Genomic DNA, 57,671 nt, shown 5'->3' on the forward strand with positions numbered 1-57,671 from the left:
TCTTAGTTGGTAATAAGGAAGAAATTAGCGCAAAAGCTGCTAGCATGAATTTAACATTAGCAGGCGTTGATATTTACGACCCAGCTACATACGAAGAAATGGATGCAATGGTAGCATCTTTCGTTGAACGCCGTAAAGGTAAAGCAACTGAAGAAGACGCTCGCAAAATCCTTAAAGACGAAAACTACTTCGGTACAATGCTTGTATACATGGGCAAAGCACACGGTTTAGTAAGTGGTGCAGCTCACTCTACAGCTGATACAGTTCGTCCAGCACTTCAAATTATTAAAACAAAACCAGGCGTTACAAAAACTTCTGGCGTATTCATCATGGTACGTGAAGAAGAGAAATATGTATTCGCTGATTGCGCAATTAACATTGCACCAAACAGCCAAGATTTAGCTGAAATCGGTATCGAAAGTGCGAAAACTGCTGAGTTATTCGGCATTGATCCACGTGTTGCTATGTTAAGCTTCTCTACAAAAGGTTCTGCGAAATCTCCAGAAACAGAAAAAGTTGTAGAAGCAACTCGCATTGCAAAAGAAATGGCTCCTGAGTTAACTTTAGATGGAGAATTCCAATTCGATGCTGCATTCGTACCATCTGTAGCTGAGAAAAAAGCTCCAGGTTCTACAATTAAAGGTGATGCTAACGTATTCGTATTCCCAAGCTTAGAAGCTGGCAATATCGGCTACAAAATCGCTCAACGTTTAGGTAACTTCGAAGCAGTAGGACCAATCTTACAAGGCTTAAACATGCCTGTAAATGATCTGTCTCGTGGATGTAACGAAGAAGAAGTGTACAAGTTAGCTTTAATTACAGCAGCTCAAGCACTTTAATTCTATAATGAATTGAAATAAAGACCGTCGCTATTATAGCGACGGTCCTTATTTTTCTAAGCCAAGTGCTTTATTATTACGATCAATAATACGTTGTAAATTCGTCTCATATAAAGGAATCTCGTCTATTGTTAATTGAGATGTTGTTAACTTTGGAGCGAATTGCTGCAATGTTTTTAAAAGACGCATCATTAAATCTTGTACTGTAATGGTTTCGCCAAGTAATTCTGAGAGTGAGGCCATCGTACTTGGTACAATTTCAGGGTACGTAAAGCGTGTTTCTTCCCCTTGAATTGCTAGGTTGTAGAAATCACGAACGAGTGCGGCACGCTCAGAGCCACTTCCGGTAGCACAGAGGTAAATTTGGACAGCGACACCCCCGCGAATACGACGTTGTGAAATACCAGCGAATTTTTGATCGCGAATACTTAAGTCATAACTACCAGGACAGTAAGAGCCAACAATTTCTTTTGCCTCGATAGTAACGTCGTAATCCTTTAACATCTCCTTAATCAAATGCCACATTGTATCGTATCCAAGATCGATATCGATACCTTTTTCTGTTTCTTGAAATAAAAGTGATACATTTAAAACACCTTCATCAAGCACGACCGCAAGCCCGCCAGAATTACGAACAATGACATTGAAGTTGTTTTGTTTTAAAAAAGAAATACCTTCTTCTAAATGCGGAAGGCGTGAATCTTGAATGCCAAGGACAATTGTATTGTGATGAACCCAAGAACGCATTGTTGCGGCTGACTTGCCATTTCCAATGCTTGTGCATAATGTGTCATCCATTGCGAATGACTGAAGTGCATGGAATGTTGGTCCTAAACTAGATTGATCTACAATGCGCCACTCTGGCTGAGATAAAATGGAACGGGAATTGCTCATATAACTAACCCCTTATCTTTAAAATGACAATCTCTATTATAGCAAAAAATGAAGAATGGAGTTTTCTCACATATAAAGGGGGAGCTTAGAGGTGAAATAATAAAAAGGATGCATTACATGCATCCTTCTTATTCTGCAATTTTTTCTAAATTACCGTTTCGGTCCATTCGGAAAGATGTTTGAGAACGTTCTTCGTCATCCATGACTGCCAATTTACGAGCACGGTTCATAATGTTCATAAGTGTTTCGTAATCTTCTTGTACAGTATGAGATTGCTTTTCTAATTTTTCTAGTTTCTTTTCTAGTTCCTCATTCCGAAGGATTTGTGCTTTAATTTCTTGTTTCAATCTCGTATTCTCGTTTTCAAGAGCTGTCACTTTTATATTTGAAGATCCGACTGTTTGTAAAAAATAAATAACATCTTGCATTGTCATAGAGCTTCTTGCAGCAGGAGCAGTAGATTCTTGATATGGAATAGCTTCTTTATATTGTACGATTGATTCTTCTTGTACTAATTCTTCATAATCAGTTATCGAATCTGAAGCTGGTGGTGTATAAAGTAAACGTTTTTTCGCTTGTTCACCGCTTGCAGCACGCATTTTATCTTTACGATGTTTTTTTGCTAGTTGAAGAGCTTGTTCATAGCTATAGCGAACAACAGCATTCCAGCGGAAACCACAAGCAGCAGATGTACGATTTAACTGATCCCCTACTTCCTCAAATGCATTTAATTGCGTACTTCCTTCTCTAACATGACGAAGTACCGTTTCAGCAAGTAATAAATCATCCTCATCTGTCCAAGCATCTTGTCTTACTTTCATAGATTCAACTCCCTTTCTTTTTATGAACTTCCTATTTTTATAATGGGCAAAAAAATAAACTTTTATACAAAGCTTTTAAAAATATGGTAGATTTCGATGAAAGGTAAAAATTTTCCCATGAATGGTGAGCGCTTCTGTAGGAGAGCATATAAATATGTAGCAATATGTAGAGAATAGGCTTTGTAGGGAAACTTGCAACGAGCTTCAAAGAGCGGTAAAATACCATTTAGTGTTTATTTTTAAATGTACTTGAGAAAAGTTTAAAATAGAGGAAGTGTTATATAATGGGAAACGAGTTTCGCGTGTGCGATGACTGTCAGGCAACGAACGTTAAAACGTTAGTTCCGAAGCTAAAAAAAGTAGATTCATGTGCAACGATTGAAGTTGGATGTCAGTCTTACTGTGGTCCTGGTCGTAAAAAATCATTCGCATTTGTAAATAACCGTCCAGTTGCGGCTCCAACAGAAGATGAGTTAATCGTGAAAATTGAAGCAAAGTTAAATAAGTAAGAAAAAGAAGAGTGAAAAGATTCCTCTTCTTTTTTTATGCCCATAAGAGGAATGGTTTATTCTGCGAAAGTAATCTTGTGTGGATGAACGTTTTCTAAAGGATGGACATAACTTTTGTATTAAAATTCCAATTTATATAAATTTATATTTCAAAATAATGGTTGACAGTCTTTTAAAGCGATAGGTAGAATAGAAGTGTCTGATTCTGAGAATCATTATCAGGGAAATAGCAATTCACCTAATTTTTTTATTACTATTTGAGAATAAATTTCATTTCAATAAATATATGTTGTTGGTTAGGATGGTTGAGGGATGGAAGCGAGCGCAAGCAGTATAGAACAGCAAGAAGAGAATGTTAAAGAGATTAAGAGCAGACCGCTCATCGCTTCTATTATTTTAGTAGCGGGTACAATTTTGTTAGCTTTAAGCATGGCAGTTTCTATTTCTTTTGGGGCTGCAGATATTAGTTTAAAGACTGTATGGCAAGCTGTATTTCAGTTTGATGGATCTATTACACATCATAACGTAATTCAAGAGCTTCGCATGCCTAGAGCAATAGGGGGCGTAGTTGCAGGTGCCTTTTTAGCGGTATCAGGAGCAATTATGCAAGGTATGACGCGAAATCCACTTGCTTCACCATCGTTAATGGGGATTACAGATGGAGCTGTATTTGGAATTGCAATTATGTATGCATTTTTCCCTAATTCACCTTATTTAATGTTTGTTATCGCATCTTTTATTGGAGCTGCGTTTGGTGCAAGCATTGTATATGGAATTGGATCTTCTTCACCAGGTGGATTAACACCTGTGAAATTAGCTTTAGCAGGTGCAGCTATTAGTGCTTTATTAGGGGCAATTTCATCTGGAATCGCATTGTATTTCAATCTTGCCCAAGAGGTGAGTATGTGGAATGCAGGCGGAGTCGCTGGAGTGAAATGGCAAAGTATTAATATGTTAGTGCCAATTGGCCTTGTTTGTCTTTTTATCGCAATTATGATGTCGAGATATATTACAATTTTGAGCTTCGGTGAAGAAATTGCAATTGGACTTGGTCAAAATACGACATTGATTAAATTTATCGGAACAGTACTTGTTCTTGTTTTAACGGGTTCCGCAGTTTCCATGGCAGGATCAGTTGGATTTGTTGGTCTTGTAATTCCGCATATGACTCGTTTCCTCGTAGGCTCGGACTATAGATGGGTTATTCCATGTTCTGCGGTCTTAGGTGGGCTGTTAATTGAATGTGCAGATATGTTATCTCGCGTTATTAACCCGCCATTTGAAACGCCAATTGGAGCAATTACAGCGCTAATTGGGGTTCCATTCTTCCTCTACTTAGCACGTAATGAAGGGAGAGGAAAGATGTGAGGACGAGTGTCTTAACAAAAAAGAACATTTCTATATTAACGATTTTAGTAGGACTAATCGTTTCTATATTTTTTATTAGTTTAAATACAGGAACTTTTAAAATCCCGCCAATGGACGTATTAAAGTCATTGGTTGGACTAGGGGCTGAAGATCAGTCTGTTATTTTATTTGAATTCCGTATGCCGCGTATGGTAATTGCTATACTAGTCGGATCTGCTTTAGCTATGTCAGGCGCGATTTTGCAAGGTTTATCACGAAATCCGCTTGCTGATCCAGGTATTATAGGTATTAATGCTGGAGCGGGATTAACAGTTGTTATATTCGTCTACTTCTTCTTCGGAAAAGTAGGGACTGGTACATTTTTATCTGTATTCATTCTTCCATTCTTCGCACTAGTTGGAGCGATATTAGCAGCGGTAATTATTTATTTACTAGCATGGAAAGACGGCGTTTCATCGACTCGATTAATACTAGTCGGTATTGCCGTTGCAGCTGGATTTGGAGCTGTTAGTTTAATTTTCTCTATGAAGATGACATCTAACGATTTTCGTTTTGCTACGATTTGGCTGGCGGGAAGTCTATGGGGGACAGATTGGAAATTCGTATTAAGTGTACTTCCATGGATGGTTATTTTCTTACCGCTTGCTATAAGTAAAGCACACATATTAAATGTAATGAACCTAGGCGATTCTACAGCAGTTGGCCTTGGTGTAAACGTAGAAAAAGAAAGACGTAAATTATTATTTATTGCAGTTTGTTTAGCAGGTGCATCTGTTGCTGTTGCCGGCGGAATTGGCTTTATCGGTTTAATGGCCCCGCATTTAGCAAGGCGCCTTGTTGGTGGTAAACATCAAATTATGTTGCCCACAGCTGCGCTAATAGGAACGTTTTTACTTTTATTCGCAGACGTAATTTCAAGAAGTGTACTAACAACTTCAGAAATACCAGTCGGTCTTGTTATTTCTGTAATTGGTGCACCGTATTTCATTTATTTACTTATGAGGACAAAATAAAGGGAGGCTTTTCGTATGGCAACTTTAGCGGTGGATGCGGTATCTGTTGGCTATAATGAAGGTTTAATTATTGATGGGTTAACAGTTGAAATTCCGGAAGGGAAAATTACAACAATTATTGGACCAAATGGTTGTGGGAAGTCCACATTATTAAAAACGGCGTCTCGTATTTTGAAGGCAAAGCAAGGTACTGTTTATCTTGACGGAAAAGCAATTGAGAAACAGCCAACGAAAGAAATTGCAAAGAAAATGGCGATTTTACCACAAACTGCAGAAGTGCCAACGGGTCTTACTGTATTTGAGCTTGTGTCATATGGAAGATTCCCTCATCAAAAAGGGTTTGGCACGTTGAAAGAAGAGGATTATCGCTACATTAACTGGGCACTTGAAGTGACAGGAATGAAAGAATTTGCGAATCGTCCAGCAGAAGCGCTATCAGGCGGTCAACGTCAACGTGTTTGGATTGCAATGGCTCTTGCACAAGGAACAGAATTACTTGTATTGGATGAACCAACGACGTACTTAGATATGGCTCATCAATTAGAAGTATTAAACTTATTGAAAAAGTTAAATGAAGAAGAAGGTAGAACGATTGTTATGGTTATCCATGACTTAAATCACGCTTCTCGTTTCTCAGATCATATGATTGCATTAAAAGCAGGTAAGTTAATGAAACAAGGAACGCCAGATGAAGTTATGACAAGTGAAACACTTCGTAACGTATTTGAGATTGAAGCTCAAATCGTTCCATGTCCAGTAAACTGTAAGCCAATTTGTTTAACATATGATTTAGCGATGATTAGTAATCAATTGCGTAAAAAAGCATAAGTAGAACCCCCTCGTGAAGAGGGGGACTTCTAATGGACGTTGAGCTTCTTATATAAGAATGGGAAGTTGAACGCCCGTTAGAATGGGTTATTAACAACAATTAATAAATATATATTAATTAATTGTTATCTTTGTTTCTTATAGTTCGTTGTAACTTATAAGATAAATACAGCTAGAAGGAGTGGGAACATGAAGAATTTTAAAATGGCACTATTAGCAATGGTACTAGTTGTGACTTCTGTACTATTTGCAGCTTGTTCTAACAAAGAAGAAGAAAAGAAAGCAGATGCAAAGACTGAAGAGCGCACTGTAAAACATGCAAAAGGGGAAATTAAAATTCCTGCAAACCCAAAGAAAATTGCTGACCTTAGTGGTTCAACAGAAGAATTATTAATTTTCGGTATGAAACCGGTTATTACTGCTAATACATCTCAAGAAAAAATTGATGCACATATTGAAAAGAAACTAAAAGACGTTAAACCAGTTGGTTCTGCTTGGGGCGATAAAATTAACATCGAAGCAGTAGCTGCTGCAAAACCAGATTTAATTCTTGTAAATAATCGTCAAGAAAAGATTTATGATCAATTATCTAAAATTGCACCAACAGTTATGTTAAATACTCCATTAGATCAATGGCGTCCAAAATTTGAAGAAGTAGGTCAAATCTTCGGTAAAGAAAAAGAAACAAAAGAATGGTTCAAAAAGTATGATGAAAAAGCAAGCAAATTACATGACAAAATCGTTGCTAAAACTGGTGAAGCAACATTTATGAAAATGGCTGCATATCCAAATGCTTTCCGCGTATACGGTGACTACGGTTACGGTAGCGTAATCTTTAATGATTTAAAACTACCAGCAGTTAAAGGTACACCAACTGATAAACCGTTAGTACAAGTACAAAAAGAAGCTTTAATCGATTACAACCCAGATTACTTATTCGTGTTTACAACTGGTGACGGTTCTCAGCGCTTGAAAGAATTCCAAGAAGAATCAATTTGGAAAAACATGAACGCTGTTAAAAACAACCACGTATTTACAATTAAAAATGAAGACTTAAACAAAGGTTACTTCCCACTTGGGAAAGATATGATCTTAGACGAAGTTGCTGAATTCGTTTTAGGTAAATAATGTATAAAGGAAATCACTTTTACTTCGGTAAAGGTGATTTTTTCTTTTTATAAAGGGAATTAATACAGTCTTTCATTTCTTTCTGTTTCTCATTTCGTTTATAATATAAAGTAAGAATGTAGTAAAGAAAGGGGGATGTCGGAAAGTGGTATATTTAAACGACAAACTCAGCGAAACAAAAGTGTTTAAAGACCCAGTACATAAATATGTGCACGTGCGTGATCGTGTTATTTGGGATTTAATCGGAACGAAAGAATTTCAACGCTTGCGCCGTATTAAGCAGCTTGGAACGACATTTTTTACATTTCACGGTGCAGAGCATAGTCGCTTTACTCATTCGTTAGGTGTATACGAAATTATTCGTCGTATGATTGATGATGTGTTTGATGGCAGACCAAATTGGAATGCTGAAGATAGATTGTTATGTTTATGTGCGGCATTACTTCATGATGTCGGCCACGGCCCATTTTCTCACTCGTTTGAAAAAGTATTTTCATTAGATCATGAGAAATTTACGCAAAAGATTATCGTTGGCGATACGGAGATTAATGATGTATTAAGTCGTGTTGATAAGGAGTTTCCACAAAAGGTAGCAGATGTAATTGCAAAAACGTCTACTAATAAATTAGCGATTAGTATGATTTCGAGTCAAATTGATGCGGATCGTATGGATTATTTATTAAGAGATGCTTATTTTACAGGCGTAAAGTACGGAAACTTCGATATGGAACGTATACTGCGTGTAATGCGTCCGTATGGGAATCAAGTAGTCATTAAAAATAGTGGTATGCATGCTGTTGAGCATTACATTATGAGTCGTTATCAAATGTATTGGCAAGTATATTTCCACCCGGTAACGCGAAGTGCAGAAGTTATTTTAACGAAGATTTTACACCGTGCGAAATCACTGCACGAGAAGTATTATACATTTAAAAATCATCCTGTTCATTTCTATTCTTTATTTGAAGAAGAAGTAACAGTAGAGGATTATTTAAAGTTAGACGAGAACGTTATGTATTACTACTTCCAAGTATGGCAGGAAGAAGAAGATCCAATTTTAAGCGATTTATGCCGCCGTTTTATGAATCGAAATCTATTTAAATATGTAGAGTTTACAGATAAACACGGTTTAGATAATTGGATGGAATTAAGTAGTTTATTTAAAAAGATTGGACTTGATCCGGAGTATTATTTAGTAGTTGATTCAACATCAGACTTACCGTATGACTTTTATCGTGCAGGAGAAGAAGAAGAGCGTCTACCAATCCTACTTCTTATGCCAAACGGAGAGCTTAGAGAGCTTTCACGTGAGTCGGATATTGTTGAGGCGATTACAGGTAAGAAAAGAACGGATCAAAAGCTATTCTATCCACATGATTTAATCTATGAAGATGGAAGAAAAGGAAAATATAAAGAGAGAATTATTGAGTTGTTAGAAGGAAAGAAATAAGAAGCAGCTAATGGCTGCTTCTTATGAAAAAACTTGAAATTATTTGTCGCTTAAGCGTTTTCCGCCAACTGCATAATGGTTTTTAGACATTTCTTCGATGAAAACAACGATGTTTTCTTCAGGAGCACCAGTTGTTTCGCTTACTGCTGCTGTTACTTTCTCAGCAAGAGCTTTCTTTTGTTCTTCTGTGCGTCCTTCTAGCATTTTCACTGTTACGTATGGCATGTACAATCGCTCCTTTTATGTAAGTTACACTCTTATTATAGCGGATTATGGGGAAGAACAATCGAAAAAACAAATAATTTCTTTTTTGACATATGGAAGAGGAGATGAAGTATGGATCAGTTATTTAGATATCCATTGCACGAAATTCCGTTAGTAGCAATGGCAATTATTATTGCACTATCCGTTCATGAATTTGCACATGCATATGTTGCATATAAATTTGGGGACGATACAGCAAAGAGACAAGGGCGTTTAACGTTATCACCGATGGCCCATTTAGACCCTATCGGTTTGATTGCAGTATTAATTCTTGGATTCGGTTGGGCAAGACCAGTTCCTGTTAACCCATATAACTTTAAAAGACCGCGTCTGGCAGGTATATTAGTTTCAATTGCAGGGCCGATTAGTAACTTAATTTTAAGTGCAATTGGTTTAATTATTTGGTATAGCTTATTAAAATTTGGTGTATTATACTCAATTCCATCTGCAGTGGCAGATACGTTAGCTCAATTTTTCCAGATTTTTATTATGCTGAATATCGTTTTACTTGTATTTAACTTATTACCAATCCCGCCACTTGATGGATATCGAGTTGTGGAAGATTTAGCGCCAGCAAATATTCGCGCGAAAATGACACAGTATGAAAAATACGGGGCAATTGCGTTATTAATTCTCGTTATTACACCGCTTAGTAATTATACAATTCAACCTATTTTTCAGGTAGTTATTCCGCATGTATTTGTATTTTTAGATAGCATCATTGCGCCTATTTTTGGCCTTTTATAATTTTTAAGTGAGGAGGATTTTACATATGACAGAGAAAAAGAAAAAAATCGGTTTTAATATCGTGAAAAATGATTCAACAGATGGACATGGTGGATTTGGTGTTGGGGCATTAAGCTTAGAAAACATTTCACCTGTATTTGTTGATGTACTAGAGAAGACTGCATTCGTTGATATCGGTGCGATGCATGCGCGTAGTACAGTAGAAAAAGGTATTAAGTTTTTAACAAATAAAGATGAAGTTCCAAATGGAAAACCATTTTGGCTTGTATGGGTAACAATTGAAAGAACTGCGACAGGTGCGTATTACGCAGGTGTAACAGCTTGTGAAATGACAGTTGACCGTGAGATTCGCCGCGGATATAAATCACTTCCAGAACACGTAAATAAAATGGATAAATCATTGAAGCGTCACATTATGGTTGACCATATGGATGAATCATCTAAAAAGGTACTTGGTACGTTCTTGAAAGAACATAATGAAGCGATTTGGAACGAATCTAGTGAAGAATTGCGCCGTGCATTATTAAGTGAATAAAAAATAGCTGACGGGTGCCCGTCAGCTATTTTTTTTACCAAGGAAGATATTTGTTCCACCAACTTGTTTTTTTCTTTTCTTCAGTCGTTTTTTCAAATTCTTCTTTATCATCGACGTGATCCATACAATATTCAGTCGGTTCGGTACCTTTAGCGAAATACATTTTCACAGAAATAGGACAATTTTTTGTAGCAATTTTACCGTTCTCTGGATTGATATTAACCGCTACGACGTCACTTGGTTGTTTAAATTCTTTTTTAGGCTGTCCATCTAAGCCTTTCTCCATCGTATCAGTCCATATTTTCTTCGCATATCCTTGTTCTGCGACGTTTGAAATAGATTTAGGTTGATCATATCCGACCCATACACCTGTTACGATTTGCGGAGTAAATCCGATCATCCAACTATCCGTTTCAGTAGAACCAGATTTGCCGGCATATGTTCTTGATAATTTTGATAACATCGATTGGCCAGTTACAGCAGCATAACTGCTTAGTTTCTTATTAAACATACCAGTCATCATTTCTTCCATTACAAACGCTTTGCTCTTGTCGAGAACTTGTTTACTCTCTAAATGAGCATCGTATAATATATTTCCTTCATGATCCATAATGCGGCGAATGAAAGTAGGTTTTACTTCTTTTCCACCGTTTGCGAACATGCTATAAGCGTTAACCATTTCAATTGGTTTTACTGGTGATGTACCGAGAGCTAGAGAAGGTACATCTTTTAATGCACTTGTAATTCCAAATTGTTTCGCTGTTTTTGCAAGCGCGTCATCTCCTAAAAACAAATTCGTTTTCACAGCATATATGTTATCAGAGACTGCGAGAGCTTGTGCCATCGTTACGAAATCATCGGCATAATAATCTTTATAGTTCTTCGGTTTATACTTTGAAACGCCGTCACCTAAGGTGAATACAGTATATTCGCTTTTTAAGCGCGTAGCAGGCGTGAATCCTCGTTCTAATGCCGCATAATATAGAAATGGCTTAAATGTAGAACCAGGCTGACGAATGGCCTGTGTAGCCCTGTTAAATTGACTCGTAGTATAATCGGTTCCGCCAACAAGAGCAGCCACTTCACCTGTCGTTGGATTCATAGAGACGAGAGCAGTTTGTATGTTTGTTGTGTCAGGTATATGATCCTTTACAGCTTGTTCTGCTACAGCTTGTAGTTTAGGGTCTAGCGTTGTATAAATTCGTAAGCCACCTCGTTGTAAAGCTTGTTCGTCTAATCCGACATCACGAAGAAGCGAAGCTTGTACAGCATCTTGGAAATATGGTGCGACCTCTGCTACTTTTTTCGTATCTAATGAGGCAAAAGTTAGTGTTTCTTTCTTCGCTAAGGCTGCTTGTTGCTTCGTAATATATCCTTGCTTTACCATTTCATCTAATATGAGAGCTTGTCGTCCTTTAGCACGATCCTCTTTCAAAAAGGGAGAATAGACACTTGGCCCTTTCGGGATACCTGCCAGCATACTAGCTTCTGCTAATGTTAACTCTTTTGCCGTTTTATCGAAATATAGACGGGACGCAGCTTCGATGCCATAAGCGCCATGTCCGTAATAAATTGTATTTAAATATCCTTCTAAAATATGATTTTTATTATAGTTTACTTCAAGGCGGATAGTGTACATTGCCTCTAACAATTTTCGTTTCCACGTTTTATCATGATCTAAATACAGATTACGCGCGTATTGTTGTGTAATTGTACTAGCTCCTTGTACCTTTGCCATCGCTTTTAAATCAGCAACAATTGCACCTGCAATCCGTTTCAAATCGAAGCCGTGATGTTTATAAAATCTTTGATCTTCAATAGAAAGGGTCGCTTCTTTTACATAAAGTGAAATTTCATTAAGAGAGACATTGTAACGTTTTTGAATTTCGTTACTTTGTCCAATAACAGTATCATCGTTTGCGTAAAAGACGCTTGTTTGCGGGACCGCAACAGGAGGAGGTCCCATAATTTTTGCAACTATAATAATAACAAAAAAAGAAAAAACGAAGAAAAGGACGCACGAAAACATTGCGGTGAAGAAAAGACGTTTATATTTTTTAAGTTTTGGATTCATAGTTTGATCCATCTTTTTTCAGCCCCTCATTAATACAAGCGTTATTGTATTAGTATTGAGGGTTTTCGTTTATTTTAAACAATGAAATTTCGAAAATAAAAAAGCCCTTTCCATTAAGAAAGGAGCTCAAAGGCACGTGCTGGCCAATCGGTAATGATGACATCTACACCATAATCAATCATAGTTTGTAAATCTTTGTATTCATTAATTGTATATGGACGGAAAACATATCCTTGCTCTTGTGCTAACTGCACAAATTCTTTCGTTAATAACTGGAAGTTTGGATGTAATCCACTTGCTTCTCTATGTTTTGCTTCGGAAATTGGATCAGCAAGTGGTGTATCATATAAAATTGCTCTTGGGATTTCAGGAGCAATTTCTGCTAATAATGAAACAGAGTCATGGTTAAATGATGAAAATACAATTTGATTAGAAAGATGATATTCACGCACAAGTGCAACAGCTTTTTCCTCAATATTTGGGTAATGAATAACATCTGTCTTTAATTCAATATTTAGTTGTAAGTTCGTTGTGGAAAGCCAAATGAAAACCTCACGCAACGTTGGGATTTTTGCTTCATGGAAAGAAGGGTCTTTATAGCTACCAGCGTCCAATAATTGTAGTTCCTCTACCGTTTTTTCAGAAACAGGTCCAACGCCATTTGTTGTACGATCGACGGTTTCATCGTGAATTACGACAAGTTCACCATCTTTTGATAAGTGGACATCGAGTTCAATTCCGTGAGCACCAATGCGTTCTGCTTCTTGGAAGGCAATCATCGTATTTTCGGGATGTGTTCCTTTTACTCCGCGGTGAGCGAAAATAAGTGGTTTACTCATGTGAAATTCTCCTTATTATCTCTTTTCTTTTATTATGAAACTGCTTTAGGGAAAATACAATTGAATATGACAAACATTTACAAAAGTCTAACAGTTGCAGAAAAGTTAACGTTAACGTAAAATGTAATAATCAAGTGAAGGGAGGAATAAACATGTATAAAATTGATGAAGTAACAAAGCAAGTCGGTTTAACAAAACGTACACTTCGTTATTATGAGGAAATTGGTTTAATTCATCCCCCAGAACGTAGTGAGGGAAATATCCGTCTGTATACGGATGAGGATATTGCCAGAATTAAAAGAATTGTAGAAGCGAAAGAAGTGCTAGGAATCACACTTCAAGAAATGCAGCATTTCTTATCACTAAAAGAAAGAATGGAGCAAAGAAGAAATAGCGAAAACCCTCGTGATCGTGAAGTGATTCAAGAAATTAAAGATATGCTTGAAAAACAAGTGCAAACGTTAGACGAAAAAATGGAGCAAATGCAACGTGTAAAGGCAGAACTAGAAGATAGTTTACATCGTGCAGTAACATTTTTAGAGAGCACAAAAGGAGAGTAATCAAAATGGAGAGCAAACAAAAACTAGGGAGATTGATTACAGTGGTGGCTACCTTCCTTGCCTTTTCGGGTATAGGAGTAGTCGACCCAATTTTGCCGATTATTGCAGAGAAAATTGGTGCATCGCATTGGCAAGTTGAAATGTTATTTACCGCTTATATTTTAACGATGGCAATTATGATGTTACCAGCTGGTATATTTGCATCGAGATTTGGTGATAAACGGATGATGACAATCGGTCTTGCGATTGTGACTGTATTTGCGTTTATATGTGGTATGTCGCAAACGATTGCTCAATTATCTCTTTTCCGCGCTGGATGGGGATTAGGGAATGCGATGTTCTTCGCGACGGCGATGACTTTATTGATTGCATTAAGTAAAGAAGTTCATGAAGCAGTAGGATTATACGAAGCAGCTATCGGCTTAGGTATGGCTGGCGGACCGTTATTAGGCGGGATATTAGGTGGTCATTCTTGGCGTTATCCGTTTTTCGCGACGAGTATTTTAATTTTCTTAGCATTTATTTTAGTATTCTTTTTTGTAAAAGAACCAGAACGAAAAGTGAAGCGTAAGGCTGCTGGCGTAGGGGAATTACTTAACCTGGTGAAGTATAAACCATTTATGCAAGGTGCCATTTCAGGGATGCTATACTACTACGGATTTTTTGTCGTGTTAGCATATTCACCACTTATTATGCATTTATCAGCTATTCAATTAGGCTTTGTATTTTGCGGATGGGGACTCGCGTTAGCTTACGGTTCTGCAATTTTAGCACATAAGCTAGAAGGGAAATATGAACCAAAAACATTATTGAAGGGTAGTTTACTCGTATTTGCGATTTTCTTAATTGCACTATTCTTTGTGAAAATTATGTGGTTACAAATTACTCTTATCGTTTTATCAGGGTTGGCATCTGGCTTAAACAATGCATTATATACAAGTTATGTAATGGATATTTCACCTTATGAAAGATCTGTTACGTCAGGTGTTTATAACTTTGTTCGTTGGTTAGGTGGTGCGATTGCTCCGATTTTATCAGGAATTATCGGTCATACTGTTTCACCACAAAGTCCGTTTTTAGTAGGTGGAATTGTTGTGTTAGTTGGTTGTATTATGATCCTAATTCCAATTCGTAAACCATTAGAAATAGAGACAAAAACCCTTTCTTAAGAAAGGGTTTTCTTTCCTTTTACGGTGCAAACCCTTTCCACACATATGTTAGAACCCTCTGACTAAAATATATTTTCGGTATTTTTGTACTTTTAACTATACATTTTGGATGTTTTGTTTTATTTTTGTTAGGGGACATTAATGATGTCCCTATTATAAATTTGCATTGAAAGGCGTGATTGTACGATGGAACTATGGTTCACTGAGAAACAAACAAAACATTTTGGGATTACGGCGCGTATTAACCGCACATTACATACGGAGCAAACAGAATTCCAAAAACTTGATATGGTCGAAACGGAAGAGTTCGGAAACATGCTTATTTTAGATGGCATGGTTATGACAACAGAAAAGGACGAGTTCGTTTATCACGAAATGGTAGCACACGTACCTTTATTTACACATCCAAACCCTGAAAACGTATTAGTTGTTGGTGGCGGTGATGGTGGTGTTATTCGTGAAGTGTTAAAACACCCAAGTGTAAAGAAAGCAACTCTTGTTGAAATCGATGGAAAAGTAATTGAGTACTCTAAACAATACTTACCATCAATTGCAGGCGCATTAGATAATGAGCGTGTAGAAGTAAAAGTAGGAGACGGTTTCCTACATATCGCAGAAAGCGAAAATGAATACGATGTAATTATGGTAGATTCTACTGAGCCAGTAGGACCAGCAGTAAACCTATTTACAAAAGGCTTCTACGCTGGAATTTCAAAAGCGTTAAAAGAAGATGGTATTTTCGTTGCACAAACGGACAACCCTTGGTTTACACCAGAACTAATTACAACTGTGTTTAAAGACGTAAAAGAGATCTTCCCAATCACTCGTTTATACACAGCAAACATTCCAACTTACCCAAGTGGTCTTTGGACGTTCACAATTGGATCTAAAAAACATGATCCATTAGAAGTAAGTGAAGAGCGTTTCCACGAAATCGAAACGAAATACTACACAAAAGAATTACACAATGCAGCATTCGCATTACCAAAATTTGTTGGCGATTTAATTAAGTAAGAGAATTGTATCAAACAAATAAAGTGTAAGTAGCTCATTTAAGGTGTTTGTCCAGAAGACTTGAACATGCTAGCTACTTACACTTCTGTAGAGAAAATCGTCTTCTTGTTGTTAAAAAGAAGACCCGGTAAATCGAGAAAGAGGAGCAATTCGCTCCAAATTTGAGAAATAGTGAAAGGTTGGGATACCTTAAGTTCCACATAAGGAGGAAAAGAATATGCGTTTTGATGAAGCTTATTCAGGTAAAGTATTTATTAAAAGTCATCCAAGTTTTGAAGAGTCAAAGGTAGTTATTTATGGGATGCCTATGGATTGGACAGTAAGTTACCGTCCGGGATCTCGTTTTGGCCCTGCACGTATTCGTGAAGTATCAATCGGTCTTGAAGAATATAGCCCGTATTTAGATCGTGAACTAGAAGAGGTAAAATATTTTGATGCGGGTGATATCCCATTACCATTCGGAAACGCACAACGCAGCTTAGACATGATTGAAGAGTATGTATCAAAACTTTTAGATGCCGATAAGTTTCCACTAGGTCTCGGCGGTGAGCACCTAGTGTCTTGGCCAATTTTTAAGGCAATGGCAAAAAAATATCCGGATTTAGCAATCATCCACATGGATGCTCATACTGATTTACGTGAATCGTATGAAGGGGAGCCTTTATCCCACTCTACACCAATTCGTAAAGTGTGTGATTTAATTGGTCCGGAAAACGTATATTCTTTCGGAATTCGTTCTGGAATGAAGGAAGAATTTGAATGGGCGAAAGAAGTAGGTATGAACTTATACAAATTTGACGTATTAGAACCGTTAAAAGAAGTATTACCGAAACTTGCTGGCCGCCCAGTCTATGTCACAATCGACATTGATGTATTAGACCCAGCTCACGCTCCAGGAACAGGAACGTTAGAAGCTGGTGGTATCACATCTAAAGAATTATTAGATTCCATCGTAGCAATTGCAAATTCAAATATAAATGTAGTTGGAGCAGACTTGGTAGAAGTAGCTCCAGTCTACGACCATAGTGATCAAACACCAGTCGCAGCAAGCAAATTCGTGCGGGAAATGCTGCTCGGTTGGGTGAAGTAAAAGCGGAATCGGCTCGCCCAGAATGTGAGGGGGATGGAGCTTCAGACATAGAGGCGTTTTTTGCCTCGAAGGAAGAAGCGAAGCCACCGATTATTCTAGCCGCTGCAGCTAAGAGCCCTCTATATGATTAGAGGGCTCTTATTTTGTCGTTAGGTGCCGGTAAGTCGATATATTAAAAAAATCGCTGATATAATTCGAGTTGCGCCGATATATTAAAAAAACCGCCGATATAATTTCATTTGCCGTTACGCGATACAAAAAAGAGCTATTCCTAAACGATGGGAATAGCTCTTTTTCTTATGCAACCTTCTCTTCCGAAGTAACTCCGCGAATTTCATCAGCAGAGCGGATCGGATATTTACGGAACACAATAGATCCGATGTATCCGACAATAGTGGTAACGATTCCACATAATATAGCAGCAATTGTTACTTTTACAACGTCATTAAATCCGAATAAGACAAGAAGTCCTGGGATTGGTGATGCTGTTCCTGGTGCATTATTAACGAGCTGGAACAGAGAGGTAATAATACCAGCAAGTGCACCGCCAACGAAGTTTGTCGCATAAATTGGAATCGGATTTGCTGAAACAACATCGGCTTGTGTTAAAGGCTCGATTGCTACAGCAATTGTATCTTTCTTTGAACAAATTTTTAATCGTTTAAAGAAAATAAAGTTCATTGGGGCTGAAGCTGCTACAGCCAGACTACCAATTGCCATTGGTAAACCTGTTAATCCAAGCATTGCAGTTAGTGCCATAGAACTCAGTGGAGAGGTAGAAATAACTGTTATTAATCCACCAAGCATAATACCCATAATGATAGGACTTTCTGTAGTTGCAACTGAAATCATAGAACCGATTTTACCAAGTGTGGCGTTAACGAGCGGATCCATAAGCATTGCCATTCCGCGTGAGATTGGTGCAGCGATAAATAGGATTGCTAAAAATTCCACACCAGCTGGTAATTTCTTTTCGAGAAATTTCACGACGAAGGCACAAACGTATCCAGCGAAAAATCCTGGTAAAATACCGAATCCACTAGTAGCGATACCAATTAAAACAGCATATACGGGGGAAACACCGATTGCTAATGCGACTAAAATCGCTGCTGCGACACCGCTCATACTACCGGAAGCTTCTCCTACTGATTGTAAAAAGTCATTATGAAACATTTCTCCACCTATATAACGGTGAAATGCTTCAATAAGAAAACTTGCAATTGCTGCATTAGCTAAAGCACCCATCGCCTTCATTCCGTAAGGCGCACGGTAACTGAAAAGTGTAAATAGACAAAGTACAACAAGTAATAGTGCTAAACCTTGCAAGATAGCCATTTGAAAACTGTCTCCTTTGATTTTTGTAATAAAAATTCGTATCATTCAATAATAATATAAAAGTGTATGAAACGGAAAATTTTTTTCTTGGGAACTGGCTGTAAGAAAAAATCCCTTACAATAATGTAAGGAAAGTGTAAGACTTTTAGATAGAGTATAGTATGCTCTTTTCCGTATAATACAAGTATAGATATAATACTAGCGAGAAAGAAGTGCAAACAGGAGGTTCATGTATGAGATTGGTAATTAAAGTTTTAGCTGTATTCGCCATTATTCTAGGTGGAACAGCGTATTATTTGAATACAAAAACAGAAGGTGTACATGCTTTTGTAGACAACTTCTTTTCAAATAAAGAAATACAAGATTATTATGCGGTTATAGATAAAGGTGAGAAAAAAGACGGAGAATACTTGTATACTTTTAAAGGGTATACAGAAGATGGAAAGTTACAGGTTATTAAAAGAATGATGAACCGTGAATTGCATACGGGGGCGTTTATAAAAATTTATGCAAAAGGTATGCAAGGAAAAGGATGGGCTGAAATCCCGAAAGAATCCATTCCGCAAAAAGCGTTGGAAAAAATAGAAAAACCATAAAAGGAGCGACTCATTCGCTCCTTTTTTAGTGCGTTAAAATAGTGATAGATGTCTTCTCTTTGTGAGAAATAATTTTTGCACGTCCACCAATTGGAAAAGTGAAAATCGGGGTTGTATGCCCGAAACTTGCGTTTGCAATGATAGGGATATGTGCAAGTTCAGGTTTTGAAGCAATCATTTCTTGAATGTCTTCTATCGTACATTCTGCACCTTTTTGCATCTTTCCTATAACGATTCCCTTTATGTATTCAAAACCTTGCTGCTGCATAAGGGAATGTAAATAACGATCAAAAGTTTTAAGAGTAGATGTTCCAGTTAAACTATCTTCTTCAATAAATAAAATTTTCTCCTTTAAATTTGGCATATATGGTGTACCTTGCAGTAAGTTAAATGTGCTCATATTGCCACCGATAATATCTCCCGTAGCTTCTCCTTCTTGAATTGAAACATATCCTTCATTTTTAATAAATTCTCGATTTTCCTGATCTATATACCAAGAATCATCGCTCCATGTTTCAGATGGAAGGACTTCAATAGGCTCATTAGAAGTTAAGCACTTTAAAAAGTAATCGGTTGTATACCCGAGCCCTTTCTCCATTCCAAACGAAGAGAAATGGGGTCCTGAATATGTAACAAGCCCTGTTTTTGCGTAAATTGCATTATTTAAGGCAGTAATATCAGAATAACCACAGAAAAATTTCGGGTTTTCACGAATTAAATCATAATCGAGATGTTTCAATAAACCATTTGAGTTGTATCCGCCAAGTGTAGTCAAAATAGCTTTTACATTAGGGTCTCGAAATGCTTCATGGAGGTCTTGAATGCGGGAAGAAATAGAGGAGGAAGCAAATCGATCTATCTCATCAGCATATTTTGAGAATGTAACTTGAAAGCCCATGTCAGTTAATCTTTTTATAGCAAGTTTTCTATTTTCATTTGAAACAATACTTAAACTACACGATGGTGAAATCACTCGTATTTCAGCACCCTTTTTTAACTTTGTTGGTATCACTACATTCACCTCTTTAATTGAAAGAATATTTAGATTTAAAAAATATTTTATCATATGAAATAAAGTAGAAGTGAATTATTTTTTGAAATGGAGTTTTCCTGATTTTTCAGCAGACAGACAGAGTCTTTTTTTGATATGATAGGAAAAGTGATTTATTATAAGTAGTATTTAATATCTATAACATTTGAAAGGTGTGCAAGACGTGGAGAAACAACTTGCAGGCTTGCCGGTACACGTTCATTTCGTAACAGAAATCCGTGAAGGGGCGAGGAAGGAAACCGTTGCTTTTGAAGCAAATGGTCAATACTATGTAAAAGGTCAAGGTACATATGTAACATTCCAGGAGCCGAACGAACAAGGCGAAGTGAAAACAATTATTAAAATTCAAGATGAACAAGTTCTCATTATGCGTTCAGGTGCTGTTTCTATGCGTCAGACGCATGTGAAAGGTGAATGGACAACTGGTACGTATACGAGTGAACTTGGTACGTTTGCATTGCAAACAAAGACTGATAACGTTCTTTTTAAATGGTCGGATGAAAAGAAAAAAGGACAACTCTTCTTAACGTACGCATTGCTTCTAAGTGAACAAGAAGCTGGCAGATATACTATTACAATTAATTTGAAGGAGGCAAAATAATGAATTCCTTAGAACAGGTAAAAGGATTGATTAAAGAAGAAATTCAGGCTGCTGTATTAAAGGCAGAATTAGCGACAGAAGAACAAATTCCAAACGTTGTATTAGAATCTCCAAAAGATAAAACAAATGGTGACTTCTCTACAAATATGGCAATGCAACTTGCACGCGTTGCGAAAAAAGCACCTCGTATGATTGCAGAAGAACTAGTTGCAAACTTCGATAAAGCAAAAGCTTCTATTGAAAAAATCGAAATCGCTGGTCCTGGTTTTATTAACTTCTATATGGATAATAGCTACTTAACAGATTTAATTCCAACAATCGTAAGCGCTGGTGAAGCTTACGGTGAAACGAATACTGGTAAAGGTGAAAAAGTACAAGTTGAGTTCGTATCTGCGAATCCAACAGGTGACCTTCACTTAGGACATGCACGCGGTGCGGCAGTAGGTGACACTTTATGTAACCTATTAGCAAAAGCAGGATACGATGTATCTCGTGAGTACTACATTAATGACGCTGGTAACCAAATTCATAACTTAGCTCTTTCTGTTGAAGCTCGTTACATGCAAGCTTTAGGCTTAGAAAAAGAAATGCCAGAAGACGGATACCATGGTGCGGATATCATTGGAATTGGTAAACGTTTAGCAGAAGAATTCGGTGATCGTTATGCGAAAGCTGATGAAAAAGAAAGCTATGAATTCTACCGTGAGTACGGTTTAAAATATGAATTAGCAAAACTTCAAAAAGACTTAGAAAGCTTCCGCGTTAAATTTGATGTATGGTTCTCAGAAACATCATTATACAAAAACGGGAAAATTGATCAAGCACTTGCTGTATTAAAAGAGCGCGATGAGATCTTTGAAGAAGACGGTGCAACTTGGTTCCGTTCAATGACTTACGGTGACGATAAAAACCGTGTATTAATTAAAAATGATGGTTCTTACACATACTTAACGCCAGATATCGCGTATCATCGTGATAAATTAGAGCGTGGTTTCGATAAGTTAATTAACATTTGGGGTGCTGACCATCACGGTTATATTCCACGTATGAAAGCTGCTATTCAAGCACTTGGTTACGATAAAGACACGCTTGAAGTAGAAATCATCCAAATGGTACAACTATACCAAAATGGTGAAAAAATGAAGATGAGTAAGCGTACGGGTAAAGCAGTTACACTTCGTGAGCTTATGGAAGAAGTAGGCGTGGACGCAATGCGTTACTTCTTCGCAATGCGTAGCGGTGACTCTCATTTAGACTTCGATATGGACTTAGCTGTATCAAAATCTAATGAAAACCCAGTATACTATGCACAATACGCTCACGCTCGCGTATGCAGCATCCTTCGCCAAGGTGAAGAATTAGGATTAGCTACAGGCGGAGATGTGAACTACAAACTTGTTACTTCTGAAAAAGAAGTAGAGTTACTGAAAAAACTTGGTGAATTCCCAGCGGTAGTTGCGGATGCAGCACAAAAACGTCTACCACACCGTATTACAAACTATGCATTTGAATTAGCAGCAACATTACACAGCTTCTACAATGCAGAAAAAGTATTAAACCAAGATAATTTAGAATTAAGTAAAGCTCGTTACGAGTTAATGAAAGCAGTACGCACTACACTTCAAAATGCATTAGCAATCGTAGGAGTATCTGCACCAGAAAAAATGTAATTAAGAAAAGCGGAAGCGGCTCGTTTAGAATAGGAGGGGGATGGAGCTCCTGAGAGAGAGGCGTACTTTGCCTCGGAGGAAGGCGCGAAGCCACCGAGTATTCTAGCTGCTGGAGCTAGACAATAAAGAAAAGCGGAGCCGACTGTTTAGTCCCGAAGGCTAAGGTTCTTTCCCACAGAAGATGCATTTTATCTTCTAGTGGGGAAGGTTCTTAGACAGAAGGGGCTAGGAGGCAGAGCTGGACATAAAGAAAAGCGGAAGCGGACTTTCGTTTTTAAATAAAAGGCAATCACACGATGTTGTGATTGCCTTTTTATGTGGAGATAATAAAAAAATAAAATTTTATCAAACAAAAAGGGAATTTGCGTCGTCTTATATAAATGACAGGAGGCTTATGATGGAAGAAAAGGTAGAAGAATTAATTGATATATATATAAGAAGCAAATATATTCCTTATGCTATAAGTTAGCGAAAACGAAAGAAGATGCGGAAGATATTTTTCAAGAGACGTGGATAAAGGTTTTTTCATCAAGGCACCAACTTTCTTATGTGGATAAAGGAGTTAAAGGAAATCTGTGAATCGAAAAAAGGTAGTTTTACAGTTACTTTAAAAGCAAATGAAGAGTATGTATTGAATATAAGTGGATTAAAAGTGAAAGATGGATTCGTAAAAGTGAATTGGCAAGAGAAATAAAAGGGGCCCTATAAAGGACCTCTTTTTTATTGAATAGTATAAGTAACAGAAAAACTAACAGGACTATAGTAAACGTAAGGTGCATGAAATTGAACATACATATTTCCATCTGTTTTTGCAGTGAAAATTCGGCCGTAACCATCAGAATAACGTCCAATTAGGTTATGATTTGAGTCATAAACACTGTAACTAGGAGTTTTGCTGTTAGGATGAATTGTTAGTTCTTGTCCTTTTTGAAGGAAAATAGGTTCTTGTTCAGAACTACCTCCAGTTTGCAAGGAATAAAATTTTGTAAAGCTTTGTTCTTGAGCGGCAGCAGCGACTTTTGTTTCAGGAATAAACGCAGTAGCTCCAGTAATTCCTGCTAAAGTTAATGCACCTGCTAAAATCATTTTTTTCATAATAGAAAAAGCCTCCTTATTAGTTGTAATCGGTGTTGTTACAGTTAATATTGTATACGATAATGGGTAGGATAAAATATGCTTTTATGCATATATATTTTTTCTCAATAAAAGACCACTGATAAAATCAGTGGTCTTTTAAATGATTAAGCAGCTTTCTGTTCAGTTTGAGGAACAGGTTTTTGAAGCGAGTTATAAACTCCTGTTCCGATAACGTCTAATGCCATTCTCATTCGTTCAGGTGAAATGTTTTCTAATACGTTATCTTGAGGTGTATGGTATACCTTCTCAATATGATAGATTAATGGATTCCAACTATCCACACCCATCCAAATGAATAGAGCAGCAGGAATACCAGCTTCAGCAAATGGAACATGATCACTAGAACCGAATTTACCTTGTAGGACGAGGTCATTATTTAGTTGTTTACCTGCTTGCAAGGCAGCGTCTGTTACAAAGTTTGTAGAGCCATCAGGTGTCATAGCGTATAAATTCTTTGCTTTATCATAATTTGTTGCAACCATGTCGGCGTTAAAGACACCTAAAATACGGTCGCGTTCTTTTTGGGATAGACTATTCACGTAATAATCCGAACCAAGTAATCCAGTCTCTTCAGAACCAAAGGTAATAAAGCGAATTTCTTTATCAGTTTCTACATTTTGAAAAGCACGAGCTAGTTCTAATACTAATCCAGTTCCAGAAGCATTATCATTTGCGCCAGGTGCTCCGACAACACTATCATAGTGCGAGCTTACAACGACTGCTTTTTCATTACCTGTACTCTTTTTTGGTTTCTTTTTGGCGATAACATTTAGAGATGTTAATTTAGATTCATGTCTCGCTTTTAGGGAAAGAATTGTTGTCCCTTTTTTAGCGATTTCTTCTTTAAATGCATTTCCTTGCGCATAAGCAAGACCAAAGACAGGGATAGATTGCTTTTTCGTTAGGCGGGGATTGAAGGTTTGTCCATAATTTCCGCGTCCGCCAATTAAACTGTATAAAAGAACACCTTTTGCACCTTTGCTAACAGCATTTTCAACTTGTTTATTATAGTCTGTAACTGTCGTTCCTCTTTCAAATAAAACAATTTTACCGTTTACTTCATTTGGAATATCTTCTAATTTTGTCCCACCTTGAACAAAGATAAGGGGAGCTGTAACAGCTTCTGTAGAAATGAGTGCATTAGGAGCAGCACCAGCTTGCCAATTACGTTTTGTTGATAGTGGTGATTCAATGAATCCAACGTATTGATCGGGCACCTGAAATGGTTGATATTCTACGTCATAGCCCATTGATTTAAGCTGCATACCAATGTAACGAGAAGCCCATTCTTCGGATTTTGTTCCACCGGGGCGAGGACCAATTGTTTCAGATAAGAAACGAACATGTTCAATCGCGCGGTTTGGATCAATCTGTTTTGTAATAGATGGAGTTTGTGTAACCTCTGACGTGGAATCCGCTTTTGCTTGCCCAATTGGAGCTAAGCTAACAGCGAGTGATACAGCAAGCAAAGAGCTTACTATTTTTTGTTTCAATGATTTTCTCATTTTTTCCTCTCCTATTCTTCTATTCTCTCTGACTGACAAAAGAAGACGGATAATGACTTTATTTTACCTTTGCACCTTTTATTTTTCAATATTCAGACATTGAGAAATAAAAACGATATATGCATATTTGCATATTTTTGAGGGAGATATGTATGCTATCATTTTAAACGAAGGTTCGCTTTCTACTCTGAAAGCTCCTACATTGCATGAATCTAGTGTACCCAAACTTTAGATTATGTAGAGGAATGGAATCACTGTAGGGTTTCATTTCTCATGTTTGAATCAGTTGATGGTAATTATGTTTCCGCATTTCATAATTATTATCAGTGATATATGTAAGGCATCCATATGAAAATAAGAGGCTGTTCAAAGGTTTTCCGTACTTTTGGGCAGCCTCACCCCGTTAAAAGGACGATACTTTATGTATCGTCCTTTTTGTATAAAAAAACATCCAATCAATTGGGAGATTGATTGGATGTGAAAAAATTATTAATAATTTTTTTTGCGTTTTGTAGCCAAAATACTTAATAATCCAGCTAGTAGAAGAAGGATACCTACTGTTTGTGTAGGGTCTTCTTTATGACCTGTATTTGGAAGGTGTTTATCCGTATTTCGATCATCTTGCTGTTTGTTATCTGTTTTATTCGATGTTTCTTCGGAAGTTCCGTTTTCGTGTTTCTCAGATATTTCATTGCCTTTGTTTTCTTCTTTATTTGGAGGAGTAACTGGCTTGTCATCTCCACCTGAAGAAGATTCAATTTTTTTATTTGAAACTGTAATTTGTAGTGGCGTAGCTTGGGCTTTATCAATTGTAAAGTTTATTGGTGATGCATCTAATTGATAGCCTTTAGGAGCCTTTGTTTCTACTAATTGATAAGTACCAGGTTTCAAATCATTTACGATTACTTTTCCGTGTTGATCTGTTTTTAAACCTTCTCGGATAACTTTTCCATCTTGGTCTAAAATATTGAAAATGGCACCTTCAAGTGTTCCATGGTGATCAATATCAACTTTAGTTAACTCAATTGAACCTGTTGTTAAACTATTTAAGGCTGTAACAGAGGTAACCTGAGATTGTCCTTTCGTAATTATGAAAGGAATTGGTTTAACGTTTAAATCATAGCCAGTTGGAGCTTTCGTTTCAATGAACTGATAGTCACCTGGACGTAAATTAGAAACAGAAATCTTACCATCTTTATCAGTAGTTAAGTCGGTGCGAACGTCTTTGCCGTTCATATCCACAATTTTAAAGATAGCCCCTTTAAGAGTAGTGCCATCGATGTCATCAACTTTAATTAATTCAACTGCACCTTTCGTTAAGCTATTCGTAGCAGTAACAGAAGCTTTAGCAGTTTGACTCTTTTCAATAGTAAACTTGATAGGATTTTGATTTAAGTCATAATGCTTAGGAGCTTTCGTTTCAATGAACTGATAATCTCCCGGACGTAAATCAGAAACAGAAATCTTACCATCTTTATCAGTAGTTAGATCAGAACGAACATCCTTGCCGTCCATATCTACAATTTTAAAGATAGCCCCTTCAAGAGTAGTACCATCGATGTCATCAACTTTAGTTAATTCAACTGCGCCTTTAGTTAAGCTGTTAGTAGCAGTAACAGAGGCGATTTTTTCTTGGCCTTTTTTAACTGTGAACTTAATAGGTGTGTCGTTTAAGTCATAGTGTTCAGGAGCTTTTGTTTCAATAAACTCATAGTCTCCTGGTGGTAATTCATCCACAACTAAACGGCCGTTTTTATCAGTAGTTAAATCGGTACGAACATCGTGTCCATCCTTATTAACAATTTTAAATACTGCACCTTCAAGTGTTGTGTTTTGCTTGGCATCATCAACTTTAATTAACTCCACACTACCTTTCGTTAAGCTATTAATAGCTGTAACGAAGACATGCTTTGTTTGACTTCTTTCGATTGTGAACTTAATTGGTTCTTCATTTAAGTCGTAATGTTTAGGAGCTTTCGTTTCAATAAATTGATAGTCTCCTGGTTGTAGGTCTTTCGCGATGATTTTACCATCTTTATTTGTAACTAAATTCGTACGAATGTCGTTACCATTCATATCAGTAATTTTAAATACCGCACCTTCTAGCATCTCTTTCTTATCTACAGAGTCAATTTTCGTTAATTCCACGCCACCTTTTGTTAGGCCGTTCTTAGCAGTAACAGAAGCGTGAGTTAGTTGACTTCTCTCGATAGTGAAATCGATAGGTGTTTTATTTAAATCGTAATCTTTCGGAGCTTTCGTTTCAATGAACTGATAATCTCCCGGACGTAAATCAGAAACAGAAATCTTTCCATCTTTATCAGTAGTTAAATCAGAACGAACAATTTTACCCTTCGCATCGATGATGTTAAACACTGCATCAGAAAGTTTTGTATCTGGATTTATATCATCCACTTTTATTAATTCTACAGTACCCTCAGTTAAGCTATTTGTAGCAGTAACTTGGAGCTTTTCTTTTTGGCTTTTCTTAATTGTAAACTTAATAGGTGTACTATCTAATTTATAGTGTTCAGGAGCTTTCGTTTCAACAAACTGATAGTCCCCAGGACGTAAGTCAGAAACAGAAATTTTTCCATGTACATCTGTTGTAAGCTCAGTGCGAATGTCGTTACCATTCATATCAGTAATTTTAAATATCGCATCTTTAAGAGCAGTACCATCTACATCATCTACTTTAGAAAGTTCCACAGCGCCTTTCGTTAAGCTATTTGTAGCTGTAACGGAGATAGGATCAGCTTGGCTCTTTGTGATTGTGAATGGAATTGGCTCTTTGTTTAAATCATAGTGTTTCGGAGCCGTTGTCTCGATGAATTGATAATCACCAGGACGTAGGTCAGAAATGCTAATTTTACCTTGTTGATTCGTAACAAGATCTTTGCGAATTACAGTGCCATTCATATCCACAATTTTAAATACTGCGCCTTCAAGAGTAGTGCCATCGACATCATCCACTTTAGAAAGTTCCACGCCACCTTTTGTTAAACTATTTTTCATAGTAACGGTAGCAATATCTTTCTGGCTTTTTTCAATTGCAAATATAATTGGTTTTTTGTCTAAATCATAGTGTTCAGGAGCCGTTATTTCAACGAATTGATACGTACCAGGACGTAAGTTTTCGATAACGATTTTACCTTCACTGTTTGTTTTTAAATCTGTTTTAAGTACTTTGCCATCTTGATCTAGTAAATTAAATACCGCATCGGCAAGTTTTGTTTGAGTGTTTAAATCATCAACTTTAAGTAATTCGATACTACCTTGTTTTAAGCCATTTGTAGCAGTTAAAGAAATAACTTTCTTCTGTCCTTTTTCAATAGTGAATTTGATTGGTGTTTCATCTAAAACGTAATGCTTAGGAGCTTTCGTTTCGATAAATTGGTAATCACCAGGACGTAGGTCGTTAATTTCGATTATTCCTTGTTCATTTGTAACAAGGTCTTTATGAACTACATCACCGTTCATATTAACAATTTTAAATACTGCATCTTTAAGAACAGTGCCATCAACATCGTCTACTTTAGAAAGTTTAACTGCACCCTTTGTTAAAGCGTTTGTAGCAGTGATATGAAGAGTTTCAGTTTGGCTCTTTTTAATTGTAAATACGATAGGTTTTTTATCTAAATCGTAATGTTCAGGAGCAATTGTTTCAACGAATTGATACGTACCAGGACGTAGATTTTCAACAACAATTTTACCTTCATCATTTGTTTTTAAGCCTTCTTCAACTAGCTCCCCGTCTGCATCTAATAAATTAAATACGGCGTTAGCAAGTTTTGTATTCATATCAATATCGTCAATCTTTGTTAGTTCAACGCTACCTTTTTTCAAAGCATTTTTGCCTGTAACATTGATCTCTTTCGTTTGACTTCTTTCAATTGTAAATGGAATCGTTGTTTCATCTAATACATAGTGCTCAGGAGCAATTGTTTCAATGAACTGATAGTCTCCAGGGCGTAAATCAGAAACAGAAATTTTACCGTTTTTATCTGTAACAAGATTCGTATGAACTTCCTTACCATTCATATCAACAATCTTAAAGATTGCACCTTCGAGCATCGTACGATCGATGTCATCAATTTTTGTTAATGTTACTGCACCTTTCTTTAAACTGTTAGTAGCAGTAACAGTAATATTCTCTTTTTGACTTTTTTCGATAGTAAACGGAATAGAGTCTTTGCTTAAGCTATAGTCTTTTGGAGCTTTTACTTCAACAAATTGATAGTCTCCAGGACGTAAATCAGAAGCAGTAATTTTACCGTTTTTATCAGTCGTTAAACCTTTGCGAATTACCTTTTTAGTATCATGAGCGTCAACGATTATAAATTCTGCACCTTCAAGAGTAGTGCCATCAACATCATCAACTTTTGTTAAAGTGACGCCACCTGTAAGTAAACTATTTTTTACAGTAACAGGGATAGGAAGATCTTCCTTACTACCTTTTTTAATTGTGAACTTAATAGGTGTTTTGTCTAATTTATAATGTTCAGGGGCTTTTGTTTCGATAAATTGATAATCCCCTGGTGCTAAATCAGGAATAACTAATACTCCGTAATCATCTGTTGTTAAATCTTTCATAATTTCTTTGCCAGTTGCGTCTTGCAATGTGAATACAGCGCCGGCAAGAGCTTTACTACTTTCCACATCATCTTCTTTAATCAGTTTAACTTTTCCTTTCGTTAAACTATTTTTAAATGTAAGTGGAAGAAGTTTTTGTTGTCCTTTTTCGATTGTAAATTCAATTGGTTCTACATTTACATCGTAATAAGTTGGAGCCTTTGTTTCGATAAGTTTATAGTTACCAGGACGTAAGTCATCTACAACTAGCATTCCTTTACTATTCGTAACAAGGTCCGTACGAACATCTTCATTAGTATCTCTATTAACGATTTTAAATACTGCACCTTCAAGTGTTTCCTTTTCATCTGCAGCATTCACTTTTGTTAACTCAATACCGCCTTTTGTTAAGCTGTTTTTAGCGGTAACAGTAGCCTGAGTTGTTTGACTTTCTGTAATCGTAAATTTAATTGGTTTTGTATTTTTGTCGTAATACTTCGGTGCTGTTACTTCGATAAATTTATAATCGCCAGGGCGTAAGCCAGTAGCGATAGCTTTACCATCCGCACCAGTTTTTACATTTTCGCGAATAACTTTCTTTTCATCATTTGCATCAACAATTTTAAATACAGCACCTTCAAGAGCTGTACCATCGATATCATCAACTTTTGTTAATTCAACATCTCCTGGTTTTAAAGCATTTTCAGCTTTCACAAGTAGAGTTTCTTTCTGACTTCTATCGATTGTAAATTCAATAGGTTCTGCTCGTAAAACGTAATGTTCAGGAGCAGCTATTTCAATAAATTTATACGTACCAGGACGTAGGTTACTAACTTTAACTTTACCGTGTTTATCAGTAGTTAAGTTAGTGTGAGGGGAAACGTCATTATTATTTGTATCGACAAGTTTGAATACAGCACCTTCTAGTGGTTTTTTCTCACCAAACTCATCAACTTTTAATAATTCAACCTCGCCCGTTTTTAAGCTGTTATTTGCCGTAACAGTAGCAAGAGCTTGTTGGCTTTTATCAATTGTAAACTCGATAGGGTTTGTACTTAACGTATAATCCTTAGGAGCTTCTGTTTCGATAAATTTATAAACACCAGGCTCTAGATCTTTAACGGTAACTTTTCCATCTGAACCTGTTTTTATATTTTCACGAATTACTTGTTTCTCGTCATTCGCATCGACAATTTTAAATACAGCACCTTCAAGGGCAGTGCCATCGACATCATCGACTTTTGTTAAAGTGACACCACCTTTAATGAGGTGATTCGTCGCAGTAACAGTAACTGCTTTCTTTTGACTTTTTATAATTGTAAACTCAATTGGTTTTTTATCTATGTCGTAATCTTTAGGTGCTTTTTCTTCGACAAATTGATAGTCTCCAGGGCGTAAATCTTTTGCTTCGATTTGTCCTTGATCATTTGTCGTTAATTTTTCATATCCACGAATTACTTTGTTATATCGATCGCGTACACTGAACTCCGCACCTGCTAAAGTTTTTCCATCTTTATCGAATTTTGTTAAAATGGCCGATCCTGGAATCAAACTGTTTATTGCAGTTCGGTTTATTACTGTTGTTTGATCTTCTTTGATTGTGAATTGAATAGGTGTACTGTCTAATTTATAATGCTCAGGAGCAGTTGTTTCTTGTAAGTAGTAAGTTCCTGGTTTTAAATTATCTACAGTAATTTGTCCTTGATCATTTGTTGTTAATTTTTCGTGTTCTGAAATTATTTTTTTGTCTTTATCAAGTAGTGTGAAAACGGCACCTTGCAGTGTGACGTTTTTATTCAGGTCATCAGACTTTGTTAAAATTACTTTACCGACAAACTTCTTATTTGCAAGTTTATATGTTGTAGTCTCTTGTGTACCAAGTTCAACAATTTTCCCTTGTTTTAAATCCCAGCTAATTACATAGCCTTCAGGAGCCTTTGTTTCTTTTAATAAATATTTATCGCGTTTTAAATTATTAAATTTAGCGATACCGTCTTTGTCTGTTGTAATTTTACGGATAACAGTTTTACCTGTACGATCGTATAAAGTAAATTCTGCCCCAGCTAATAGTGCGTTCTTATTGTCGTTATCTACCTTTATAATTTCAAGGTTTCCACGGCCTTTAGTAGCAGATCCTCCGCCTGAACCAGAAGACATTCTCACTTCAATCGTTTCAGTAGTTTCTGTGTTTTTAACTGTCAACTTATTGCCTGTGATTTTCGCTTTATTACTTACTTTTTCTTTATCGTCTGCATTAATAAGTGAGCGATATTCTAAAATATAAGCTCGATCAACTTTTTTCAAGAAGGCAATTTCGAAATGTTGCTTTCCGGTATTATTGTCTGTTGTTATTTTGAGTTTATAGTCTGTTCCTTCTTTTAATTCGTTTACTGTATCTTTTGTTAAATTTCCATATGGATCAACAGTTGTAGGATATAAGTGGAATGAATCTTCCACAATTACCTGATTTTCGGTTGGGTCATCTGTTACAACGGCATCTGCAATGGTTGATTGGCTTTCGTTAATTGCGATACTCCAATTAATATAGTTGTCGTCTTGCACAGCTTTTTTAGTAACGAAGCTACCACCTTTATTTACTTGAGTGTCACCTGTAAGGGTGTTTACGATTTTAGAGCCATCTTTTAAATCTGCCTCGTTTTTGTAGGTGCCTTGGATAAGTTCACCATCAAGGCTTGTTTTAAAGATAATATAGTAAGGTGAATTAATTGATTGTTTGAAATGAACCTTTAGGGTGTTTTTATTTTTCTCTGTAGGTTCTTCAAGTTCATATTTCTCAGTTGGTACAGCATTACCAGGTTGTGCATTATCAGGATTTCCATTTAGAATCATATCGCGCACTTCAATGGATCCAGGCACTAATTTTTGTTTATCTTGTATTACGTCTATAACATAAGGATCTTTAATCTCAACATTATTATAGTTAAAGCCTATTATCCAAGTAATTTCCTTCGTTTGGGCGTTATAAGAACCGTATTTATAACCATTTGCCTTTGTGAAAGTATCAGGATCGAAATTAGCTTCAACTTTATTTGATTGTGGATTAGAATCCGTATCTATCCAAGAAAGGTTACCTGTATTTTTAAATGAAGTTTTACCACTTTCTAGCTTTGTATAATCAAAGTCTGTCGTATATTTTACGACTAATGTCTTTGTCATATTAGACTGATACGTACCTATAAGAGTAATTTTGAAGCCTTTATCTGTTACATCTAAAACATAGTCAGTCCCAGCTTGAAGGGTATAATTTCCGTCTTTAATTTCTAGTTTCTTATCTTTTAATTGTAATCCACCATGATCAAAGGTGTCCGTAATAATCGCGTTGCTTAATGGATAGTTGTTATTATTTACTATAATTGTCCAAGTTGTTGTTTTGTCTTTATAATTTGTTTCAGCTTTATTATTAGATTTAATAATATTTTGCTGCTTGAAGCTAGCTTCATTTTCTTTACTTGAATCATTATCAGCTGTAACTTTATTTTTTACTTTTCCATCTTCTATAACTTTATTAGTTGGCTTGGTTTTATAGGTAATCACATAAGCACTATTAATATCATCATTAAACTGTAAATCGAATCCATTCTTCTTGTTACTTACAGTGTAATTATTAACAGCGTCTCCTGTTACAAGCGTTCCTTTTTCATTATATGAAGCGTTTTTTACAACAATAGAATTTGCATCTAGTTCGTGTGTATCGTCAAAAATATCTTTTAAAATCGCATCTGCTTTTTTGATCTCTCTTTGATCACCATTGTAAGTAATTGTCCACTCAATTGTTTGCGTCTTTGGATCATATTTACTTGTTTTATTTAAGTGTGTACCACGAGAAACCGTTACAGTAGAACTTGCGTTTTGTTGCTTTTGATTATCACTCGTTATCGTAACGTTATTTCGGAAACTTTTAATATTTTCATCAGTAATTTTTGTGGCATATTCGATTTGATATGCTTTATTGATAGAATCTTTGAAAGCAATCTCCAATTTTGAGCCATCTGATGAAATAATATTGTAATCTGTTGGCTCAGCTTCTGCACCACGCGTTACATTCCCATTAACATCAACTTCTAAATAATAAACTTTAATAGAATCTTTATTTAAGCTTGTACCCTGTGGAATGTTATCTTTAAAAACAGCGTTTTTAAGGGTGTCTTTCGTTTTGTTCATCTCTACTTTCCAATTAATTTCATTTGTATTAATTGGTCTATCAGGTAAACCCTTTTTATTCGTAGCTGTTTGTACATTAGGCTTAAAGTCAACTGTAATAGAAACATCCTTATCTTTAATCGGGAAAGGAATTTCTTGTGTTGTTGTACCTTTAATTTCAGCTTTATTAAATTCTGTCTTTAATTGTAGGTTACCAGCAACATCTGGATGCTCTTCAACATAATCGTTGAATGTCATCGTGACTTTTCCATCTTTTGTAACAGTAAAATTACCAATTTGATGGTTTTCACTATCATATAAAGGACTGTTAATTGTATTGTAAATCTTAAAATGTTTAGGAAGATCAAAAATATAGTAATCTCCATTTTTCACATTCATTGATTTTAAAAGTTCCCATGTAAACTCAATATTGGCAGGGGAATCTGTGCTTGGACGGTTATCCTCTGTAAATGGTTTTCCGTCTTTATCCGTCAATTTTACACTGGTTAAAATGTTTGTTGTTATTTGCTTTGGACCTGAATTTGTATTCTCAGCAGGGTCGCTTGATAGCTTTTGTTCTGGATTGTCAGTAGCAATTTTAGCTGCTGGGTTTTGTTCCGGATTATCAGTGGCAGTTTTAGCTGCTGGGTTTTGTTCCGGATTATCGGTAACAGTTTTAGTTGCTGGGTTTTGTTCCGGATTATCAGTGGCAGTTTTAGCTGCTGGGTTTTGTTCCGGATTATCAGTAACAGTTTTAGTTGCTGGATCTTGCTCCGGATTGTCAGTAACAGGTTTAGTTACTGGATCTTGCGCTTGTTTATTAGTATCCTGTTTGGTGCCATCTTCTTTAGAGTTTTCTACTTGAACAGGAACTGATATAGGCTGAACCATTGTTCCTAAAGGAAAAGCGATTTGAACTGATTTTTCCCCAGGTTTTAAAGTTGAGTTAAACACGGTATCAACTTTAATTTTTCCTTTAGCGTCTTTCAAATTTTCTACTTGATCATTAAATATTAATTTTAATTTATTATCTTTAGCTGTTATAAAATATTGACCAATATTTTTTTGATCTGTTACTAAATCCCCTTGCAAATCTTTAGATACTTTTAATGCAAGTGGTATTTGAACTACTGCTGTATCATTTGCGTGTGCAACTTGTTGATCTTTTATTGACCAAGCGTATTCTACTTGAATGGTTGATCCTATCTTTATTAAATTGTTAGGATTTTTTGATTCGTCAATAATATGATTCGTTGCATCTTTCATTTCAACAGTGTCAAATAAGGAATCTCCTGTTAAGGTTTCCGCTCTTACTTGATTGTATGGAAAACTAGCAAGTTGCGAAAATAGTACGAATACAATTAAACATACATTAAAAAGTTTTTTCATTTTTCCTCCTCTGAACATTCATTTGTCCATTGGGGACTTATTCCACATGAACAAATGGAATATTAAAAGTATTTGTTATAAGCTATTTATTTTTGTTATCCCTCCGTTTCTATACGCGTTCTCAGACAAACAGAATTATGTTCAAAGCAATATTATTTAACGTAAAACAAAATGTATATTTACACAGTTCTATGGAAATATACACAATTCGACAAAAAATGTCGAAAAAAATACTGATATAAATAATGATATCAGACCTTTATATGTGAGATAGTTTTCATGTATATCTAGTAAAAAAGAATGGTTATAAAGGTAAGTTTTACGATACATACTAACCAAGGTAGTGTATCCCTTTGTGAAGGCTTATTTTTGCCTTAAAGTTATGTGGAAATAAAAATCTAGATAGGGTTGGTTTTGGTCAGAATGAAGACAATATGTACTTTGAAAATAGTCATTTATTTTGTCTAAAGAGAGTTGTGCGACTAGTGGACCGAAGTTGAAAGGTGATAGTTTCTTACATTGTTAGAGAAATATAAGGATTACAGAATATTCGACTAACACGTTACTACGGTCATTTTTGAGCCTGTTTAAACAATAAGAAAGAAGGTGTTTTACTCCTTAGTTACAATATCTTTTTAGTAAAGATAAGCTTAAGTAACCTCCGCTAAAGATTATATACTTAAATGATAAAGAGTTCAACAATGGTTCACATATTTTCCCAAAAATAAAAACGGCTGTTTTATGTGGAATAAATCTACAAAACAGCCGTTTTTGGTATTAGATTTCTGTTAAGATTATTGGCTCGCCGCGTGTTACGACAACAGTATGTTCACATTGTGCAACAAGACTTTTATCAGGTGTAACGAATGTCCAACCGTCGTCACCACGTTCAATAATATGATCAGCTTTCATAGAGATGAACGGTTCTACAGCGATAACAAGACCGTCTTTTAGAAGCGCATTATCCATTGGATCATAGTAACTTAAAATGTGATTTGGTGCTTCATGTAAGCTAAGACCAATGCCGTGACCAGTTAAGTTTTGAATAACATTGTATCCACTTTTATGTGCGAAGTTTGAAACAGCACGACCAATTTGATTTTGTTTTGAGCCAGCTCTAACCTTTTTCATTGCTGCCCAAAATGCATCAACTGCTGCTTGGCAAAGTTTTTCTTTTGCCTCGTCTTCTCCAAGAACAAATGAAATGCCTGTATCTGCATAATAGCCATCAAGTGCAGCAGATACATCGACGTTTACTAAGTCGCCTTCTTTTAATACACGATCTCCTGGAATACCATGAGCAACTTCCTCATTTACACTAATGCAAGTTACACCTGGGAAATCATATTCTTTTTCAGGTGCAGAAATAGCACCATGCTCATCTAATATTTTTTTACCGATCAAATCAAGCTCTTTCGTTGTCATACCTGGCTTCGCTTGTTTTTTCATTTCTTCACGTGCAAGCGCAACGATGCGGCCGATTTTTCGTAAGCCTTCTAAATCTTGTTCATTACGAATAATCATGAAAACCACTGTCCTTCCTCGAATATATATCTTATCCGATTGTATCATGTTTATTTTCGTCCTGCTACTCGCTTGCGGTATGCGGGTTGATTCCTCTCATAAAGAATACATGACAATTGTCATATCGATGTCATGACGCATCATACTGTTTCCTAAGTTTTCCAAGTAATACAATGTAAATATAAGAAACAGCGGGGGTGGAGAGATGGAAAAGATTATTGAAGTAAATGGTGTTTCTAAAACATTTAAACATAAAAACGCAGTAAATAATGTTTCATTTCATGTAAATAAAGGGGAAATAGTAGCGTTACTTGGTCCGAATGGTGCGGGGAAAACAACGACGATGTCGATGATGCTTGGATTAAAGGACCCAACAGAAGGTAAGGTCTTTATATTTGGAAAGAGTCCAAAGCATAGAGATGTTCGTCATAGCCTCGGTGCGATGCTGCAAGAAGTAAGTGTCATTGATAGTATTACGGTGGAAGAGGCAATTGAGTTATTCCGTAGTTATTATACGAATCCTATAGCGAAAGAAACGTTACTGCAGTTATCAAATTTAGAATCAGAGCGAAAGCAAAGATGTGAGAAGTTATCAGGTGGGCAAAAAAGAAGGTTAAACTTTGCGCTTGCACTTGCGGGAAATCCAGATTTGTTATTTTTAGATGAGCCGACAGTCGGAATGGATATTACGTCTCGAAGAACGTTTTGGGAAACGATTCGAAAGTTAGCAAGTGAAGGGAAAACGATTATTTTAACGACGCATTATTTAGAAGAAGCAGATGCTTTAGCAAATCGTATCTTATTATTTGCGAACGGAAAGATTATCGCAGATGGTACACCAGACGAAATGAAAGCAACAATTTCGAGAAAAACAATCACATTTTACTCAAAGGAAAGCATTCCTACAAAATTACTAAAGGAATTACCAAATGTAACAGAAGTAAAGTCAAACGAAGGACGCTTCATTTTAACAACGGAGGATACGGATGCAACTTTAAAAGCCATTTATCAAAGGAGTTTACCTGTAACAGATGTTTCAGTTGAACGTGGAAGTCTTGATGAGGCATTTGAACAATTCGTTGCAAATCAGAAGGAGGAAATCGCATGAGAGCGTTATGGATGCAGTGCAAAATAGAAATTTTACGTACATTCCGCAATAAATTATTTATCTTTTTCTCATTATTAATGCCTGTTATGTTTTACTACATTTTCACAAATGTTGTTCAAGTACCACAAAACGGAGATGCGTGGAAAGCACACTATTTAATTTCGATGGCAACTTTCAGTATTGTAGGGACTGCACTCTTTAGTTTCGGTGTGAGACTTTCTCAGGAAAGAGGGCAAGGATGGACACATCTTCTAAAAATTACACCGCTTCCAGAGGGAGCATATTTAACAGCAAAAATTATCGCTCAAACAGTAGTAAATGCTTTTTCAATATTAGTTATCTTTATTGCAGGGATACTAATTAATCATGTTGAGTTAACGGTAGGGCAATGGATAGGTGCGGGGTTATGGTTATTGTTAGGGGTAACACCATTTTTAGCGTTAGGAACAGTAATAGGTTCCATTAAGAAGGCGGACGCAGCTGCTGGCTTAGCAAATATTTTAAATATGAGTTTAGCTATAGTTGGCGGGTTGTGGATGCCGATTGAAGTATTCCCAAAAATATTAAGAACGATTGGTGAATGGACACCGACATACCATTTCGGAAGTGGTGCGTGGGATATTGTAGCTGGAAAATCAATTGGATGGGAAAATATCGCGGTATTAGGAGGTTATTTCCTTATATTTGTTGTAGTATCAATATATATAAGAAAAAGACAGGAAGCGGTATAAATGATAGAGAAGAAGAGGATTGAGATTTTTCCGAAACATATGGGATTTTTTCCGTACATGTGGTTTGTTTATCTATTATTTCCAATTTATCACTTAGCACAAGCATCAGGATGGAAGCTTGTGCTAGGAAGCAGTATGTTGATACTTTTTATTATCACATACCGTCAGCTATATTTTGTTCAGAAGACGTTTATTTTATGGGCATGCATTCAAATGATACTCATCTTTTTATTTGCTTTATTTTATAATCCTTTTATGATATTTTTTGGCTTTTTCACAGCAAGTGCGATGGGATTTGCGCCAAATAAGAAAGTATTTCGAGTGCTGTTATGCTCGTTAGTTATAATGCTTGGAGCATTTTTATTTGTAAATATGAATCAACTAACAACTACAAGTTTAGTAAATATCGTTCCGATGTTTATCTTAATGCTTCTTACGCCATTTGGTATGCGTAATTTTAATCAGAAAAAGATGTTAAGAAATCAATTAGATGAGGCGAACGAGCAAATTAAAGATTTAGTAAAACGTGAAGAACGGCAGCGAATTGCAAGAGATCTTCATGACACATTAGGGCATACCTTATCTCTTATTACTTTAAAAAGCCAGCTCGTTGAGAAGTTAATTGTGAAAAATCCAGAGCGTGCAAGTGCGGAAGCGAAGGAAATTACACAAACTTCTCGTACCGCCTTAAAACAGCTTAGAGAATTAATTTCTGATATGCGTATGATTACGGTAGAAGAAGAGCTAGAGCAAATAAAAGCGATCTTACAAGCAGCTAATATTGAATTAGAAGTGAGGCAAGAAGCAAGATCGAGCTCGTTATCACCAATTGAACAAAATATTGTCGGGATGTGTTTACGTGAGGCCGTTACAAATGTTGTAAAACATAGTAAGGCAACGCGGTGCGCAGTTTCTGTATTAGAATCACAAGGTGAACTGATTTTGAAAGTAGAAGATAACGGAATCGGTTTAACAGATCAAAATCATGATGGAAATGGTATTCGCGGTATGAAAGAACGAATTGCTCTTATTGATGGATTTGTTGAACTAGGTACAATCAATCCAGGGACGTTATTAACGGTAAAAGTTCCAGTTGTTATTAGAACAGGAAAAGATGAGGTGAGGGCATGATTCGAATTATTATTGCAGAAGACCAGCGGATGCTTCGTGGTGCATTAGGGGCCCTGCTTGATCTAGAAGATGATATCGAAGTAATTGGGCAAGCTGCGAACGGGGAAGAGGCGTTAAAATTAATTGAATCGTTAAAGCCAGATGTAAGTATTATGGATATTGAAATGCCGATTCAAAGTGGATTGGATGTCGCTGAGACTTTAAAGAAAGAAAAATCATCATGCAAAGTAATGATTTTAACAACATTTGCACGGCCGGGATATTTTGAAAGAGCAATGAAAGCTGGTGTGCACGGCTATTTATTAAAGGATAGCCCAAGTGAAGATTTAGCGGCAGCAATTCGTAATGTAATGAAGGGGAAACGAGAGGTCTCCCAAGATTTAATGTTTGGCTTATGGCAGGAGCAAAATCCGTTGTCAGATCGCGAAAAGGAAGTACTGTTGCTTGCGAAAGAAGGAAAGACGGCAAACGAAATTGCGAAGGCACTTTATCTTTCGCCGGGTACAGTACGTAATTATATTTCTGAAGTATTAGCGAAGCTTGATGCGAAAAATAGAATTGAGGCAATTACAATTGCGGAAGAAAAGGGTTGGATATAAAAAGAAGGTTATCTATGAGAGGTAACCTTCTTTTTATAATTATTGTACTTCTATTACTTGATTTACTTTTTGTAACGGTTTGTAACCGTGTGCTTCAAATGCCTTTGCAAATTCATTTGATACGGCAGTGCCATATAAATCTTTTGAAGCTTGTACGATATGAGATTGAAGTGATTCAAAGTCTTCAGCGGAAGTTGCATAATTTTGCAATGCACGCATAACAACTTTACTTACTTTTTCATTTCCTTGTTTTTGAACAGCAATACCGTTATATGTTTTACCTTCAGCTAATTGATATAATACGTGACTGATAATACCAGAATTCACGTGTGATTCTTGATTATTACCATCGTTATAGAAATCTTGTAAATTTGTATATAGTTTATGACCGCCGTCACCAATTTCCCTTGGGATATCACGAATTGTTAGGCCACCTAATGTATCGCCCATAATCCAGTTTCCTTTATCTTTCTTTACGTAATATTCGATTTGTGTACCCCAGAAATCCGCTAATCCCTCGTTTAGTGCAGATGTTTCAGCGCTTGGATATCTCACAACTTTATTTTTCGTCGTGCCACTGAATACAGCATGTCCAAATTCATGAGCTGTTACATCAAGAGCGGATGTTAGTTTTCCGTCTAAACCATCACCAAATACCATTTGGTTCCAAGCGGGATGCCAAAATGCATTTACATAGTCTTCTTTTACACCATCACTAACTTCAGTAGAATCAAAACCGTGTACACTAGCAACAACTTTTGAATCTTTATTGTCGTAACTTTTTAGATTATGTTCTTTCTTAAAGTAATCGTAAATATCACTCATGTTCTTCATAGCGCCCGCGGCTTCTTTATCTGCAAAATTAGGAGTACTACTTGAAATTAGTGTCCCTGGATAACCAGCTTGACTATATCCTCCAAGGGAATCGGCGTAGTTTGCATTATAAATATAAATACCATTTCCGCGTGATAAATCCGCTAAATAAAATTTTCCATCAGTTCCTTTGGCAATATTGAAAGAGATGTTTTCTTGAAGTGCATTTTTCCCAGTTCCTTGCTCACTTGTAGGGGATAATCTAGGTGATGTTACTTGATTTATAGTCTTATTCTCTTTGTTTTTAATGAATTTTTCTTGAAAAAGTACTTCGCCAGTTTTTAAATCAACGATAGCATTGCCGTTTATAATTTGTTCATTGTTTTCATAAGTAAATGTAATAACAGTTGCGAATGTATAATAGCCATCTTTTTTCTTATAAACAACGGTTTCGCTAGAGAATTCAGTCTCAACTGCATCGCTTGGAATTTGAACTATATCGCGTAATTTAGATTTTACTTCATTTTTCGACAAAAAATTTGTTATAGTAAGATTAGGTTGTTGATTTAAATTTTGAATAACTTTACCACTAACAGTTGTGATCACTCCATTTTTATCTACTTTTACAATGAGATCTTGGCCATATACTTTATAGTTTTTATATGTTTGTGCAAGGCGAACTTCGGTTTGATTTTCTTTGGTTTCTTTATTGGTAGGTTGGAAATCTACATTTTTTTCAGTAGTGACTTGTTCTTGTTGAGCTTTCGCCCCATTTACCTCACCTTTTAAATACTTTTTAGCAATATTTTCTTTCGTATCATTTTGAGGTTGTGTTAATTTCCCGATTGTTAAACCAGGCTGAGCAATTTCAACTTTGACTGCACTTTTGTCTAATTCTTGAGCATGAATAGCTTCTGTTGATAAAGGGCAAAGAAGACCGAATGTAACGAAAGCACTAGCAAGTTTTCTATAATTCATCTATAACACTCCTAATCTATTATTGTATGTGAGATGAATTGTATGAAAAATTTGCCGAATTTTATATATATTATGCATTATTTCATATCAAAAATTGTCGAATTCACATTATTGTAGTGGTATGACAACTTAACAAATTAGATTGTTATAATGGGATGGTGAGTAAGTATGCACGCAGAGAAATTAGGAAGTGAAATTAAGAAAATTAGAGTGTTGAGAGGATTAACACAAAAACAGTTATCCGAGAACATATGTCATCAATCGGAAGTGAGCAGAATTGAATCGGGTGCGGTATACCCAAGTATGGATATATTGCAAGGTATTGCAGCAAAGTTACAAGTTCCCATTATTCATTTTTATGAGGTACTCATTTATTCCGATATTGAGAGGAAAAAGCAGTTAAAAGATCAAATCATTATGCTTTGTAAGCAAAAGAAATATAAAGAAATTTATAATAAAGTATGGAATGAGTTGAAAAAGGAAGAATATCATCCTGAGTTTCAGCAATTTCTTCAATGGCAATATCATGTAGCAGCGTATGTATTGAAGAAAAGTGATTATGAATATTGCATTTTAGAATTGAAAAAATTATTAAATCAACAATTAACTGGGATTGATGTGTACCAAAATCTTTATATAGAGAATGCAATTGCAAATATTTATGCTGAAAATGGTTACTTTAAGAAGGGCATGGAGTTATTTGAAGGTATATTAAAGCAATTAGAGGCATTACCTGAAAATAAAGAGTTTGATGTGAAGGTAAGACATAATTATGCGAAAACATTATACTTAGATAATCAATATGAAGAGGCTCTTTATCAAATAAATAAAGCTATTGAAATATCGTGTCGAATTAATAGTATGGCATTGATTGGGCAGCTATACTATCAAAAAGGTGAATGTTTAGAAAAGCTAGGCTACGATGAGGTAGAGAGTGAAGAAGCTTATGAAAAAGCTTATTTCTTTTTTGATATACTAGAAATGCATACGTATAAAGAAAAGTTTATGAAAAAAATGACGAAATAAAATAACGCAAAAACTAAATATGCATAATTGCATAATGTATGGATAAATTTTCATGATATATTAAAAGAAAAAATGTGGGTGATGGAATATGAAGAAACTACTTATCGGTAGTCTATTAACGTTAGCAATGACATGGGGTATTTCATTAGCGGATACAGCTTTAGAGAAAAGCCAAGTAATTTCTCATGATGATCAAGAGGTACAATTAGCTTCAGATATGCCTTTTGAGTTTTAAAAAAAACAACCGTCTTACTTAGACGGTTGTTTTTTTATGTAGTAACATCCAAACGTCTTTACTAGAAACAGGTTTGCTAATAAAGAATCCTTGAATGTGATCACAATTTTGTTTATGTAAAAATTCCCATTCTTCTTCCGTTTCTACACCTTCTGCAATCACTTTTAAATTTAGTTGCTTTGATAGTGTAATAATGGAAGAGACAATTGCTTCTTCTAAAGGACTAGTTGTAATTCCACAAATAAACTCTCGAGCGATTTTTAATGTGTTGATTGGATATTTTGTTAAATAAGCTAAAGAACTATAACCAGTTCCAAAGTCGTCGATTGAAATTTGAATACCGAGATTTTGAAGTTGTTCGAGTTTTGCAACTACAGATTGATTTTGATTAATTGCGATGCTTTCCGTAATTTCAATATCTAGTGCTTCTGGTTTCAGTTCTGTTTCTTCCAATACCTTTGAAATAGTTGGGATTAAATCTGCATGGTTAAATTGAACAACAGATAGATTTACACCAACTTTTAAGTGAGAGAAACCTTGATTATGCCATCTTTTTGCCTCTAAACAAGCAGTACGTAAAATCCAATTGCCAAGTTCAATAATAAAACCAGTTTCCTCTGCTAGAGGGATAAATTGGGCAGGAGATACGATACCGAGTTTTGGATGCTTCCAACGTATTAATGCTTCAAAACCGATAATTTGTTTTGTTTTTGTGCTTACTTGTGGCTGGTATTCAAGGAAAAATTCATTTTGTTGTAATGCTTTTGAAAGTTCACCTTCTAAGAATTGAATTTCATTTTGAGCGATACTCATTTCTTTTGAGAAGAAAACAAATCTGTTTTTTCCATTTGCTTTCGCACGATACATAGCCATATCAGCATTTTTCATTAACTCATTTACATCAGTTCCATAATCAGGGTACATCGCAATTCCGATACTTGGTGTAATAGAGAGTTCTTCGCCTTGAATGAAGAATGGTTTGTTTAAAATAGTTAAAATCTGTTCAGCTATAAAAATTGCACTTTTTTCTGAGTACATTTCTGGCAATAGAATTGTAAACTCATCTCCACCTTGGCGAGCGACGATATCTTTTGAACGCAAGCAACCGCGTAATCTTTTTGCTACTTCAATTAATAATAAATCTCCAACGTCATGGCCAAGTCTATCGTTAATTTTTTTAAATCGATCTAAATCAAGGAATATGACGGCGACATCATTTGCGTTAGTTTGGGCTGTATTTAAAATGGCTTTTAAATCTTTTTCGAACTTTCGACGATTTGGTAATCCAGTAAGTGCATCGTGAAAGGCTAAATGTTCTACTTGTTTTTGTTTTTCATATAAGGTGGTAATATCACGTGCTATCCCAAACATTCCGACCACTTCTTTGTTTATAAAAGTAGGGATAAGTGTAATATGGAGATAATAATAATAGCCTTCTTGTTCTTTTGTACGAACTTCTAACGTTTGTGGCCTACCTTCCTTTGTAATTTGTAAAGCCTTCTTTAGTAGTTCGTGGTCTTTTGAATCAATGAAGTGTACCAGAGAATAGCTTGCCACTTCGCAATAATAGGCAGTAAATAAGCTTTCGCACGCCTTATTAGATTGTTGAAAAATGCCATTCATATTTAAAGAGAAAACGGCATCGGGATGGTCCTCGAATAAAGATTTATAACGTTGTTCACTTTTTGATAATGCAAATGCACCTTCTTCAACTTCGTCCTCTAGTTGTGTAGTCAACTGTTCATATGTATGAATTAGTGCTTGATTATCTTTCCACATGTAAAGTTGCCGCAAGAATAACAAAATAAGTGATAATACGAGACCGATTAACATGAATTTATCATCCCAAGGTTGAATGATAATAAAAGAAAAAGTAATAATTATACTAAAATAAGGTAGTATAAAACGTACATAATCGAATCGATAATATTTTGTTTTCGTTTCATGCTGCATTGGTTTATCTAAAATATATAGTATGGAAGAAAGTCCAATTAATAAAATAGAAGCAGTGTGTATTAAATAATTAATTTCAGCAGAAGTTTTCATCCCAAAATTCAATTGAAACAGATGAATATAACCGTATACGAGTATAATAGTGAAACCGATAATTAATGCAATTCTACTAGAAGAATATTGTTCTCTTCTATATAGGCTAATAACGGCGTAAATTACTAATGATTGTGCAATGAAATACCCAATTAAAATCCAAGTATCCTTTGTTAACATGCGGAAGCTTGAAAGGTCTAAGATAAAAGTTAAGGTGAAATAAATGTTCATAATAATAATAAAGATGCTATCGAATGAAAATTGAGAAAGCCCCTTAATAGAATAATTTTTTATAAACTTTATAGCAAATCCAACAAAGAGCAAAATATATTGTATGATAAAAAAAGGTAATGCTTTATATGAAAATATAGATTGATCATGTATAGAAAGTGAACTAAGAAATAGGGTTATCTCCATAACTAATCCACATAGGCAAGTGCATAGTAATAAAATCCAAAATAGTTTATCACTGCGTTTCATTCTCTTAATAGCTTTATATAAACAGTGACAAGAAAAAAGTGCAGCGAAACAGAATAAGAAAAGAATTCCAATCTCCTTTATATGCGACTCATTTGGAATAAAGAGTATCCAAAGAGCAAATATAGATATGTATATTATGACAAATTGTACATATTTTTTTTGATTAATCATATTATGACTCCGTTTCAATAAAGTTGAATCTCGAGGGAATGCTAATTTAAATAATAGCATATAAAATAGGATGTTTTTTACTATAAAAATTACTTTTTTGAAAAAATGGTGCAAAGTTACAATTTACCACTGTAACATTGCACCACTTATTCTTTTAATTCCTCTTATAGCAGAAAGTTCATCTATTAATTGGAATAATGCTAAGTCTTTTTGTTTACTTTCAATCATAATATCGAAATTATGATTGTGTTTTTTTGCAATGTGTAAGAAAGGCTTAATAAACTCTAAATCGATATATTCAGCATGAGCCCTAAATTCTTTTTCCGATCTCGGGGAGGAAATGTGAACTTTAGGAGAGATATTTGTATGTGACCAAGTTTCAAAAATTGCAGGAAGCAACTCTTCTAGTGGTTCCTCGCAAAGATTGGCCATATGATGATGATAATCAAATACAAATGGAATATTTTCTTTTTGGCAAATGGATAAAGTTTCAGCGGTTGTATAGGTTTTATCATCATTTTCAAGAGTCATTTGTTTTTTTATATGTGTAGGAAGTTTTTTTATGTTTTCATGGAAGCGCTCAATCGCCTTTTCTTTATTTCCATAGGCTCCACCTACATGAATATTAATGTAAGAAGAATCTGCAATGCCTATAGCATCCAATATTTTATAATGATAAGTCATATCCGTAATAGCGTTAGTAGTAATATGTGGCTTGTCGCTTGTAAATAGCGTAAATTGATTTGGATGAAAACTTATTCGTAAATTGTGTTCTTTAATTAAAGCCCCTATTTTACGCCAAAGTGGTGTGAATACCCCAATATAGTCAAACTCGACTTCGGGATGTGTTGCAAGTGGGACGATGGAAGACGATAGGCGATATAGTGGGATTTCATGCGCTATATTGTAATGAAGGATACGTATTGTGTGCTCTAAATTTTGCCTTATAACATGGTACAGTTTGTCTTCTCGTTCTTGCTTGCTAAGTTTCTTAAAGCTTGTAAACGTCATTGTTTTGGCAGGAGAACAGTCCCAGAGTGCCATTGCATGTGAGACATATCCAAACCGTATAAGCATATGAGATACACCTCTTTTATTCATTGTCTTTCCTATAAAAAGAAAGCAAACATTGTTCCAATCCATTCCTTTCCTCTATCGATAAGAGAAGGCGGGTTTACATCGCTATAGGAAAGTACAGATGCATTCTCTAGATCTTCATGGAATTTCTTTTTTACTGTTTGAATGAAATGTTTATTATATAACAGGCAGTTTATTTCATGGTTAATATATAAACTTCTCATATCAAAGTTTGCTGTTCCGATATCGCAAATATCATCGTCTACTATAATAATTTTGGCGTGAAAAAAACCTTGTTGAAATGCATAAATATTGCAACCAGCCTGTATTAATTTTCGGCAGTACGGAAATTTGGCTTCTCGAACAAGAGGGTGATCAGCTTTTTCTGGAACAAGAATTGTGATTTGAACCCCTCTTTCTCTTGCTTTTAATAAGGCATTCATAATTTTTTTTCCAGGAATGAAATATGGTGTACCGATACAGATTTCTTTTTTTGCCGCGTTAATTAAATGTAAAAAAGTATGCTGTAAATAAGCCCCATCAGTCGGAATAAATTGATGCAGGATGGTACCTGGGTTTTGTTTTGGAAAATAAAGAGAAGCATCTAATAAATTTTGTTTCGTATCATCAAACCAGTCATGCAAAAATTGCTTTTGTAAATCTTGAACCCCTTCTCCTGTAAGACGTAAATGGTAGTCTCGCCATAATCCTAAATATTCATTATGCCCTAGATACTCTTCACCGATATTAAATCCCCCGATATAGCCGGTTTTCCCATCAATCACTGTAATTTTCCTATGATTTCGTTGATTGGCAGAAAAGAAAGGCAGAGGAAATTTTACCTTATGACAAAATGAAAAAGATACACCATGTTTTTGCAGGGAGCGAATAGCTTCGTTTGATAAAGAATGGCTGCCAAATCGATCAAGTAAAAGTCGTACTTCAATTCCTTCCTGAGCCTTATCGATCAGCAATTTTAAAAATTCACGACTGATTTTATCGTTTTTTACAATGAAGAATAAAATATGAATGTGATGCTGTGCTTGTTTTATATCAGTAAATAAAGCGTCATACAAATCTTTCCCGTATGTATAAAGGTGAAAATCACTTTGACGTAAAGGGAAAGTGCGAGAGCTTACTCGTTTTAAATGAAGAAGTCTCCCGTATGAAAGGTCAATTGTAATCCAAAGAGCAACGGATATTAACAAAAGAGATAAGTAGAGCATTAGTGAATTCCCTCCTTCGCATTCTTTTCACCTTCAGTGTGTTACAAATGATACGGGTAGCACGGCTGTTATTATAAATTTCTTTAGAGGATAGATCTTGTACTGGTTAAAGTGTCACTTTATCCCGCTTTAACGGGCAGTAAGCCTTTCGACTCAAAAACTGTTGAATAAGTAGAAGTTAGCTTGAAAATCAACTGCCCGTAAAAGCCCGATTGGTTCAACTAATAATCAGCGGGGATGAACCACCCCTGCTGATTAAAGTTTCACTTTATAGTTTCACCGAAATAAACAGCTTTATGAAAAAATGTGTTGTTCTATAACAAAAAACTGTTGACTGAATGCTCACTCATTATATAATGGGGATAGGGGATATAATTCAGAAAATTATATATTTTTGAAGATTCAAAAAAAGAAAGAAGGCTTACAAAGAGAGGGGTAGCATAAAAATGAATAGCTTACTGATCATTAATTGGCTGGCTGCCATTGCTGTTATTGCTTATGCAGGATATTTGTTTGTATATCTTATACGGACGAGAATGGCCTACATACAGTTAGGGAAAAAGATTGAATTTGACCGTCGTTTTAAAGAGCGTTGGGATCTCCTTAAGGTCAATGTTTTCGGTCAGAAAAAGCTGCTGAAAGATAAAAAAAGCGGCATCATTCACGTTATGTTCTTTTACGGATTTATTCTTGTCCAATTTGGAGCAATTGACTTCGTTTGGAAAGGACTCGCACCAGGATCACATCTTCCACTTGGACCACTATACCCTGCATTTACATTCTTCCAGGAAATTGTCACACTTGTTATTTTAATTGCAGTATTTTGGGCTTTTCATAGACGTTATGTAGAAAAGCTTGTTCGTTTAAAACGTAACTTCAAATCAGGTCTTGTTCTTATCTTTATCGGTGGTTTAATGATTTCTGTGCTACTTGGTAACGGTATGGGACTTATATGGCATGGCGAGGAGCTTTCATGGAGTGAACCAATTGCTTCTGCAATCGCTTACGTTTTTAGCGGGATAAATGAAACCGTAGCCATTTCAGTGTTCTATTTTTCTTGGTGGGTGCATTTACTAATTTTGTTAACGTTTTTAGTGTATGTTCCACAATCAAAACATGCGCATTTAATTGCAGGACCAGCTAATGTATTCTTCGGTCGTCTTTCAAACCCAGGGAAGCTTGAAAAGATTGATTTTGAAGATGAAACGCAAGAAACATTTGGTGTTGGTAAAATTGAAGACTTTAGACAAAATCAACTTATTGACTTATACGCTTGTGTAGAGTGTGGCCGTTGTACAAATATGTGTCCGGCAACAGGAACAGGAAAAATGTTATCACCGATGGACTTAATTTTAAAACTTCGCGATCATTTAACTGATAAAGGAGCTGCGGTAACATCAAAAGCACCGTGGGTTCCAGTAGTTGCCTTCAATAATACACAAGGAAATCAGTTAGCGATGATGGCAGCTGGAAAAGGGCAACAAGAATCAGCGTCTACAACGCTCGCTTACGATCCGAGTTTAATCGGAGATGTTATTACAGAAGAAGAGATCTGGGCATGTACAACGTGCCGTAACTGTGAAGATCAATGCCCAGTTATGAATGAGCATGTTGACAAAATTATTGACTTACGTCGATATCTCGTTTTGACTGAAGGGAAAATGGACGCGGAAGCACAACGCGCGATGACAAATATCGAGCGTCAAGGAAATCCGTGGGGGCTGAACCGTAAAGAGCGTGAAACATGGCGCCAAGGTGATGATGAAGTAACAGTTCCAACTGTAAAAGAAAAATCAAAAGCTGGGGAGGAATTCGAGTATTTATTCTGGGTTGGTTCAATGGGATCATACGACAATCGTAGTCAGAAGATTGCGATATCGTTTGCGAAGTTAATGAACGAAGCAGGCATTTCATTCGCAATTCTCGGTAATAAAGAAAAGAATTCTGGAGATACACCACGCCGCCTTGGAAATGAATTTGTATTCCAAGAGATGGCGACAAAGAATATCGAAGAATTTGAAAAGGCAGGAGTGAAGAAAATCGTTACGATTGATCCTCATGCTTATAACACATTTAAAAATGAGTATCCGGACTTTGGCTTGCAAGCAGAAGTCTATCATCATACAGAATTGTTAGCTCAGTGGGTGAAAGAAGGGCGCTTAAAGCCTGTTCACGCTATTGAAGAAACAGTTACGTACCATGATTCCTGTTATTTAGGAAGATACAACGAAGTGTATGAAGCGCCACGTGACATTTTGAAAGCGATTCCTGGAGTGAATCTTGTAGAAATGGCACGTAACCGTGAAACGGGAATGTGCTGTGGCGCAGGTGGTGGCTTAATGTGGATGGAAGAAACAACAGGTTCACGTATTAACGTTGCTCGTACAGAACAAGCATTAGCTGTACAGCCATCCATTATCGGTACAGGTTGTCCATATTGCTTAACGATGATCAGTGATGGAACGAAAGCGAAAGAGGTAGAAGAGAAGGTTCAAACTCTTGATGTGACAGAGATTTTAGAACGATCTGTTATCGGACAGAAAAAAGAAGCGATGTAGTTTGTAAGAATGTATACAACTTTAGAAAGAGGTGCAATGATTGCACCTCTTCTCAACGTAGGGATACCGAGCGAGCGCTCAGTGTTAAAAAATGAAATGGGGGAAAGAAACATGAGTAAAACAGTTATTTTAAGTGCTGCAAGAACACCAGTTGGAAAATTTGGAGGATCTTTAAAAGATGTAAAAGCGGCGGAACTTGGAGGAATTGCAATTAAAGCAGCGCTTGAAAGAGCAAATGTTGCGGCTAGTGATGTTGAAGAAGTTATATTTGGAACGGTTATTCAAGGTGGACAGGGGCAAATTCCATCGCGCCAAGCTGCAAGGGCTGCTGGAATCCCATGGGAAGTGCAGACGGAAACAGTGAATAAAGTTTGTGCATCAGGACTTCGTGCGGTTACGTTGGCGGATCAGATTATTCGTACTGGCGATCAATCACTAATTGTAGCTGGCGGTATGGAGTCGATGAGTAACAGTCCTTACATTTTACGCGGAGCAAGATGGGGATACAGAATGGGCAATAACGAAGTTGTTGATTTAAACGTTGCTGACGGTTTAACATGTGCATTTTCAGGTACACACATGGGCGTTTATGGCGGAGAAGTTGCGAAGGAAGATGGAATTTCTCGCGAAGCGCAAGATGAATGGGCATATCGTAGCCATCAGCGTGCGGTTTCAGCGCATAAAGAAGGGCGTTTTGAAGAGGAAATCGTGCCAGTAACGATTCCGCAAAGAAAAGGCGATCCTATTGTCGTTGCAAAGGATGAGGCGCCACGTGAAGATACAACGATTGAAAAGTTAGCAAAGTTAAAACCTGTATTTGATAAGACAGCGACGGTGACAGCTGGTAATGCGCCGGGACTAAATGATGGTGGTGCCGCACTTGTATTAATGAGCGAAGACAGAGCGAAGCAAGAAGGAAGAAAGCCATTAGCGACAATTTTGGCGCATACAGCAATTGCAGTGGAATCTAAAGATTTCCCAAGAACGCCAGGTTATGCAATTAACGCATTGCTTGAAAAAACAGGCAAGAAAATTGAAGACATCGATTTATTCGAGATTAATGAAGCATTTGCAGCGGTAGCAATTGCAAGTACAGAAATCGCAGGAATTGATCCGGAAAAATTGAATGTAAATGGCGGCGCGGTAGCGATGGGACATCCAATTGGAGCAAGCGGAGCGCGCATTATCGTTACACTAATCCATGCACTTAAGCAGCGCGGCGGCGGAATTGGAATTGCTTCGATTTGTAGCGGTGGCGGTCAAGGGGACGCAGTGATGATTGAAGTCCACTAATTAAAGTTCGAGGGTATAAAATTTATTAACAATTAAGGGGGAAGAAAAAATGGGTGTACAAAACATTGTTGTAATTGGTGCAGGGCAAATGGGATCAGGAATTGCACAAGTATGTGCAATGGCAGGATATGACGTGAAGGTACAAGATTTAAAGCAAGAGCAATTAGATAGAGGAATGGCTATCATTACGAAAAACTTAGCGCGCCAAGTAGAAAAAGGACGCATGAAGGAAGAAGAGAAGGAAGCGACATTAAATCGTCTTACAGTAACGCTTGATTTAGATTGTGTGAAAGAAGCGGATCTTATTATTGAAGCAGCTGTTGAGAAAATGGATATTAAAAAGAAAATCTTTGCGAATCTAGATGAAATTGCTCCAGAACACGCAATTTTAGCGACGAATACGTCATCTCTGCCAATTACAGAAATTGCAGCGGTAACGAAGCGTCCGGAAAAAGTAATCGGTATGCACTTTATGAATCCAGTTCCAGTTATGAAGCTTGTTGAGATTATTCGTGGTTTGGCTACCGATGATGCGGTATATGAAGCAATTGAAGATATTACGAAAAAAATTGGGAAAGTACCAGTTGAAGTGAATGATTTCCCAGGTTTTGTATCAAACCGCATTTTACTACCGATGATTAACGAAGCAATTTATACGTTATATGAAGGTGTAGCGACGAAAGAAGCAATTGATGAAGTCATGAAGCTTGGTATGAACCATCCGATGGGGCCTTTGACACTCGCTGATTTTATCGGTTTAGATACGTGTTTATACATTATGGAAGTGTTGCATGAAGGATTAGGAGATAGTAAATATCGCCCATGTCCATTATTACGTAAATATGTGAATGCAGGATGGTTAGGGCGTAAAACAGGTCGTGGATTCTACGTTTACGAATAAATGCCCCCTTTGTTACAACATAGTGGTCTTACCAAATTATTTAAAGGATATATAGCAAATGGAGGCGGAATATATGAACTTTCGTTTTAATGAAGAGCAGCAAATGATGAGGAAAATGGTTCGGGATTTTGCACAGAAGGAAATAGCTCCCTTTGTTCCTAGTATGGAACAAGGGGTGTTCCCGAAAGAGATTTTGCAAAAGATGGGTGAGCTTGGATTAATGGGTATTCCAGCGCCTGCAAAATACGGCGGGGCAGAAATGGACTTTATTTCTTACATTCTAGCAATTGAGGAAATCTCAAAGGTAAGTGCAACAGTTGGTGTAATTTTAGCTGTACATACGTCAGTTGGAATGAATCCGATTTTATATTTTGGAACAGAAGAACAGAAGAAAAAATATGTTTCTAAACTTGCAACCGGGGAATATTTAGGTGCATTTGCTTTAACAGAGCCAAATGCAGGATCAGATGCAGGGAGTTTGAAATCAAGAGCTGTGAAAAAAGGTGATCATTATATTATTAATGGATCGAAAGTGTTTATTACAAATGGTGGTGAAGCAAGTACATACATTGTATTCGCTTCTACAAATCCAGAGGCAGGAAAAAGTGGTATTTCTGCATTTATAGTAGAGAAAGATACACCTGGTTTAATCATTGGAAAAGATGAACATAAGATGGGACTTCTCGGTTCTCGTACAGTACAACTTACTTTTGAAGATATGAAAGTGCCAGCTGAGAATTTACTTGGGGAAGAAGGACAAGGATTCAAAGTGGCGATGGCGAATTTAGATGTTGGGCGAATTGGAATCGGTGCGCAGGCTTTAGGAATTGCTGAAGCGGCGCTTGGCTGTGCAATTGATTATGCAAAAGAAAGAGAGCAATTCGGGAAGCCAATTGCGGCGCAGCAAGGGATTGGCTTCAAGCTTGCAGATATGGCAACAAGTGTCGAGGCAGCAAGGTTACTCGTATATAGAGCGGCATCTCTTAGGGCACAAGGATTACCATGCGGTAAAGAAGCATCTATTGCGAAATTATTTGCTTCTAAGACAGCGGTTGAAGTCGCGATTGAGGCGGTGCAAGTATTTGGTGGTTACGGTTATACGAAAGACTATCCAGTAGAACGATTTTTCCGTGATGCGAAAATTACGCAAATATATGAAGGAACAAGTGAAATACAGAAACTTGTTATTAGCCGTGCTTTATAAAAGGGCGAGGGGGAGACGGAGATGCATTTTAAACTATCAGAAGAACATGAAATGATAAGAAAAATGGTTCGAGATTTTGCTAAAAATGAAGTGGCACCAACAGCAGCTGAGCGTGATGAAGAAGAGCGATTTGATCGAGAGTTATTTGATCAAATGGCAGAGCTTGGTTTAACTGGTATTCCATGGCCTGAAGAGTACGGTGGAATTGGAAGCGATTACTTAGCATACGTAATCGCTATTGAAGAATTATCTCGCGTTTGTGCTTCAACAGGTGTAACACTGTCTGCGCATACTTCACTTGCGGGATGGCCGATTTTTAAATTTGGGACGGAAGAGCAAAAGCAAAAGTTTTTACGGCCGATGGCTGAAGGGAAGAAAATTGGTGCATACGGCTTAACGGAACCAGGATCTGGATCGGATGCTGGTGGAATGAAGACAATCGCAAAGAGAGATGGCGATCATTATATTTTAAATGGATCAAAAATTTTCATTACAAATGGCGGTATTGCTGATATTTATGTTGTTTTTGCGCTAACTGATCCTGAATCGAAGCAGCGCGGTACGAGTGCATTTATTGTAGAAAGTGATACACCGGGATTTTCAGTTGGGAAGAAGGAGAGCAAGCTAGGGATTCGCTCTTCACCAACGACTGAAATTATGTTTGAAGATTGCCGTATTCCTGTAGAGAATCTACTTGGAGGAGAGGGGCAAGGGTTTAAAGTTGCGATGCAAACATTAGATGGAGGTCGTAACGGTATTGCGGCGCAAGCTGTTGGGATTGCACAAGGGGCTTTAGATGCTTCTGTAGAATATGCAAGGGAGCGCCATCAGTTTGGAAAACCAATTGCGGCGCAGCAAGGGATTGGCTTTAAACTTGCGGATATGGCAACAGATGTAGAAGCAGCACGCCTTTTAACATATCAAGCGGCTTGGCTTGAATCAGAAGGGCTTCCGTATGGAAAAGAATCAGCGATGTCAAAAGTATTTGCAGGCGATGCAGCGATGAAGGTGACGACTGAAGCGGTGCAAGTATTTGGTGGTTACGGTTATACGAAAGATTATCCAGTAGAGCGTTATATGCGAGATGCAAAGATTACACAAATATATGAAGGAACACAAGAGATTCAGAGGCTTGTAATTTCTCGTATGTTAACGAAGTAGGAACGAAAGCGTAGGTATTTTCCTACGCTTTTTCCTTCCAAAAAATAATAGAGAGAGGTGAAGGGAATGGTTAAACATAATGTGCATGCATCGGTGAAAGATGAAAAATTAGTTGCGTTAAGACGTGAACAAATGATTAAAGGTGCGGTGCAACTGTTTAAACAAAAAGGATTTCCGCGTACAACAACGAGAGAGATTGCAAAAGCGGCTGGGTTTAGTATAGGGACACTTTATGAGTACATTCGTACCAAAGATGATGTTTTATATTTAGTTTGTGATAGTATATATGAACATGTAAAAGAAAGATTAGAGGAAGTAGTGTGTACAGAAAAAGGGAGTATAGAAAGTTTAAAGATAGCAATAACGAATTACTTTAAAGTGATGGACGAATTACAGGAAGAAGTATTGATAATGTATCAAGAGGTACGCTTTTTACCGAAAGAATCACTTCCGTATGTATTAGAAAAGGAGTTTCAAATGGTAGGAATGTTCGAGAATATTTTAGAACAGTGTACGGAAAATGGAACATTTACATTAAATAAAAAAGAAATACAGCTTCTTGCGCATAATATTTTTATACAAGGACAGATGTGGGGATTTAGACGCTGGGCGCTGCAAAAACTGTATACGCTCGAAGAATATACAGAAATGCAAATTAGGTATGTATTGCAAGGGGCCCATATGCTTCCGAAATAAGGAACAGGCAAATTATAATTTTACTACCCTATAAAAGTTTCCCGTTTTTTTTGTAGCATATTTGTGCGACTTTTGTTTATAATGAATAGTATGGATTTTTTTAAGCAGGCCGTTATATATAAGGTTATATTTGATGAAAGGAAGTGCCGCATAAGTGGATTTTAAGCAATATTCACCAGAAGAGCTAAAAGAATGTTCAATGATTGAAGTTGTACATAGCGTTTTAGGGGATAAAAAACAAGCAACGACATTCAACGAGTTGGTTCAAGAAATCGCTCAAGTGCTGGGACTATCTCAAGAGCAAGTTAATGCGAAAATCGCACAATTTTATACAGACTTAAACATCGATGGACGTTTCATTAATTTAGGAGAAAATCGTTGGGGACTACGCAGCTGGTACCCATATGAGCAAATTGATGAAGAAATCTTGCCTCAACCAAAACCGAAGAAGAAACGTAAAGTTGAAGAAGACGGTTTTGACGACTACATTGAAGAAGACGAAGATGACTTCGACGATGCAGACGTAAGTGAAGATGAAGACGATGTAGAAGATTTGGACAAGGTTCTTGAAGAAGAAGACGGAGATGACGACGATCTTGATGATTTAGACGAAGATGACGACGACTTCGCTGAAGAAGAACTTGAGTATGATGAAACTGAAGAAGAAGAAGAGGAAGAACTGTAGTTCTTGACTTTTCATTATCGTCCATGTAGAATCATTTTTGGGCTCTTTAAAAAAGGACGATAATACTTTTAAAGTGTAAATATAAAAGAAAATTGCTCCCTACTTATTACTTTTTGTGATGAGGGGAGCAATTTTCTTTTTTGTTTTTTGTTTAGAAAATAAAAAGAGTCTAACAATAAGATGGATACAGTGTTATCTACATACGTTGCGCTTTGCAACGGTGATTATATAACAGCAAAATAGAAGGGAGCTTTTTCATGACTAAGTATATTTTTGTAACAGGCGGTGTAGTATCGTCTTTAGGAAAAGGTATTACAGCAGCATCTCTTGGGAGACTTTTAAAAAATCGTGGTTTAAACGTAACGATTCAAAAGTTTGATCCATACATTAACGTAGACCCAGGGACTATGAGCCCATACCAACACGGTGAGGTATTCGTAACAGATGATGGCGCTGAAACTGACTTAGACCTTGGTCACTATGAGCGTTTCATCGACATTAACTTAAACAAATACAGCAACGTAACAACAGGTAAAATTTACTCTTCAGTTCTTCAAAAAGAGCGTCGCGGTGAATATTTAGGAGGAACAGTTCAAGTTATTCCTCACATTACTAACGAAATTAAAGAGCGCGTATATCGTTCTGGCCGTGAAACAAATGCGGATGTTGTTATTACAGAAATCGGTGGAACTGTTGGTGATATCGAGTCTCTACCATTCTTAGAAGCAATCCGTCAAATTAAGAGCGACATCGGTCGTGACAATGTAATGTACATTCACTGTACGTTAATCCCGTACTTAAAAGCAGCGGGTGAAATGAAGACAAAACCAACACAACATAGTGTTAAAGAACTTCGTAGCTTAGGTATT

45 protein-coding genes and 2 pseudogenes (2 of these 47 cut by a window edge) are annotated in these 57,671 nt (G+C 36.4%); 32 read left to right on the top strand and 15 right to left on the bottom strand.

All coding sequences use genetic code 11. The features are described 5' to 3' along the window. Positions 1–839 carry the 3' portion of a phosphate acetyltransferase gene (gene pta, locus ACTFRU_RS18220; RefSeq protein ID WP_000067215.1) on the top strand. The gene continues 133 nt to the left of window position 1, outside the view, so 839 of the gene's 972 nt are visible here — the last part of the coding sequence; its start codon lies off the left edge, out of view; the stop codon is at positions 837–839. 48 nt (positions 840–887) lie between these two features. Here pta and ACTFRU_RS18225 read toward each other — a convergent pair whose 3' ends face one another. Further along, positions 888–1,733: a lipoate--protein ligase family protein gene (locus tag ACTFRU_RS18225; protein ID WP_000071951.1), complete on the bottom strand. Its 846-nt coding sequence runs from the start codon at positions 1,731–1,733 to the stop codon at positions 888–890. A 128-nt stretch (positions 1,734–1,861) separates the two neighbouring features. Next, positions 1,862–2,554: an RsfA family transcriptional regulator gene (locus ACTFRU_RS18230; RefSeq protein WP_000868358.1), complete on the bottom strand. Its 693-nt coding sequence runs from the start codon at positions 2,552–2,554 to the stop codon at positions 1,862–1,864. 284 nt (positions 2,555–2,838) lie between these two features. On the opposite strand from ACTFRU_RS18230, the gene ACTFRU_RS18235 reads away from it, so the two are divergent. From ACTFRU_RS18235 to ACTFRU_RS18260, 6 genes are all read left to right on the top strand, one after another. Then, entirely contained in the window at positions 2,839–3,063 is a 225-nt protein-coding gene (locus ACTFRU_RS18235; protein WP_000526079.1) for a DUF1450 domain-containing protein, read from the top strand. A 312-nt stretch (positions 3,064–3,375) separates the two neighbouring features. Then, positions 3,376–4,431: a FecCD family ABC transporter permease gene (locus ACTFRU_RS18240; protein WP_000388294.1), complete on the top strand. Its 1,056-nt coding sequence runs from the start codon at positions 3,376–3,378 to the stop codon at positions 4,429–4,431. Further along, the gene (locus ACTFRU_RS18245) at positions 4,428–5,444 is read left to right on the top strand and encodes a FecCD family ABC transporter permease (RefSeq protein WP_071731533.1); all 1,017 of its coding nucleotides are present in this window, start codon (positions 4,428–4,430) and stop codon (positions 5,442–5,444) included. Before ACTFRU_RS18240 ends, ACTFRU_RS18245 begins: the two co-directional genes overlap by 4 nt. 15 nt (positions 5,445–5,459) lie before the next feature. Further along, a complete protein-coding gene (locus ACTFRU_RS18250; protein ID WP_000212068.1) occupies positions 5,460–6,272 on the top strand; it encodes an ABC transporter ATP-binding protein in 813 nt (270 codons plus the stop codon). A gap of 189 nt (positions 6,273–6,461) precedes the next feature. Then, positions 6,462–7,400, top strand: a complete 939-nt coding sequence (locus ACTFRU_RS18255) for an ABC transporter substrate-binding protein (protein ID WP_000787724.1) — start codon at positions 6,462–6,464, stop codon at positions 7,398–7,400. A 145-nt stretch (positions 7,401–7,545) separates the two neighbouring features. Continuing rightward, entirely contained in the window at positions 7,546–8,850 is a 1,305-nt protein-coding gene (locus tag ACTFRU_RS18260) for an HD domain-containing protein (RefSeq protein WP_000262730.1), read from the top strand. A 39-nt stretch (positions 8,851–8,889) separates the two neighbouring features. On the opposite strand, the gene ACTFRU_RS18265 is transcribed toward ACTFRU_RS18260, so the two are convergent. Beyond that, complete coding sequence (locus tag ACTFRU_RS18265; protein ID WP_001147171.1) at positions 8,890–9,075, bottom strand: 2-hydroxymuconate tautomerase; 186 nt, start codon at positions 9,073–9,075, stop codon at positions 8,890–8,892. Positions 9,076–9,186: 111 nt separating this feature from the next. Here ACTFRU_RS18265 and ACTFRU_RS18270 point away from each other — a divergent pair, with 111 nt between their 5' ends. After that, complete coding sequence (locus tag ACTFRU_RS18270; RefSeq protein ID WP_000372445.1) at positions 9,187–9,861, top strand: site-2 protease family protein; 675 nt, start codon at positions 9,187–9,189, stop codon at positions 9,859–9,861. Between the two features lie 25 nt (positions 9,862–9,886). Continuing rightward, positions 9,887–10,396, top strand: a complete 510-nt coding sequence (locus ACTFRU_RS18275; RefSeq protein ID WP_000136678.1) for a YwhD family protein — start codon at positions 9,887–9,889, stop codon at positions 10,394–10,396. A 34-nt stretch (positions 10,397–10,430) separates the two neighbouring features. Here the strand turns inward: ACTFRU_RS18275 and ACTFRU_RS18280 are convergent, their stop codons facing one another. Together ACTFRU_RS18280 and ACTFRU_RS18285 are read right to left on the bottom strand one after the other, a co-directional pair. Next, a complete protein-coding gene (locus tag ACTFRU_RS18280; protein WP_440037741.1) occupies positions 10,431–12,482 on the bottom strand; it encodes a transglycosylase domain-containing protein in 2,052 nt (683 codons plus the stop codon). A 101-nt stretch (positions 12,483–12,583) separates the two neighbouring features. Beyond that, positions 12,584–13,309 (bottom strand): glycerophosphodiester phosphodiesterase, encoded by a 726-nt coding sequence (locus tag ACTFRU_RS18285; RefSeq protein ID WP_000042789.1) that lies wholly within the window; start codon positions 13,307–13,309, stop codon positions 12,584–12,586. 152 nt (positions 13,310–13,461) lie between these two features. Here ACTFRU_RS18285 and ACTFRU_RS18290 point away from each other — a divergent pair, with 152 nt between their 5' ends. From ACTFRU_RS18290 to speB, 4 genes are all read left to right on the top strand, one after another. Further along, positions 13,462–13,869, top strand: a complete 408-nt coding sequence (locus tag ACTFRU_RS18290) for a MerR family transcriptional regulator (protein ID WP_000276560.1) — start codon at positions 13,462–13,464, stop codon at positions 13,867–13,869. 5 nt (positions 13,870–13,874) lie between these two features. Further along, the gene (locus tag ACTFRU_RS18295) at positions 13,875–15,038 is read left to right on the top strand and encodes an MFS transporter (protein ID WP_000444227.1); all 1,164 of its coding nucleotides are present in this window, start codon (positions 13,875–13,877) and stop codon (positions 15,036–15,038) included. Between the two features lie 186 nt (positions 15,039–15,224). After that, positions 15,225–16,052: a polyamine aminopropyltransferase gene (speE, locus tag ACTFRU_RS18300; RefSeq protein WP_000424696.1), complete on the top strand. Its 828-nt coding sequence runs from the start codon at positions 15,225–15,227 to the stop codon at positions 16,050–16,052. A 217-nt stretch (positions 16,053–16,269) separates the two neighbouring features. Then, positions 16,270–17,142 carry an agmatinase gene (speB, locus tag ACTFRU_RS18305; RefSeq protein WP_001209831.1) on the top strand — a complete coding sequence of 291 codons (873 nt, stop codon included), beginning with the start codon at positions 16,270–16,272 and terminating at the stop codon, positions 17,140–17,142. Positions 17,143–17,439: 297 nt separating this feature from the next. Here the strand turns inward: speB and ACTFRU_RS18310 are convergent, their stop codons facing one another. After that, positions 17,440–18,477, bottom strand: coding sequence for a PTS sugar transporter subunit IIC (locus ACTFRU_RS18310; RefSeq protein WP_000996319.1), 1,038 nt, complete (start codon positions 18,475–18,477; stop codon positions 17,440–17,442). A 233-nt stretch (positions 18,478–18,710) separates the two neighbouring features. On the opposite strand from ACTFRU_RS18310, the gene ACTFRU_RS18315 reads away from it, so the two are divergent. Beyond that, the gene (locus ACTFRU_RS18315) at positions 18,711–19,073 is read left to right on the top strand and encodes a YxeA family protein (RefSeq protein WP_440037742.1); all 363 of its coding nucleotides are present in this window, start codon (positions 18,711–18,713) and stop codon (positions 19,071–19,073) included. Between the two features lie 25 nt (positions 19,074–19,098). Here the strand turns inward: ACTFRU_RS18315 and ACTFRU_RS18320 are convergent, their stop codons facing one another. Next, positions 19,099–20,085 (bottom strand): S66 family peptidase, encoded by a 987-nt coding sequence (locus tag ACTFRU_RS18320; protein ID WP_044307119.1) that lies wholly within the window; start codon positions 20,083–20,085, stop codon positions 19,099–19,101. 202 nt (positions 20,086–20,287) lie between these two features. On the opposite strand from ACTFRU_RS18320, the gene ACTFRU_RS18325 reads away from it, so the two are divergent. The 4 genes and pseudogenes from ACTFRU_RS18325 to ACTFRU_RS18340 form a co-directional block, all read left to right on the top strand. After that, on the top strand, positions 20,288–20,725 hold the full coding sequence (locus ACTFRU_RS18325) for a DUF1934 domain-containing protein (RefSeq protein WP_000414867.1): 438 nt from the start codon (positions 20,288–20,290) through the stop codon (positions 20,723–20,725). Beyond that, complete coding sequence (gene argS / locus ACTFRU_RS18330) at positions 20,725–22,395, top strand: arginine--tRNA ligase (protein ID WP_001086468.1); 1,671 nt, start codon at positions 20,725–20,727, stop codon at positions 22,393–22,395. Before ACTFRU_RS18325 ends, argS begins: the two co-directional genes overlap by 1 nt. Before the next feature lie 334 nt (positions 22,396–22,729). Then, positions 22,730–22,950: pseudogene (locus ACTFRU_RS18335) on the top strand (sigma factor); the annotation flags it as partial. Continuing rightward, a pseudogene (locus tag ACTFRU_RS18340) lies at positions 22,949–23,089 on the top strand (anti-sigma factor); the annotation flags it as partial. The pseudogenes ACTFRU_RS18335 and ACTFRU_RS18340, both read left to right, overlap by 2 nt. Before the next feature lie 26 nt (positions 23,090–23,115). Here the strand turns inward: ACTFRU_RS18340 and ACTFRU_RS18345 are convergent. From ACTFRU_RS18345 to map, 4 genes are all read right to left on the bottom strand, one after another. After that, on the bottom strand, positions 23,116–23,490 hold the full coding sequence (locus ACTFRU_RS18345; RefSeq protein WP_000738221.1) for a hypothetical protein: 375 nt from the start codon (positions 23,488–23,490) through the stop codon (positions 23,116–23,118). 146 nt (positions 23,491–23,636) lie between these two features. Then, positions 23,637–25,037, bottom strand: a complete 1,401-nt coding sequence (locus ACTFRU_RS18350; protein WP_001232218.1) for a M28 family metallopeptidase — start codon at positions 25,035–25,037, stop codon at positions 23,637–23,639. A gap of 489 nt (positions 25,038–25,526) precedes the next feature. Next, positions 25,527–35,159, bottom strand: a complete 9,633-nt coding sequence (locus ACTFRU_RS18355) for a SpaA isopeptide-forming pilin-related protein (RefSeq protein ID WP_440037743.1) — start codon at positions 35,157–35,159, stop codon at positions 25,527–25,529. 777 nt (positions 35,160–35,936) lie between these two features. Continuing rightward, positions 35,937–36,731 (bottom strand): type I methionyl aminopeptidase, encoded by a 795-nt coding sequence (map, locus tag ACTFRU_RS18360; RefSeq protein WP_100617878.1) that lies wholly within the window; start codon positions 36,729–36,731, stop codon positions 35,937–35,939. A 157-nt stretch (positions 36,732–36,888) separates the two neighbouring features. Here map and ACTFRU_RS18365 point away from each other — a divergent pair, with 157 nt between their 5' ends. The 4 genes from ACTFRU_RS18365 to ACTFRU_RS18380 are packed head-to-tail and all read left to right on the top strand — an operon-like array spanning position 36,889 to position 40,252. After that, on the top strand, positions 36,889–37,791 hold the full coding sequence (locus tag ACTFRU_RS18365; RefSeq protein ID WP_440037744.1) for an ABC transporter ATP-binding protein: 903 nt from the start codon (positions 36,889–36,891) through the stop codon (positions 37,789–37,791). Beyond that, entirely contained in the window at positions 37,788–38,522 is a 735-nt protein-coding gene (locus ACTFRU_RS18370) for an ABC transporter permease (RefSeq protein ID WP_001202431.1), read from the top strand. The genes ACTFRU_RS18365 and ACTFRU_RS18370 overlap by 4 nt, the downstream gene beginning before the upstream one ends. Continuing rightward, complete coding sequence (locus ACTFRU_RS18375; protein WP_000570615.1) at positions 38,523–39,653, top strand: sensor histidine kinase; 1,131 nt, start codon at positions 38,523–38,525, stop codon at positions 39,651–39,653. Then, the gene (locus ACTFRU_RS18380; RefSeq protein ID WP_000619259.1) at positions 39,650–40,252 is read left to right on the top strand and encodes a response regulator transcription factor; all 603 of its coding nucleotides are present in this window, start codon (positions 39,650–39,652) and stop codon (positions 40,250–40,252) included. The genes ACTFRU_RS18375 and ACTFRU_RS18380 overlap by 4 nt, the downstream gene beginning before the upstream one ends. 39 nt (positions 40,253–40,291) lie before the next feature. Here the strand turns inward: ACTFRU_RS18380 and ACTFRU_RS18385 are convergent, their stop codons facing one another. Beyond that, complete coding sequence (locus tag ACTFRU_RS18385) at positions 40,292–42,043, bottom strand: M4 family metallopeptidase (RefSeq protein ID WP_440037745.1); 1,752 nt, start codon at positions 42,041–42,043, stop codon at positions 40,292–40,294. Positions 42,044–42,211: 168 nt separating this feature from the next. Here ACTFRU_RS18385 and ACTFRU_RS18390 point away from each other — a divergent pair, with 168 nt between their 5' ends. Both ACTFRU_RS18390 and ACTFRU_RS18395 read left to right on the top strand, forming a co-directional pair. After that, positions 42,212–43,069 carry a helix-turn-helix domain-containing protein gene (locus ACTFRU_RS18390; RefSeq protein ID WP_000542908.1) on the top strand — a complete coding sequence of 286 codons (858 nt, stop codon included), beginning with the start codon at positions 42,212–42,214 and terminating at the stop codon, positions 43,067–43,069. A gap of 88 nt (positions 43,070–43,157) precedes the next feature. Further along, entirely contained in the window at positions 43,158–43,304 is a 147-nt protein-coding gene (locus ACTFRU_RS18395) for a quorum-sensing peptide PapR (RefSeq protein WP_000734744.1), read from the top strand. An 18-nt stretch (positions 43,305–43,322) separates the two neighbouring features. Here ACTFRU_RS18395 and ACTFRU_RS18400 read toward each other — a convergent pair whose 3' ends face one another. From ACTFRU_RS18400 to cls, 3 genes are all read right to left on the bottom strand, one after another. Then, complete coding sequence (locus tag ACTFRU_RS18400; RefSeq protein WP_016123891.1) at positions 43,323–46,001, bottom strand: DUF4084 domain-containing protein; 2,679 nt, start codon at positions 45,999–46,001, stop codon at positions 43,323–43,325. A gap of 123 nt (positions 46,002–46,124) precedes the next feature. Further along, complete coding sequence (gene uvsE, locus ACTFRU_RS18405; RefSeq protein ID WP_011110499.1) at positions 46,125–47,078, bottom strand: UV DNA damage repair endonuclease UvsE; 954 nt, start codon at positions 47,076–47,078, stop codon at positions 46,125–46,127. Between the two features lie 32 nt (positions 47,079–47,110). Further along, positions 47,111–48,304: a cardiolipin synthase gene (gene cls / locus ACTFRU_RS18410; protein ID WP_000966423.1), complete on the bottom strand. Its 1,194-nt coding sequence runs from the start codon at positions 48,302–48,304 to the stop codon at positions 47,111–47,113. A 446-nt stretch (positions 48,305–48,750) separates the two neighbouring features. On the opposite strand from cls, the gene ACTFRU_RS18415 reads away from it, so the two are divergent. From ACTFRU_RS18415 to pyrG, 8 genes are all read left to right on the top strand, one after another. Further along, complete coding sequence (locus tag ACTFRU_RS18415) at positions 48,751–50,862, top strand: heterodisulfide reductase-related iron-sulfur binding cluster (protein ID WP_001086776.1); 2,112 nt, start codon at positions 48,751–48,753, stop codon at positions 50,860–50,862. Positions 50,863–50,871: 9 nt separating this feature from the next. Further along, on the top strand, positions 50,872–52,155 hold the full coding sequence (locus ACTFRU_RS18420; RefSeq protein WP_002025101.1) for an acetyl-CoA C-acetyltransferase: 1,284 nt from the start codon (positions 50,872–50,874) through the stop codon (positions 52,153–52,155). 49 nt (positions 52,156–52,204) lie between these two features. Next, positions 52,205–53,056: a 3-hydroxybutyryl-CoA dehydrogenase gene (locus ACTFRU_RS18425; RefSeq protein WP_000538880.1), complete on the top strand. Its 852-nt coding sequence runs from the start codon at positions 52,205–52,207 to the stop codon at positions 53,054–53,056. A gap of 73 nt (positions 53,057–53,129) precedes the next feature. Then, positions 53,130–54,260 (top strand): acyl-CoA dehydrogenase, encoded by a 1,131-nt coding sequence (locus tag ACTFRU_RS18430; RefSeq protein ID WP_001011179.1) that lies wholly within the window; start codon positions 53,130–53,132, stop codon positions 54,258–54,260. Positions 54,261–54,281: 21 nt separating this feature from the next. Next, positions 54,282–55,421: an acyl-CoA dehydrogenase AcdA gene (acdA, locus tag ACTFRU_RS18435; protein ID WP_000545545.1), complete on the top strand. Its 1,140-nt coding sequence runs from the start codon at positions 54,282–54,284 to the stop codon at positions 55,419–55,421. Positions 55,422–55,487: 66 nt separating this feature from the next. Then, positions 55,488–56,117 (top strand): TetR/AcrR family transcriptional regulator, encoded by a 630-nt coding sequence (locus ACTFRU_RS18440; RefSeq protein ID WP_000238599.1) that lies wholly within the window; start codon positions 55,488–55,490, stop codon positions 56,115–56,117. A 154-nt stretch (positions 56,118–56,271) separates the two neighbouring features. Continuing rightward, a complete protein-coding gene (rpoE, locus tag ACTFRU_RS18445; protein WP_000346280.1) occupies positions 56,272–56,802 on the top strand; it encodes a DNA-directed RNA polymerase subunit delta in 531 nt (176 codons plus the stop codon). 257 nt (positions 56,803–57,059) lie between these two features. After that, on the top strand, positions 57,060–57,671 hold the start of the coding sequence (pyrG, locus tag ACTFRU_RS18450) for a CTP synthase (RefSeq protein WP_000170460.1). Its footprint extends 996 nt past the window's final position; the window shows 612 of its 1,608 coding nt (coding positions 1–612); the start codon lies at positions 57,060–57,062; its stop codon lies beyond the right edge, outside the window.

This window comes from Bacillus cereus group sp. MYBK220-1 (genome assembly GCF_051916445.1).
Classification (GTDB): domain Bacteria; phylum Bacillota; class Bacilli; order Bacillales; family Bacillaceae_G; genus Bacillus_A; species Bacillus_A cereus.

Coding starts and splice junctions, on each gene's coding strand:
- ACTFRU_RS18225 (WP_000071951.1), bottom strand. CDS start 1,733: ATGAGCAATTCCCGTTCCATTTTATCTCAGCCAGAGTGGCGCATTGTA.
- ACTFRU_RS18230 (WP_000868358.1), bottom strand. CDS start 2,554: ATGAAAGTAAGACAAGATGCTTGGACAGATGAGGATGATTTATTACTT.
- ACTFRU_RS18235 (WP_000526079.1), top strand. CDS start 2,839: ATGGGAAACGAGTTTCGCGTGTGCGATGACTGTCAGGCAACGAACGTT.
- ACTFRU_RS18240 (WP_000388294.1), top strand. CDS start 3,376: ATGGAAGCGAGCGCAAGCAGTATAGAACAGCAAGAAGAGAATGTTAAA.
- ACTFRU_RS18250 (WP_000212068.1), top strand. CDS start 5,460: ATGGCAACTTTAGCGGTGGATGCGGTATCTGTTGGCTATAATGAAGGT.
- ACTFRU_RS18255 (WP_000787724.1), top strand. CDS start 6,462: ATGAAGAATTTTAAAATGGCACTATTAGCAATGGTACTAGTTGTGACT.
- ACTFRU_RS18265 (WP_001147171.1), bottom strand. CDS start 9,075: ATGCCATACGTAACAGTGAAAATGCTAGAAGGACGCACAGAAGAACAA.
- ACTFRU_RS18270 (WP_000372445.1), top strand. CDS start 9,187: ATGGATCAGTTATTTAGATATCCATTGCACGAAATTCCGTTAGTAGCA.
- ACTFRU_RS18275 (WP_000136678.1), top strand. CDS start 9,887: ATGACAGAGAAAAAGAAAAAAATCGGTTTTAATATCGTGAAAAATGAT.
- ACTFRU_RS18280 (WP_440037741.1), bottom strand. CDS start 12,482: ATGGATCAAACTATGAATCCAAAACTTAAAAAATATAAACGTCTTTTC.
- ACTFRU_RS18285 (WP_000042789.1), bottom strand. CDS start 13,309: ATGAGTAAACCACTTATTTTCGCTCACCGCGGAGTAAAAGGAACACAT.
- ACTFRU_RS18290 (WP_000276560.1), top strand. CDS start 13,462: ATGTATAAAATTGATGAAGTAACAAAGCAAGTCGGTTTAACAAAACGT.
- ACTFRU_RS18295 (WP_000444227.1), top strand. CDS start 13,875: ATGGAGAGCAAACAAAAACTAGGGAGATTGATTACAGTGGTGGCTACC.
- speE (WP_000424696.1), top strand. CDS start 15,225: ATGGAACTATGGTTCACTGAGAAACAAACAAAACATTTTGGGATTACG.
- speB (WP_001209831.1), top strand. CDS start 16,270: ATGCGTTTTGATGAAGCTTATTCAGGTAAAGTATTTATTAAAAGTCAT.
- ACTFRU_RS18310 (WP_000996319.1), bottom strand. CDS start 18,477: ATGGCTATCTTGCAAGGTTTAGCACTATTACTTGTTGTACTTTGTCTA.
- ACTFRU_RS18315 (WP_440037742.1), top strand. CDS start 18,711: ATGAGATTGGTAATTAAAGTTTTAGCTGTATTCGCCATTATTCTAGGT.
- argS (WP_001086468.1), top strand. CDS start 20,725: ATGAATTCCTTAGAACAGGTAAAAGGATTGATTAAAGAAGAAATTCAG.
- ACTFRU_RS18345 (WP_000738221.1), bottom strand. CDS start 23,490: ATGAAAAAAATGATTTTAGCAGGTGCATTAACTTTAGCAGGAATTACT.
- ACTFRU_RS18350 (WP_001232218.1), bottom strand. CDS start 25,037: ATGAGAAAATCATTGAAACAAAAAATAGTAAGCTCTTTGCTTGCTGTA.
- ACTFRU_RS18355 (WP_440037743.1), bottom strand. CDS start 35,159: ATGAAAAAACTTTTTAATGTATGTTTAATTGTATTCGTACTATTTTCG.
- map (WP_100617878.1), bottom strand. CDS start 36,731: ATGATACAATCGGATAAGATATATATTCGAGGAAGGACAGTGGTTTTC.
- ACTFRU_RS18365 (WP_440037744.1), top strand. CDS start 36,889: ATGGAAAAGATTATTGAAGTAAATGGTGTTTCTAAAACATTTAAACAT.
- ACTFRU_RS18370 (WP_001202431.1), top strand. CDS start 37,788: ATGAGAGCGTTATGGATGCAGTGCAAAATAGAAATTTTACGTACATTC.
- ACTFRU_RS18375 (WP_000570615.1), top strand. CDS start 38,523: ATGATAGAGAAGAAGAGGATTGAGATTTTTCCGAAACATATGGGATTT.
- ACTFRU_RS18380 (WP_000619259.1), top strand. CDS start 39,650: ATGATTCGAATTATTATTGCAGAAGACCAGCGGATGCTTCGTGGTGCA.
- ACTFRU_RS18385 (WP_440037745.1), bottom strand. CDS start 42,043: ATGAATTATAGAAAACTTGCTAGTGCTTTCGTTACATTCGGTCTTCTT.
- ACTFRU_RS18390 (WP_000542908.1), top strand. CDS start 42,212: ATGCACGCAGAGAAATTAGGAAGTGAAATTAAGAAAATTAGAGTGTTG.
- ACTFRU_RS18395 (WP_000734744.1), top strand. CDS start 43,158: ATGAAGAAACTACTTATCGGTAGTCTATTAACGTTAGCAATGACATGG.
- ACTFRU_RS18400 (WP_016123891.1), bottom strand. CDS start 46,001: ATGATTAATCAAAAAAAATATGTACAATTTGTCATAATATACATATCT.
- uvsE (WP_011110499.1), bottom strand. CDS start 47,078: ATGCTTATACGGTTTGGATATGTCTCACATGCAATGGCACTCTGGGAC.
- cls (WP_000966423.1), bottom strand. CDS start 48,304: ATGCTCTACTTATCTCTTTTGTTAATATCCGTTGCTCTTTGGATTACA.
- ACTFRU_RS18415 (WP_001086776.1), top strand. CDS start 48,751: ATGAATAGCTTACTGATCATTAATTGGCTGGCTGCCATTGCTGTTATT.
- ACTFRU_RS18420 (WP_002025101.1), top strand. CDS start 50,872: ATGTATACAACTTTAGAAAGAGGTGCAATGATTGCACCTCTTCTCAAC.
- ACTFRU_RS18425 (WP_000538880.1), top strand. CDS start 52,205: ATGGGTGTACAAAACATTGTTGTAATTGGTGCAGGGCAAATGGGATCA.
- ACTFRU_RS18430 (WP_001011179.1), top strand. CDS start 53,130: ATGAACTTTCGTTTTAATGAAGAGCAGCAAATGATGAGGAAAATGGTT.
- acdA (WP_000545545.1), top strand. CDS start 54,282: ATGCATTTTAAACTATCAGAAGAACATGAAATGATAAGAAAAATGGTT.
- ACTFRU_RS18440 (WP_000238599.1), top strand. CDS start 55,488: ATGGTTAAACATAATGTGCATGCATCGGTGAAAGATGAAAAATTAGTT.